This window comes from Nitrincola lacisaponensis, from assembly GCF_000691225.1.
GTDB lineage: Bacteria > Pseudomonadota > Gammaproteobacteria > Pseudomonadales > Balneatricaceae > Nitrincola > Nitrincola lacisaponensis.
In genome coordinates this window covers 575,801-633,471 of sequence record NZ_JMSZ01000032.1, presented here as the reverse complement: position 1 = coordinate 633,471, position 57,671 = coordinate 575,801, and the positions used below count along the sequence as shown (strand labels likewise).

Below are 57,671 nucleotides of genomic sequence, written 5' to 3'. Positions count from 1 at the left end.
TTTGAGCAGAGTGTTAGCGCGGGTGCCATGCAGTTGAGCGGAAGCATGAGTGTTGATCAATTGATTTCAGGCGCTGACAAAAAACTGTATCAGTCCAAGCAGTCCGGGCGCAATCGTGTAACCTGCTAGGCATCGATTAGCGTGGCAAAATGTACTGGTTCAGTTGACGGTCTATCTCTGGCCATTCGGGCATGAAGCGGCTCATTAAATGATGAAAGCGTGCATTGTGGCTGGCTTCCAGTAAATGCACCAATTCATGTAGCAAAATGTAATCCAGACACTCAGGTGGCAGTTTAACCAGCTCCTGATTAATCCAGATACGCGCCACACGGATGTTGCAGCTCCCCCAGCGGGTTTTCATCGAGCGAATCCGCCACTCGTGCGCCCGTGTACCGCTGATGCGCTCCCAGACAGGCAGGCGCTGCTCTATACGTTCACTGATCTGGCTACGCAGCCAGCGATCTATCTGTTGCTGCAGGCTGGTACGATTGGCAGGGTCTTCAAGCTGAACACACAGCTCCTGCTTGCCATTCAATGTAATGCCGGATTGTGAAGATGCCTGCAACAGTAACTGACAGGGCTGCCCCCACAACAGAATCCTGTCGCTGCTATCCGGCAGCGTTCGACTCAACTGTACCTTGTGTTGCAGCTGTTGTCGCTTGCGTGCGATCCAGTCCCGCTTCTGCTGCAGAAAACGCACAATTTCCGTTTCTTTCATGCGATTGGGCGCAGATACTCTGACCTGGCCATTGCCTGGATCGATGCGCAGATACAGATGCTTGATCGCCTTGCGCTCGATGTATAGATTTTCAATTGCGGCTGAAGCCAGAACAGGCTGCAGCTGTTCTGGCTGATTGTTTTGTGTAGTTGTTCGTCGATTAAACCTGAACATCAATGATTTGGCCAACCGCACTGGTAGGATCGGCCTTAACGCCTGCCGGATTGTCAGGAATCAGGTTCAGAATCATTTCACCCTGTGTTTCCACCTGGTCCATCACGACTTTATTCATTTTGGCAGCATGCTCCATATGAAAATTCAGAGCACTCAACGCGGTGCCAGTAGCTGCAATATTCATGTAGTCTCCTCTTCAACACAGGCTGCTTCAGTCCTGCGAGCAGCCTGTCAGGCCTTCAGCTTAACACATTCCCTGTCTGATCTTAAGGTTGTCGGCCTTGCTGCATCAGACTTGAGCAGTTTAACTGCCCTGCCGTGAGCGACTGAAAGGTGCTACATATTGAGCAACGCGTTGTGGCTGGCAATTCAGGAAGGCTGAGCTTTGTAGCCATTGAGGGTCCGGATAGTAGGTAAACAGAAACTGCCCACCTTTCAGATTATCCACCACCTGCTCCACCACGTCCTGACGCACGGCGGGACAGCCCTGACTGCGGCCGATACGCCCCTGACGCTCAATCCATTCCGGGTCAACATAATCAGCTGCATGGATAACAATGGCACGCTCGCGGGCCTTGTCGTTGATACCCGGCTCCAATCCATCCATGCGCAAGGAGTAACCATGCCGGCCAAAATAGCTTTCCTGGGTGCGGAACAGCCCGATACTGGATTGATGGCTGCCAACAATATTAGAGAAGTCTGTCGCATAGTTTTCACCCGAGCGGTTGCCATGAGCAACCAACTCCTCGAGAATCAGCTCCTGACGTGCCAGATCAAAAATCCACAGACGTTTCTCCGTCGAAGGCAGGGAAAAATCTATCACGGCAAGGCGATCGGCAGGCTCCATGCCATGGTTCGTGGCGCACTGCATGGCCGACAGCGCCTTGTTCAACACACTGGGATTCAACTCAGGTGCTTGGGCAGCAAGGGTGCTGGTTAGTTGATGTGGTAAAAGTTGAGCAGATACAGAAGCAGAAAATAGCAGTGTGGCGGCACTCAGGCCCAGGATCCTGGCAGCTCTTAACATCATACAAGATCCCTCATCATTAAGGTGACTTCGATCATAAATAGACTCCGGCGAATTACTCTCCTGCCACGCTTTCAGAGAGGCGGAATATCGCTATACTTAAAGTGTTTAAAAATCAAATAGGCAGAGTGTAGCAGGCAACGTATGTCAGGAAAATATCTGTATAAAAAAACATCACTGAACGTTGCATTTTTTTGCTTGTTGATCTGTTTTGGCGCCTCTCATGCGATGGCATCGTCGACAGATCGACAAACCCTGCTGGTGGAATTTCTGCGCCTGACAGATCAACAGCCTCAGTGGCTATCCTTTGAAAGACTTGAAAAGCTTGAGTCTGGCCTGCAATCTCTGGAAGATGATGGGTTGAATCCATCTCATTACCAGTTCGGTCGTATTCAGCGGCTGGTACAACAGCGTGGCTCTGGGGCGAACCTGGATCTCTCTCCTGCTGAAGATGCTGTAATCAGTGGCGCCTATCTCGAAGCCCTGGCTGATCTGAAGCTGGGGCGTACACGTCATAAGAATGTTGAAAACTATCTGGATTTTCGTCAGCACCAGCCTGATGCCTTATCTGCTGTTGTGCAACTGGCAATCGCTTATCTGGATCAACCAGATAAAGCGTTTGATCAGGCGCGTCCTCAGATGGATGGCTATCGGCAGCTACGACTTCGTTACACTGACTTGCGTCAACGTCAGAGCACTGAGCCGGTCTTGCCCGCTATTGAACCACACCGCCCCTCTTTACGTGTTGGTATGACTGATCCCCGTGTGCGTTTATTACGGCAGCATCTGTCGCTGCCCACCCCTGAACAGGATGCTGACTATTTTGAAGACAGCCTGGCCCTGGCAGTCGCGCAATATCAATCCCAACACGGGCTGCAGGCAGATGGCATTGCTGGACCTCAAACACTGTCACGTCTGAACCGTACAGTACAACAGGATCTGGACGCTATACGCATTAATCTGGAGCGCTGGCGACGGGTCAACCTGGCTCTGACTGATCATCGAGTGGTAGTCGATATCGCCGGTGCAACCCTGCGCTACTATCAGAATGGCGAGAGGGTACTGGATACCCGGACTCAGGTCGGTCGACGTGATCGCCCTACACCCTTAATGCTCAGTGAAATCAGCCATTTCACGCTCAACCCAACCTGGACTATCCCGCCTACCATTTACCGTAATGACAAATTACCTGCGATTCGGCGAGATCCAGGCTATTTGCAAAGTAACCGCCTCACCGTGCTGGATCCTCAAGGCAATCGCCTGGACCCGGAATCAATCGACTGGGATAATCCTGGACACATTTTGTTACGTCAGGCGGCAGGACCGCACAATGCCTTGGGCCAGGTTGCGATCCGTTTCCCCAACCGTCAATCGATATATCTGCATGATACGCCTAACCAACAGCTGTTTGACCGAAGTCAACGCTATTTCAGTTCTGGCTGTGTCAGAGTAGAAGGCGCTACCTATCTGGTTGAGCAGCTGTTACAGGCAACCGGCAGCCCCGCAGCTGACGATCTGGAGTCACTCCTGAGTAGTGGTATCACCCGTAATGTGTCGATCGGTATCCCGGTGACGATTGTATTGGGTTACTGGACAGCCGAGGTGAATACTCAAGGCGAATTACAGATACATGCTGATCCATATGGTCTGGATCCAATATTACTCGCCGCGCTGAATAACTGAGATATAAGGCTTTTGTAGATACAGTCGCGTTTTATTGCTCGCAGGAATCCGGTATTATGCTTTTTTTGTGCGAAGTGGGTGTAGTGTGAAGGAAGATGTTTGTACCAGCCGCAAAGCAGCTGAACTGCTAGGCGTCACTCCGAGAACCATTCAGTTATGGGCAGATGCCGGGATTCTGGACAGCTGGAAGACGCCGGGTGGTCATCGACGTTTTTATCTGAGTGCAGTACAAGCGCTTTCTGCGGAAATACTGAATGGCCATCGCCAACCGGCTGCTGAAGAGAATCGTGCCGGGCCTCATGTTGTCGAGAGCAGCGCAAAAGTTCCTGTTACTCCTGTCAAAATCCTGGTTGTCGATGATGACAAAACACTTCTGCGCCTTTACGAACTGACTATTTCCAGCTGGGGATTACCGGTTGAGCTGACACTGGCAAATGATGGTTATCAGGGCTTGATTGAGGTGGGACGCTGCAACCCTGACTTGTTGATTCTTGACCTGCAAATGCCCAATATTGACGGTTTTGCTGTTATCGCTGCGCTTCAGCAGCAAAAGCTGCTCAATCAGATGTGCCTGATGATTATTTCCGGACTGGAAGCAGATGAGTTGGCAGAGCACCCGCCTCTGCCAAAAGATTGCACCCTGATACAGAAGCCCATTCCTTTCCTGCGCATTCGTGAGCAGGTTGAAGCCATTCTGCTCAGTCGCTGAAACAGCCCACCGAGCCTTAACGCATTGCCTGAATGCGACTGCGGGCGTATTCAGCAGCAGCGACAGGCACTTCTCCCGGTGGCTGATTTCTTAACCAGCGATTGATTCTGCCAACATCTCCGATCGGCGTACGCAGGCCCTCTGAGTCCAGAAGCACCATGGCGACTGGCTGCCCCTGTATCTCAGCCACCATAATCAGACAGCGCCCCGCCTCGGACAGATACCCAGTCTTGCTGAGCAGAACATTCCAGTTTTCATTGCGTGTTAATGGGTTGGTATTCGTATAGGCCAGGGAGTAAACAGGTGATCGAAAATGCATATCTGCCTGCCCCTGAACGGACAGGTCACGAATAACCGGATACTGATAGACCGCTGCTGTGAGTATCAGCAGATCACGAGCAGTTGAGATGTTATCTGGTGATAATCCTGTCGGATCAGTAAACCGCGTTTGAGACATACCTAAAAGCGCGGCAGTTGCATTCATGGCGCTGACAAATGCAGGAACACCGCCTGGATAATTGGCAGCCAGGGTATAGGTGGCCAGGTTTTCTGAAGACATCAGAGACATCCGCATCAGGTCCAGGCGGTTAACACGTGTCCCCGGGCGCAATCTTGATGGAGAATTCTTGCCAAATGTATTACTGATGCGCCCGATTTCCAGTGTTTCATCCAGTGGCAAACCTGATTCAAGAATCACCAAGGCAGTCATCAGTTTAGTCAGGGAGGCAATCGGAACAACATGATCTGCGCGCTGGCTAAACAAGGGTTCATCGGATCCCAGGGGGGCAATGGCGGCATACACAGAAGCCAAAGGCAGCTCCATATTGCGGGCCATGGAAGACGAACTCCAGCCAAGCAGCAGGCAGGTCAACAAAAGAGGTTTCAATCCTGCTCTGAGCATATGTTTAAATTTCATCATTAACGTGACCAGGCTTTGGCTTCTTTCAATAGACCGCTGATATCCAGGCCAAGAGATTCAGCCAGCTGTTCTGTGCTGTTATAACCGGGTGAGGCCGGTATTTTAAAGGCTGCACTTTGGGGGGCGCTGTTTTCCTGTTCATGAGCGCGTCGCTGTGACTGCTTATGATTAATGATGCTTTCAATCCTTTTTTCGACCTCGCACAACTGGTCGTAGCTTAACTGTCCCAGATAATCTGAAACCGGATCTGTCATCTTGTCTGTTATCCTCAAATAGGCGGCATCATACTGTAGCCGTTTAAAGTTTAAAACCTTTTTACTCAGCGCTCACGGGTATAGAAAAAGTCAGCACCACTACCAACACTACTGCTTTGTGTTTCAACCTTCCACATAGACGACAGACGGTAACTTAACGTTAGCACTTCTACCGACTCCAGCAGGCTCACACCATAGCGAATATATAATCGAGGGGTGAGATATTTACCAATGAAGAAAGCTGAGTCTCCCGCGTCATCACTGGAAAAACCGAACTCATCCAGATTCAGCTCTTCACGAAGCTGGCCGGTAATGGTATTACCCCCCTGCATTGAAAGCGCCATTGCAGCCTGTAGCATCATGGATTGTTCTGAGGCCGATGAGTCACCGGGGCCACGTCCCAGTATCAGGTAGGACATGATACTGCTATCCGGCATTGCCGGTGTAGAGAATAAGGTAAACTCCGGAACCTGCAAGGTGCCGCTGATACGGGCACCGGCTTCAACAGTGTCCACAGTACGTGAAACACGCAGGTCCAGTCCAGGATTTTCAATCGGACCACCGCTGAAAATCAGGTTTCCGCGCTGAATTGTCATATCCTGACCAAACAGGCGATAGTCACCGCTCTCCACCTGAATGGAACCGGAGGCCCGTGTTGCGCTGACAGCATCATCCTGAATGCGAAGGCGCCCCAGCAATCGACCTTTAAAACCAAAGGCATCAACGACAACTGAGTCGCCTAGAATCAGCTCCAGATCGGTCAGTAGCGGCAAATTGCGGTCGGTCAGCATTTCTTCCGGATCATCAACAAATACCACATCATCAGATGCCCGAACCACATTCTGCATCTGCTGTCGTGGCGGCGTAATATGGGCGAACGGAACGGTAACACTACCGCCGACACGTATAGCATCATCCACCCGAATCAGAAGGTCCGGAGAGATCAGCAAGTTGATTTCCGTGGCCATCGCCTCAAAGTCATTCCCCTGAATGGTCAGCTGTCCTTCCAGTGATACCAGGTTGTATTCGCCTTGCAAACGAATTTCGCCGTCACCGGAGCCCACCAGTCCATCCAGAATCAGACGCTCAGCCTGCTCCCCCTCAGCCTGAATCGCGAGGCGCAAGGGCGAGAGCCGAATACCCTGTGCGGGCAGATCCATTGAGGCATCACGCAAGTTCAATGAGCCACTGATCTCCGGCTGTGTAACGCTGCCTCCCAGCAGCAAACGCCCCTGTAGTTGACCCTCGACCTGCTGCAAGGCAGGAACAAATACACTGACCAGTGTCAGGTCATTCATGAGGACATCGAGATCACCCTGCAGCCGCTGGCGGGATGATAATTGATCGACAGACAGGTTGGCCTGGATACGGCCTTCAAGCTCGGAGAACAACGCTGACAGCTCGGCGGTCAAACGGTCGCTGGCAAGACTGGCCTCCAGCCGAATAGGGTCCAGGTCAAAATCAGGCTGGTCTGCAGGTGTAATCAGACGCCCTGCGCGTGTTGTCAGTAACACCTCGGCTCGAGGTTGCTGACTACCCTGCTGAGAGAAGTTGCCACTGATATTCAGATCGGAATCGATTTGATTACCTTGCAGGAACGGATCCAGCAGTGACAAGGATAGCTGTGAAAGACTGAACTCGGCGCTGAGACGGTCGGAGGTATTTCGTTGTGCAGTCAGGCACAATACAGCATCGCCCTCTGTCTGCTCCAGGCACAACTGCCCCACACGAAACGCAGGGGCCTGAACGCTAAACTCGGTAGCGGATGACTGCAACCATTGCCCGATTTCCTGTCGGGACAGGCTCAGCCTGGAAAGCTGTCCAGCGTAGCGGCTTTGCGCCGCCTGCCAACCGCCTTCTATACTCAGATCCATTACCAGCGGTTCGCCTTCCACTTCAAGCTGCAGGCGGTGCGATTCGGGTCGTCCACGTCCTGTCAGACTGATGCGCTGCAGTACCTGTCCAGCAGCCAACAGGTCATTTAACTCCAATTGCAGTTCCGAAGGCTGAGCACCGCTTAAGTCGGCCTGAACACGCCCTCCCAGTTGCAAGATCCGGTTATCCTGATAGCGCAGATCTGTGCCCTGAATATCAGCGCGTATTGCCGGAGTCGTCATGGCTCCAGTCACTTCGCCGGACGCGCTGAGCGTGCCGCTCGCATCCGGGAGTGCCATGGAAAGATCCGGCGCATCCAGCTGGAACTGCATGGCAAGCTGCTCATTGCGCAGAGAGCCTTGAAGGTTTATTCCATTTCTACCCAGTGACAAGCCGAGCGAGTCAATCTGTATCCGCTCAGGTGTGTAGTGGACTACCCCCTGCCCCTGCAGCGGTTGGTCACGGAGTTCACCGGTTAGTGCAATCAACTCAGCCCGGACGTCCGGGCCTGTTTCTGTGAGCGACCCGCGACTGGTTAACTCAAGATTCACCAGGCCTTCCAGCTCCGGATTAAACTGCCCCGGGTTAAGCTGGCGCAGCCAGACACGGGTATTCCATGCCAGCTGATCAGCCCAGTTGACGCCACCTTCCAGCGCCACCTCACCACCCAGCAGCGCTGCATTCAGTTCGAAATGCGCCAGCGACTGAAGGTCTCCGGCGCCTTCAAACCTTAAGTGAACATCTGGCAGATCGTGACCTGTAATCTCGGTATCCAATGTCATCAGATACGCAGACAGGCGTCCTTGAAGCTGCGCATATCCCTGCGGCAACTGCACCATTGCAGGTGCTTCCAGCGCCAGTAATGGATATTGCAGGGCCTGCCACTCCAGCTCCAGTGACAACTCTGGATCCATCCACTTCTCCAACTGCCCGCTGAGGCTGATCATTGCTTCCGTATCACTCAACTGAAGCTCAAGGCTTTCCAGGTTAAGGTACTCATCATAGGGTTGCACCCAACTGCGAAGCTTCAAGCTGATTGGGCCGGTCAGATCGGTTGCCAGCTGGTTTTCCAGATGTACATCCAGATGATCGGCGTTACCTGAAAGCACCAGACCACCCAAGATGGGCGCTGTCAGGGGCAGGTCCAGATCCTGATTAATAATAGCTTCAATATCAGCAACTTCTATAAACCAGTTCAGGTTCGAAGACAGGTCATATTGACCAACAGGCCGCAACTGAGCTTGCCATTCCACCCAGGTATTGCCCTGTTGCAAGCGCAGAGAATCAACTACCCAAAGATCACCATCCGTATGCGCTGATAACGCGATTTGCGCCAGATTGAATTGCTGCTCACCTAAATTAAGTTGTATATCCTCCACACGGAGCTTCTTCAGTTGAAACGCTACAGGCAACTGTATATCCGGTAATTCTGGCATTACAAAGTCCGCCGCATCCTCAGTCTGATCTGACTCTGTTTGCGGTAGCGAGAGACGGACTCCCTGTAGTTGTATGTCGTCGAGGCAGAGTTGCTGGCGCAGCAAACAGGAGGGGCGCCATTCGAGCACTAATCGCTCCAGGGAAAAGGCTGTGTCATCCTGAGCAAAGCGGACATCCTCAAGGATCAGGTCGCCGGCCAGTGCACCGCTGACAGATCCGACCTGCACTTCCGGTGGCAGAAAGTTTTGTCCAAGTTTAAGTGCCAGTGCCGGAATGCCGGGCAGAAACAGCATTGCCAGAACCAGATAGATCAGCAACAAGATCAGCAGTACAGGCAAAAGTAACAGGCGCTTCCAACTCACAAATCAGGTCCTAAGGTAAAGTGTATTCTGAATCCGCTGTCGCTGACGGGTTTGGCCAGGTCCAGTCGAATGGGGCCTACGGGTGACTGCCAGCGAACACCAACACCCAGACTGGTTTTTACAGGCTCACTGAAGTCATCGAAGGCGTTACCAGCATCAGCAAAAGCAGCCAAACGCCAGTCTGGACGGAACATATAATCGGTTTCGATGCTGCCCACCATCAGATACTGGCCACCAATGACATTGCCGCGTTCACTGACTGGGCCCAGTTTCTGGTAGTCATAGCCGCGCACGCTGTTATCACCACCAGCATAAAAGCGCAGACTGGCAGGCACCTCTTCAAATTGACTGCTCAACAAGGCACCCAGTTCAAAGCGTGACAGTAATCGCCAGCGCTCCCCCATCGGATCAATCCGCTTGCCGTTCAATGTAAGCTGCAGCAGACTGACGTCCGACAGCAGGGACTCTGAAGCAGCCGCAATACCGAAGCCGAGATTGTAGCCCTGACGAGTGTTAAAGCGGTCATCGGCAACGGTTTTATTGAACTGTGCCCGGGGAATCAGCAATAGCTGATCAAGGGTCTTATCATCAAAGGTATACTGCTCCTGCTCCAGGTCCAGTGATAATACGCGCTCCCAGTCGCCAATCTGTTTTTGCCAGACAGCGCCGACCGCATAGGTGCGTGATTCAATGGTATCGGAGTTTTCATCACTGTAGCGGCTGCGTATGCCATATTGGTCAAAGCGAGGGTCACGGCCCGGAATCATATAACTGCCTGTCAGGTCGTTGCGCACCTCGGAAAGCCGCATGCGTGCATCCAGCTTGTGCCCCCGGCTGTTCACATAACGCCGCTCCATCCCCAACTGTAATCGCGCACCGGTATCGGTACCAAAGCCAACGCCTGCACGATAAAGCGTTCTTGGACGTGGTGTCAGGGTGACCTGAATGGGAATTTCACCCTCTTCCAGTTCACTGAGTAGCGGGAGGACTTCAACATCTGCAAAATAATTACTGTCGATCAATGCAGCTTGCAAGTCGATCAGTTGGGAAACCTCAAGATAGTCGCCTTCGGCAAACCGTGGATAGCGACGCAGCAAATCTTCTGCAATAGGTGATTCTGAAAAACGTATTTCACGAATACGGGTGCGCTGCCCTGTTGCATAGACAATATCCACCTCGGCAGTATTGGCCAGGCGATCTACCAGTATGCGGGAGCGTTCAAAACGTGCACGATAATAACCTCGCTCCGCGGCAACAGACTGTAGCCGGTTTTTCAGGCTTTGATAATCAGGATGGTGCAACGGTGCGTTTGGCTGCAAGGCACTGGCATTGATCACTGCCTGAAAAGCCGGGTCACTGCTGCCTTCACCGTCCAGCTCAACGTTTACCCGTGACAGCCGCACCTGCGCTCCCGGAGTAATCCGGTATTCAGCTAACCAGTCGCCTGAATCCAGCAGCTGCAGCTCGGTTATGATTTCCGGATTGTAATAGCCGAAGGGTTCAAGTGCCTGGCGTATTTCATCACTGGCGCGTCGATGCAGATAGCGCAGTCGGCTTTCACTGGTAATGGTCTGGTTTTCCAGTGAAGCGATACTCAAAAAAGCCTTGACGTTGGCTGCCAGATCATCGGCAACGCCTTCGACTTTCATCTGCAGTTGGTCTGCTGCGACCTGAGTGCTGCTCACGAGTAGCAGACAAGGCAACAGACTACGTAGCCAGCTTCGCCCGGAACGCATAGAAGGTTTAGCTTGAATGGTGATATCTCCCTGTTCACTGACCTGCTGAAACAGTCATCCCTTAAGGATGGCATAAAACAGGCGTTACGATCCAGAGATAGAGGGATAAAAAAAGGCAGCCGAGGCTGCCTTGGTAGATCCGGGAAATCGTGATGTCAGCGTCAGGCTTTTGTCACCAGACCCTGCTCATTCATGATCTCCTCTATTTCCGACAAGCTGGCTGGATCATCAATCGTTGAAGGTACCGTGTACTCTTTACCATCAGCAATCTGTCGCAGTAACTTGCGGAGGATCTTTCCGGAGCGGGTCTTTGGCAGGCGCTGAACGACAATGGCACGATTAAAGCAGGCGATAGGACCTATTTCTTTACGCACCATGGCAACCAGCTCCTTCTCCAGTACCTCTTCTTCCGTTTCCACCCCATCTTTCAACAGAACCAGGCCAATAGGCGCCTGCCCCTTGAGCGGATCGTTCACGCCGATTACCGCACACTCAGCTACCGCCGGATGTGCAGCCACGATTTCTTCCATTTCACCGGTAGAGAGTCGATGCCCAGCAACGTTGATGACATCATCCGTACGGCCCATGATGAAAACATAGCCTTCATCATCCATGTAGCCGCCGTCACCCGTGGTGTAGTAACCCGGTGCTTCTGCCAGATAGCCGGTACGGAAGCGTTCAAAATCACCCCATACAGTTGCCAGGCAGCTGGGTGGCAGTGGCAGCTTGATAGCAATTGAGCCCTGCTCACCTCTGGGGAGAGGCTGACCTTCAGCATCCAGTATCTGAATGTTATAGCCAGGAATTGGCAGCGTGGAGGAACCCGGCTTGGTAGGCTTGGGTTCGATGCCCATCAGATTGCCGCAAATAGCCCAACCGGTTTCAGTCTGCCACCAGTGATCTACTACCGGCTTGCCAGTTTTGGCAACCGTCCAGTCGTAGGTAGGCGGATCAAGGCGCTCACCCGCCATGAAAATGGTTTTCAGTGCAGAGGTATCATACTTGCCAAACTCCAGAGCCTCGGCGTCCTCTTTCTTGATAGCACGGAAAGCCGTGGGCGCAGCGAACAGCGCCTTGACGCCATAATCAGCACAGACGCGCCAGAAGGCACCCGCATCCGGCGTACGAACCGGCTTGCCCTCATAAACGACTGTAGTACAGCCCGCCAGGAGCGGTGCGTAAACGATGTAAGAGTGTCCGACTACCCAGCCAACATCTGAAGCTGCCCAGAAGACTTCACCGGGATTCATGTCATAAATCGCTTTCATGGAATATTTCAGCGCGACCGCATGGCCACCGTTATCACGCTGCACTCCCTTGGGTTTACCGGTGGTACCCGAGGTGTAGAGAACATAAAGGGGATCGGTACCTTTAACAGGCACACAGTCCGCAGGCTGGGCTTTTTCCATGGCTGCCTGCCAGTCGATATCCTGGCCCGGGATCATTCTGGCCTGAACCTGAGGACGCTGGAAGATAATGCAGGCTTCAGGTTTGTGTGCAGAAAGCTCAATAGCTTCATCCAGCATCGGCTTGTATTCAATAACCTTTTTAACCTCGATGCCACAGGAAGCAGAGATCACCACTTTGGGCTCGGCATCCTCTATGCGTACCGCCAGCTCATGCGGGGCAAAGCCGCCAAATACGACAGAATGCACTGCACCCAGACGCGCAACGGCATACATGGCAATCAGCGCCTCCGGTATCATTGGCATATAAATGACAACACGATCACCCTTCTCTACACCCTGCTGCTTCAACACACCGGCAAACAGGGCGACCTGGTCGCGCATTTCGCGGTAAGTCAGCTTTGATCGGGTATCGGTAACAGGTGAGTCGTAAATGACGGCCAACTGCTCGCCACGCCCCTGCTCTACATGGTAATCCAGCGCCATATAGGCGGTATTCATTTCACCATCGGCAAACCAGCGGTAAATACCATTTTCATCCTTTGACAGAATCTGCTGAGGCTGTTTGTACCAGGGCACATCAGCGGCCTTCTCAGCCCAAAAAATTTCCGGATTCTCGACAGATTTTGTGTATTCAGCATGATAGGACATAGAGCGGGTCCTTTAAATTAGATTAATGAACGCTAAAATGAGGGGCTGGCCTTGTTATTGTTGACACTTGGCCCTTCCAAGAGCGTTCACTTTAACCAAACTAAGCCACAATTTAACTAAGACAAAAGGATGATTCTGTATTATATGGAGTGCTTTTAAGCTGTTTTCGAAGTTTTTCGTAATAATAGCCACCCTGATCTGTCACACGGTGTGTCGACAATCATGATGTTAATAACGACCAGGGTCGGACTGTCAGCAGGATCGCAAAGCTAAAGATTTTCATCCTGACATGAATCAGGTTCAGGTAAACCTGCAGCAATTTCAGGTACAATCCTCAACCTATGTTGTTCAGTATTATTTTCAAAGGCCTATCTTCGTGAGCAGATCCACCGCATTCACCTCCCTGGAACACACACTCAGTCAGCGCATCATGATTCTGGACGGTGGTATGGGCACCATGATCCAGAACCGCAAACTGGAAGAAGCAGACTATCGCGGCACCCGCTTTGCCGACTGGCATGTCGATGTCAAAGGTAATAATGACTTGCTGGTGCTCACGCAGCCGGAGTTGATTCGTGATATTCATCTGGAGTACCTGCGTGCCGGTGCCGATATCATCGAAACCAATACCTTTAACGCAACTGTGATTGCGATGGCCGACTATGAGATGGAAAGCCTGAGTCGTGAGATCAATGTGGCGGCTGCCCGTTTGGCCAAGGAAGCCTGTGATCTGGTATCCGCTGAAACATCTGATCGTCCACGCTATGTGGCAGGGGTATTGGGCCCAACCAACCGGACTGCCTCCATCTCCCCGGACGTAAATGATCCAGGTTATCGCAATGTATCATTTGATGAGCTGGTAGAAGCCTATACGGAATCCATTGATGGCTTGATTGAAGGCGGGTCTGACCTGATTCTGATCGAGACCATTTTTGACACACTGAATGCCAAGGCAGCGATTTATGCTGTTGAACAGTATTTTGATGATCATCAACTGCGTATTCCGGTGATGATATCAGGCACTATCACGGATGCGTCGGGCCGCACCCTGTCCGGTCAGACGACGGAAGCGTTTTGGAACTCTGTCAATCATGCCCGACCTGTCAGCATCGGATTGAACTGCGCACTGGGGCCCAAAGAGCTGCGCCAGTATGTCGAAGAGCTGTCCCGCATTGCCAACACCTATGTGTCCGTCCACCCCAATGCAGGCTTGCCGAATGCATTTGGTGAGTATGATGAAACGCCAGAACAAATGGCAGTGGAGATACGTGAATGGGCCGAGTCCGGCTTCGTTAATATTGTTGGTGGCTGTTGTGGTACCACGCCAGACCATATTCGAGTGATTCGTGAAGCGATTGAGCACTGCCCGCCTCGTGCAATTCCTGATATTCCGGTCGAATGTCGACTGGCGGGACTTGAGCCGCTGAATATCGGTCCTGAAACACTGTTCGTCAACGTCGGTGAACGTACCAATGTAACCGGCTCCGCACGTTTTCGTCGCCTGATTAAAGAAGGTGACTACGAAACTGCACTGGATGTCGCCCGTCAGCAGGTTGAGTCTGGTGCACAGATAATCGATATCAATATGGATGAAGGGATGCTGGATGCCGAAGCGGCGATGATCCGCTTCCTGAATCTCATCGCGTCAGAGCCGGATATCTCACGCGTGCCCATCATGCTGGATTCCTCTAAATGGGAGATCCTGGAGCAAGGGCTCAAGCGTATTCAGGGCAAGGGCATCGTTAACTCAATCAGCCTGAAAGAAGGTGAAGCAAACTTCATCGAGCAGGCACGCAAGATTCGTCGTTACGGTGCCGCAATCGTGGTTATGGCATTTGATGAAACGGGTCAGGCAGATACCTATGCGCGCAAGATCGAAATCTGTGAACGCTCCTATCGGGTACTCACCGACGTTGTCGGATTTCCACCCGAAGATATCATCTTTGACCCCAATATTTTCGCCATCGCGACAGGTATTGAAGAACACGACAACTACGCTGTCGACTTTATTCAGGCAACGCACTGGATCAAAAAGCACCTGCCTCATGCGATGATCTCGGGCGGGGTGTCCAATGTTTCTTTCTCCTTCCGTGGTAACGACAAGGTCCGTGAAGCCATTCACTGTGTATTTCTCTACCACGCCATCCGTAACGGGATGGATATGGGGATAGTGAACGCAGGCCAGTTGGCGATCTACGATGACTTGCCTTCAGAACTGAAAGAACATGTTGAAGATATCGTACTCAATCGTCGCGCCGATGCTACTGAGCGAATGTTGGAGCTGGCTGAAAAGTACCGTGGTGATGGCAGCGCCACGGCATCAACTCAAGATCTGAGCTGGCGTGAGTTGAGTGTGGCAAAGCGTCTGGAGCACGCCCTGGTTAAAGGGGTTACTGACTATATTGATGAAGATGTCGAAGAGTGCCGGCAGCAGTTTGAACGTCCTATCCAGGTGATTGAAGGCCCGCTAATGGATGGCATGGGTGTGGTCGGCGATCTGTTTGGTGCGGGCAAAATGTTCCTGCCGCAGGTCGTCAAATCTGCCCGTGTAATGAAAAAAGCGGTCGCCTACCTGATGCCCTTTATCGAAGCAGCCAAAGCTGACAACGCCAGCAGCTCTGCCGGAAAAGTGATTATGGCCACAGTTAAGGGCGACGTGCACGATATCGGCAAAAATATCGTCGGCGTAGTGCTGCAGTGTAATAACTTTGAAGTGATTGATCTCGGTGTCATGGTGCCCTGCGAAACCATTCTGAAAACGGCGCGAGAACAGAATGCTGATATTATTGGCCTCTCGGGTCTGATCACCCCGTCACTGGATGAAATGGTGCATGTTGCCAAGGAGATGCAGCGTCAGGATTTCCATATACCGCTGATGATTGGTGGGGCGACAACATCCAAAGCCCATACTGCAGTGAAGATAGAACCTCACTACAAAAACAATCAGGTGGTACATGTCACCAACGCTTCCCGTTCTGTAGGCGTAGCATCTGCCCTGCTTTCTGACGAAAGAAAAGCTAAATTTATCAAAGAAATAAAAGATGAATATCAGGCTGTACGCGAACGCCATGCCGAGCGTCAGCAAGATACTCGACGGATTACACTGGAAGCTGCGCGGGCAAATCATTTTCCGATTGACTGGGACAGCTACACGCCACCTGCCCCGTTGAAACCCGGTATACATGTATTCCGTGACTATGATCTTAACCTGCTCAGAGACTTTATTGACTGGACGCCGTTTTTCCAGGCCTGGGAGCTGGCCGGTCGCTACCCCCGAATTCTCACCGATTCAGTTGTCGGTGAAGAAGCGACCAAGCTGTTTGCTGATGCCCAGGCAATGCTGGATGATCTGATCAACCACAAGCGTTTGCAGGCCCATGCAGTGATTGGCCTGTTCCCGGCCAACCAGGTGGGACACGATGATATCGAACTCTATCACAGCGATGATCGTGATCAGACGTTAATGCGGGTGCATCATCTGCGTCAGCAAATGCAGAAAATTGAGGGCAAGCCTAACCTGTGTCTGGCAGACTTTGTAGCGCCCAAAGCCAGCGGTAAAGCGGACTGGATAGGTGCGTTTGCTGTCAGCACCGGCTTTGGTGTGGACGAACTGGTAGCCGACTATGAATCCCGTCAGGATATCTACAACAGCATCATGGTCAAGGCAGTTGCCGACCGACTGGCAGAGGCGCTGGCTGAGCATATGCACAGCCGTGTACGACGCGAGTTCTGGGGTTATGCTGCCGATGAGCAACTGGATAATGATGCGCTGATCAAAGAGCAATACCAGGGCATTCGCCCGGCTCCCGGGTATCCGGCCTGCCCTGAGCACACCGAAAAAGGACTGCTCTGGCAACTGCTCAAGGTAGAAGAAAATACCGGCATTACACTCACGGACAGCTATGCAATGTTGCCGACAGCGGCGGTCAGCGGCTGGTACTTCAGCCACCCGGACTCCCAGTACTTTGGTGTTGCCAAGCTGAGCGAGGACCAAGTGGAAAACTATGCTCATCGCAAAGGCTGGAGCATGGAAGAAGCTGAGCGCTGGCTGTCTCCCAACCTGGGTTATGAACCCGAGCAAAACTGATCAGCGACTGAATTGAGGAGTCACTGTAAATGGAACATCAGTTCTGGAAAGATCGCTGGGAGCTGAATCAAATCGGCTTTCACCAGGAACAGATCAATGAATATCTGAGTAGCCACTGGCAGTCTCTGGGGATACGTGATGGTGCACCGGTGTTCGTGCCACTCTGCGGCAAGAGCCTGGACATGCTCTGGCTGAGGGAACAAGGGCACGCAGTATTAGGCATCGAACTCAGCGAGCTGGCAATTGAGCAGTTTTTCAATGAGAACCGGCTGGATTATAGTCGCCAGCCGCAGGGTGGATTCATACGCTTTGATGCGCCTCAGTTAGGCATACTGGCAGGTGATTTCTTCAAGCTGACCGCCGCAGATATCGCACCGATTGAAGCCGTTTATGATCGCGCCTCACTGATCGCCCTGCCACCCGAGATGCGCCAGGATTATGCGCGTCATATGGCGTCACTGTTGCCTGAAGGCGCACATATCCTGCTAATTTCACTGGAGTATGAAGACGGCATGCTGAAAGGCCCGCCATTCAGCGTTAATGAGAGTGAAGTGCAGCAGCTTTTCTCCACCTGGTTTGATGTAGTGGTACAGGGTCGCTTTGATGGCGTCTGGGCGAAAAAGAAACCCGCTACCGAAGTCGTGTACACCCTGACACGAACCGCCGCGGCTTAACCTCTCAGGTGGCGGCCTTGCCTCTCAACATGATGACGGCTGCCAGGCATACAACTGCAATTCCGGCAAAGGTAAGAAGATTCACGGCTTCTTGCCAGATCCACCAGCCCATCAGGGTTGCAAAAATAACCGATGCATAGGTGAAAGGCCCCAGCTGACCTGCCGGGGCCAAACCATAGGCCCGTGTCAGCAGCAGTTGTGCCAGCGTTGACGTAGCGGCCAGACCAAACAGCCAGATCAGATGCTCTGCACTGGGCGTCACCCAATTAATCGAGGCGGGAATGGCTGCCAGCAGCGAGCCAAAAAAAGCAAAGTAAAACACGATTTTTTGCGGTGACTCACTACCACGCATCGACCGAATGGTCACTTTCGCCAGGGCGCCCAGCATCGCACCGAGCAAACCTACCAGAATCGCAAGATGCAACACCCCCTTGCCTGGTTGCAGAATCAGCGCAACCCCTATGAAACCTACCAGTATGGCAACTTTTACGCGGTTGGAGATTGGCTCCTTTAGCCACCACAGAGCGATCAGTGGCAGGAAGAACGGCGCTGTTTGCTTCAGCATGGCGGCCTGCCCCAAAGGCAGATGTGCCCAGGAATAGAACAGGCAGCTCATCGCCGCAACGCCAATCAGGGCGCGGCTAAAGTGAAGATGTAATCGCCGGGTCGGTAATTCACGTCGTCCACGACGCAAAATCCATGGCAGCATCCAGACCAGACTCAGCAGGTTGCGCATCAGGACGATGACTTCTGTTGGCAGGTCTGAACTGACCTGCCTGATAATCATACCACTGCCGACCAGGCAAATTTCTGACAAAACAATCAGCAACGCACCCAGCGTCAGTGGTTTCACACCCGCTCCTTAGACGTCGATACGCACGTAGTCATCCGCTAAACCGGCCGACAGCTTGGCATTGGACAGGATCGCAACACTCTGCTGCTCCGGGTTCAGCCACTGCCTGGCAACGCGCTGGAGATCTTCACCGGTCACCGCCAGTATCCGGGCCCGGAAATCCGCTCTCATCGCCTGAGTACGCCCAAACAGCTCGGCATGATAATCCTTTTTCGCCTCACCTGCCGGAGAGCCGGGCTTATCAATCGAGCTCACAACACCCAGTATGGCTTCCTCAACCTTTTTAGGGTCCGGGGTACCGGATAGCAACCAGTCCTTGGCAGCGAGGAAATCCTCTAGTGTTTCCTCAAGGCGCGGATCACGATAGGAGTAGAAGCGGAAAACAGCGTCACCGTTATCCTGGGATGCCCCGCCACCGTATGCACCACCCTGCTCGCGGATTGAACGGTGCAGGTAACCGTTGCGCAAATAATCACCCAGAACCGTCAACGCGGCAGCATCGGGATGTTGTGATGTCACTGTCGGGAATGCCATGGCACAAAAGTTAACCTGCGTATCCGTCAGCCAAACCTGCTTGACGGCTGAGCGTGTTGCCGGAAGCTGCAGCCTGCTGAAATTATCCTGAAGAGCCGGCAAGCTGGCCTGGGCTTGAGCATAGACCTGCGCCATGACGTCCTGATGTTCGGCTTCGCCCACCCACAGAAAGTGACGAGGCGCACCCTGCAAGCGGTGGTGCAAGGCCTGCAGGCTTGCTGACAGTTCGGCCAGAGCGGCTTCAGATGCAAGCGATTTATCCAGAGCCTTGAGCTGGCGAATACCTTCGAGTCCTGATGTGGCATGAGCCAGCCTGGCAGCAGGACTGAACTCAGCCGCAGCTGCCTGCATGGCCAGTGCATGGCCACGGCCGGTAATGCTGTTCACACGACGCGCACGCATTTGCGCCACGATTTCACGAATACGTTTTTGTTCATCAAAACGCGCATTCGATAAAGTCTCCGCCATCAATGCCGCGAGGCGTTCCTGGTTGGTAGCCAACGCCTTGCCCGAGAGTACCAGATAGCCTTTAACACACTGTGCATCATCTGGTGCGCCGCGAACACTGACACTGGCCGAAAAGCTGCCGCTGATCTCACTCTGAAACGCCTGGTTTTCACGGTAATCACGCTCACCACATCCCAGCTCAGTCAGGCAGTAGCTGTACAGGGGCAACAGTTGCTGTTCAGCAGCACTTAATTCCGGAAGCTCGACAATCATCTGCTGATAGGAAAGCCCGTTAGTGCCTGCAGCATAGCCGCGCGACCCTGCTGACAGTTGCGGGTAATGCTGTGCCTGAGGGAACTGCAATGCCACCGGAACATCTTCAAGCGTCACGCAGGGTAAAATGCTGTCATCATCAATTTGCAGCTGGCGTGCTTCCAGTGCTTGTGTACGTTCAATAATGGCTTGGGCATCTGTTTCACTCAATTGAGCATGAAGCGCAGCCAGTCTTGCCGTCTCGGCAGCATCACGGCGCTCACCCAGCTGCGGATCAGGGCGCAGCGTGACACGTACCCGGTGCGGATTATCCAACAGCCAGCGACGAATCAGCTGAGGAATAAAGTCGGCAGACTTGACCTTCTCCCGCAGCGCCTCAAGCGCCGGATCAATATTCAGCGCTTGCAAGGGATCACCACGATGAATGCCTGCCGACAGTCCTGCAAGGATTAACTGCAATCCAAACGGCATACCATCACCGGTAATTTCGCGTTGTGACAGTTCGAGTTGATGCAGCTGCGCTTCAACCATACGCTGATCAACACCCTGCTCTGCAATTTTCTCCAGCGTGCTCAGCACCAGCTGCTCAAAAGCGTCAGCCTGTTCAGGTTCACTGCCTTCAATACCACAGAGGAAACTCATTTCCCGATTGGAGTCTTCAAGCCCGCACAGGGGTGAAGGTGCGCTGCCCAGTGTCGAAGACTCCAGTGCTGCACGCAGTGGTGAGCTGGAGTTATCCAGCAACACCTGTGTGAGCAGATGAGCCTCCATCAAGGCTTCAGTATCAATTGAATGGGGTAGCAGCCATCCCATGACATGATGGGTGTGGCCCGCCGTTTCCGGCTGATCAAAGGCATAGGCTTCCTCCACCCGTAACGGTGCAAAATAGCGCTTTTCGTCTTTAACCTGAAGCTGCAGATCGCTGCGCTGGAAGCGTGATAGCGCCTGACTGTCGATACGCGCCTGAATCTCTTCAACAAGCAGGTTACCAAATGTCATGATCACGGCATTACTGGGATGGTAATGACTGCGATAGAAATCCAGTAGTGCGTCATAGCTCAGGTCCGGAATACAGGATGGTTCACCGCCACTGTTATGATGATAGGTCGTTTGCGGAAACAGATAGCGTGTCAGTGTTTGCCACAGCGTCGATACAGGTGAGCTCATAGCCCCTTTCATCTCGTTGTAGACCACCCCTTTATAGACCAGCGGGGAAGCCGGATTTTCAGCCTCGGAAAACTCGATCCGATGCCCCTCCTGGGCAAAGTCCAGAGGGTCCAGACGTGAAAAAAATACGGCATCCAGATAGACATCCAGCAAATTGAAAAAATCTTTGCGGTTCTGGCTGGCAAAAGGATAAGCCGTCCAGTCACTACTGGTGAATGCATTCATAAAGGTATTCAGAGAGCGGCGCGTCATCATGAAAAACGGATCGCGTACCGGGTAGCGTTCACTGCCACACAGCACGGTATGCTCCAGAATATGTGCAACACCGGTAGAATCTTCCGGCATGGTACGTAGCGCTACCAGAAATACATTTTCGTCATTGTCTGCCTGAATATGGTAATGACGTGCACCCGTCTGAAGGTGCTCATACTCACTGACTTCAACAGCCAGAGACTGAATCCATTGACGACGCAAAAACTTGAAACTGGGATGGGGCTGGTTCACATTTACAGACATAGTTGATAATAACCCTGACACTGATCATTTTTTAGGCAGCTGGTGTATGCTAACTTCTTCAGGGATTGTACCTTTTCAGCCGCTGAAATGCTCTGTCTGCAGGTGACAATCCTGAAGCGCCTAATATGTGTTGAGTGGAGAGGGATTCCACTGCATCTAAAAGCATTGACATACGGGAAAGGCCTAACTACATTAGCCTTTTATGCTGCAACGCACAATAATGAACTCCAGAGGTGATGCCCATGTACGATCAGATGAAAGACTCAATGAAGCCAATGATGGATATGGCTGAGATCAACAAGAAAACCGCTGAAAAACTGATCAGCTTGCAGTCTCAGTATGTCAGTGATTTTGTCAGCTCCAGTCTGTCACAGATGAAGGCCCTGACCGAAGTTAAAGATCCAAAAGCCGCGATCGAAGCACAGATTCGCTATATGAAAGAAATTGAAGCCAAGGCTTCAGATATTGCTCAACAGGAAATTTCAGCGCTGAGCGAAGCTAAAGCACAGTTGACGCTGTTGATGGAAAAAACCCTGGAAGAGCTGGGTGATAAGGATTACCTGGCTGAAGTACAGAAAGTGATGCAAGGATTCGCCAAAAAGTGAACCTGCCCTTGTGCAGCGCAGCACTAAATTTGACTTCTGCTCTACGTTGTTGTAGAAAGTCACCATGCTGCACTGCACAATTTTAATGGATAGTTTTGAGGATCACACCATGACAGACCCGATGAAAGACCTGAAAAAAAGCTTTGAAGAAGCGATGAAACCAGTAACTGACAGCTTCAACGAAGCGATGAAACCGGTAAAAGAAATGTCTGAAAGCCTGATGAAACAAGCTGAAGAGCAGTTCGAACCGGTTAAAGAGAAGTTTTCTCCCGCTTTGGAAATGGCTGAAATTAATCGCAAAACGGCCGAGAAGCTGATGGCACTTCAGGCTGAATATGTGACAGATTTTGTCAACGCCAGCCTGTCTCAGTTCAAGTCACTGGTGGATGCCAAAGATCCGAAAGAAGCGATCAAACTGCAGGTTGAGTTTCTGAAGACGCTGGACGCCAAGTTTACCGATGTGGCAGAGAAAGAACTGGCTGCCATGACTGATGCCAAAGACAAGCTGAGCGATATCGTCGAAAAAAGTCTGTCTGAACTGGGTGATGTGCCCTTTATGAACGAGTTCAAGTCCTTCGATTTGAGCAAGTTCGATCTGTCCAAGCTGATGCCAGGCACCAAAGACAAGCCTAAAGCCGCGGCAAAACCGGCTGCTGCCAAGCCAGCTCCCGCTGCTGCCAAGCCTGCAGCAAAGCCTGCTACCGCTCGTAAAGCGGCGGCACCTGCAGCCAAACCTGCTGCCGCTGCAAAACCAGCTGCACCAGCACCGGCCGCTACTGCAAGCAAGCCTGCTGCCAGCAAAGAGTAATAACCCGGCCTCGCTTCATCCAGGGCGCTTTGTGATTACACAAGGCGCCTTTTTTATATCCAGGATATATTACTTTTAGACCGGATCTGTAAAGTGGTAAAACAGCCGCTCTATGAACGGATGCAGTCGATAGTATGTTGTTGGACCAGGCACCTCTCCATAAAGCCTTTTGGCATTACACCCTCCCCTCTCTGGCGGCATTGCTGGTCAGTGGTACCTATCAGATAATTGATGGCATCTTTATTGGCCACTACATCGGTGCTGATGGACTTGCCGGTATCAATCTGGCCTGGCCATTAATCGGCGTATTGTTGGCTGTCGGCATGATGATCGGCATAGGCTGTGGCGCACAGGCGTCGCTTTCTCTGGGTGCAAAGGAGCCTGACACTGCCAGGGCCTTCCTGGGTATGGGCATTATCTTGCCTGTACTGTTTGGCCTCCCGATTGGCTGGCTACTGTTTTACCAAATCGAAAACTTCCTGCTATTCCAGGGTGCCAGCGGTGCCGCAGCGGGCCATAGCCAGGACTACCTGATCTGGATGACACTGGCAGCTCCGGTTGTCCTGGCCAGTATTATTTTCCCTTTTCTGGTGCGCAATATAGGAGCGCCAAGGCTGGCCACGCTGGCTATTCTGGTCGGTGCCTGCAGCAACATTCTCCTGGATGCTCTGTTTATCGCCTGGCTGGGCTGGGGATTGATGGGAGCCGCAGTGGCAACACTGCTCGGCGAAAGCCTGTCGATCGGAATATGTATATTTGTATTGCTGCGACAGAAGCAACCACACAAGCTTAAGCTGACAGATTTCCGTCCGCGCCTGTTCACCCTCCATCGCGTCACCAGCACCGGGTTTTCCAGTATGGTGATGTATCTGTACATCAGCTTTTCTGTCGTGCTGCACAATATACTGTTGATTCGTTATGGCAGCAGTCTTGAAGTGGCAGCCTACAGCATAGCAGGCTATCTGATGGCGTTTTACTACCTGACTGCCGAAGGCATTGCGGGAGGTATGCAGCCATTGGTGAGTTACTACTATGGTGCAGGCAAGATTCGCCAGGTCAAAGCGACCTTTTATCTGGCGATCAAGATTGGCGTGGGTGGCGGCCTGCTGTTTACAGTGTCTCTGCTTATCTGGCCCGGCTTTTTTGCGGGCATTTTCAATCAGCAGGATAGTGAACTGCTTGAGATTACACGCTGGGCAATCCGTCTGCATCTGTTTGCATTGTTTCTGGATGGCTTTCTGGTGCTGGTTTCCTGTTGGTTTCAGGCACTGGGCAAGGGGCGTCCTGCAACCCTGGTCAGTATGGGCAATCTTCTGATACAGCTTCCCTTTCTGGCGGTTCTTCCAACCCTTTTGGGGCAGTCTGGTGTCTGGCTGGCTGTCCCTTTATCCAATATTTGCCTGTCCGCGTTTGCAATCTACTTGCTTTGGCGACAGTTTCGTCAACTTGCTTAAAAGTTCTTGTTGAGCGTTTATTTTTCGTTTATTTTCGTAATTTCATAAATATTTCACTTTAGTGGAATATGGTCTACCCTTGATGAACATCCAATTTAACTAACATCAGGAATACGCCATGACCGTCTCACGTCGCCAATTTTTGAAAGGAGCCGCTGCGGCTGGAACACTTGCCGTCAGTCCATTTTTCATTAACAGTACGCTGGCCTCCAGCCGTGAACTCCGGATTTATGCCTGGGCAGGCTATATCACGGATGAAATGCTGGCAGACTTCAAAGCCAAAACCGGTATTAATGCCACCTTCACCCCGTACGGTACCAATGATGAGTTGATGAACTCTCTGCGTGCGACCGATGGCAGTGGCTTCGATATCATTATGCCAACCGCTGACCGTGTACCGGGATATGTTGAGTTTGACCTGGTGCAGCCGCTGGATACCAGTCGTATCAACTGGGATGGCGCACTGGAAAGTGCTATTGAAGGTTCTGAAGTTGGCGGTATTGTAGATGGCAAACGCTACTTTGCCCCCTCCGACTGGGGTACTGAAGCCATCTGCTACAACAAAGAGCTGGCCAAAGTGGACCGCAGCAACCTCAGTTATGGTGATCTGTGGCTTCCAGAGCATGCGGATGGCGTCACCGTTCGCGGCCATTCAGCTTTGGTGGGTATTGGTCTGTGGCTCGAAAAAGCTGGCAAACTGCCCTTCCCGCTACTGGACTCCTACAAGAATGAGCAGGCCATGCGTGCCAACTTTGATGTCATTCTGAAAGTAGCCACCGAGCACAAGCATATGATTGCACAGTTCTGGTCGACTGAAAATGAAGCTCAGGGCGCCTTCCTGGCAAATGGCGCGATCATCGGACAAACCTGGGACAGCACGGCTTTCAACCTGATTAAAGAAGGTGAGCCTATGGCCTATGCGGCCCCCAAAGAGGGTGCCATGGCCTGGATGGAAGGCTTTGTTATCCCGAAAAATGCTAATAATGTTGATGCGGTGTACGAGTTTATCAACTGGTATTACACCCCTGAAGCCGGTGCCATGTTCGTCAAAGCAACCGGTTACAACTCCACATCCAAAGGCGCTGCCGACCTGCTGCCGGAAGAAACCAAGCAGTTCTTCATTGATTCTTACACTGAAGAGGATCTGAAGAATCTGTGGTGGTGGCCGATTCAGGAACCCTGGTATGTCGCTCTGCGCAACGAATATCAGGACCGCTACCTGTCTGCCTGATTTGTATTGAAACTCTCTTCGCATGGCCCTGATACCAGGGCCATGCTTCACCGATGCTATGTGAGACGTTATGGATAGTAGTGTTCATCTTGATCATGTCATGATGCAATTCGACAACTTTGTTGCCGTTCAACAAACCGATTTGAAAATCGAATCGGGCGAGTTTTTCAGTTTTCTGGGTCCTTCCGGCTGTGGCAAAACCACCCTGCTGAATATTATCAGCGGCTTCCTTGATCCCACTGAGGGAACAGTCCGCATCGGCGGTCAGGACATGCGCAGGGTCCCTGCCAACAAGCGGCCAACCTCAATGATCTTTCAGAATTTAGCACTCTTTCCGCTAATGACAGTCGCAGAGAACATCGAGTTTGGTCTTGAGGTTCGTGGTGTCCGCAAAGCCGAACGTCGTAAAGTCTCTGAGCGTCTGCTCAATCTGGTTGCTCTGCCCGAGTGTCGGGACAAACGCATCAGTGACCTCTCGGGTGGGCAAAAACAACGTATCGCCATCGCACGGGCGCTGGCGGTTGAGCCACGGGTACTGCTGCTGGATGAACCGCTGTCAGCACTGGATCTGAAGTTGCGCCAACATATGCGCACAGAGCTGAAGGAGATTCAGCGTAAAACCGGTATCACGTTTATCTACATTACGCACGACCAGGGTGAAGCCCTGACCATGTCAGATCGAGTGGCCGTTATGTCGGCAGGCAAGCTGCAACAGGTTGCCGATCCCATGACGCTCTACCGCGCTCCCGCGACGCCTTTTGCAGCGTCTTTTGTTGGCGAAAACAACCGTATCGAGGGCCGCGTTGTGCGTGTCGAGGGGGCCCAGGCCACTCTGGACTGTGGCGATCTCGGCCAGTTAACCGGACAGACGCTGGATACATTAAGCCCCGGCGATACGGCACTGCTGTTTATTCGTCCTGAGCTACTCACTCGTCGTACATCAATGACTGAAAACTGTTTTACAGCACAGATCCAGGAACTGAACTTTGAGGGCGCTTACCTAATGATGGAAGCAACCCCTCTGAACAGCCAGCGTCGCCTGCGAATCCAGCTGTTGAGTGATATGAATCTGGGTGATGTGGCAACCGGCAACCAGGTGATGTTCGGTTTTTCCGCCGAAGATGCCATGATCATGTCAGGGGCGCGCGATGTTTAAACAACTCTCTGAACGCTTTGGTCCCTGGGTTTCCCTGGGCATCTTTTTACTCATGTTCCTGTGGCTGGTCATGCTGGTCATTCTGCCGCAGATTCTGATGATAGACTATTCACTGAGACCCAATCTGCCGCCCAGCCAGATAGGCGGTCCTGAGGACCAGTACACCCTCAGAAACTATGCCACACTGGCCAATAACGCGATTCATCAGAGCATTTTCTTCAAGACGATCTGGTCCAGTGTTCTGGTCACCCTGTGCACCCTGGTGGTGTGCTATCCTCTGGCGTATTACCTGGCCAAGGTTGCCACCCCCCGACAAGCGGCGTTATGCGTCCTGCTGCTCATCATTCCTTTCTGGATCAATGAGATACTGCGTACATTTTCCTGGTTTATCATTCTGTCTTATCGTGGGCCACTGAATGCATTACTGCTGAGTCTGGGCTTTATTGATCGTCCGATTCGCTTCCTGTCAGGTGACGGCGGAGTCATTGTCGGGATGGTCTATGCCTATATTCTGTTCATGATTTTCCCGCTCTACAACGCGATTGAAAGCCTCGACAGCAATCAGATAAAAGCAGCGCGCAATCTTGGCTCCGGCTGGATACGCACGCATTATCGTATCATCATCCCGCATGCCAAACCCGGTATTGCCACCGGCTGCATCATGGTATTTATGCTCTCCGCTGGCAGCTATGCTGTTCCGGCACTGCTGGGATCACCAGGCAGCCGCTGGTTTACACAAATCATTTACAACTGGTTTTTCGAGGGTGGTGACTGGAATCAGGGTGCAGCCTATGCCTTTATTCTGCTACTGCTCTGTATCGGCTTTATTGTTTTGATGATGCGTCTGTTCAAAGTGGGTCTGGGAGATATTGCCAGATGAGTTCACATAGCCTTCTGAAATGGGGTATACGTTTCTACATTACCCTGTTCTTTCTCTACCTGTTTACACCGCTGATTATCATGTCAGCCGCAACCTTTAATGACAGCCGTTTTCCGACCATTTCGCCCTGGCGCGGAACAACACTCAAGTGGTTTGAAGAGTTGTGGAATGATTCCGGCATGTGGCAGGCGCTGGGTAACAGTGCCATTATCGCCGCCGGAGTACTGCTGGTTGCGGTACCGATCGGTGTGGCCTGCGCGCTGTTTCTCTCCACCTACCGTGGTAACGGCAAAAACTTCCTTTATGGACTGATGCTGTCGCCATTGCTGACACCAGGCGTGATTATTGGTATCTCGACGCTGATTTTTTGGCGCAGCCTGGGTGTCAGTGGCGGTATTTTTCTGACAGTCATTGCCCAGACAACCTTTATTGCTGCATACGTGATGCTGATGATACTGGCACGCCTGCAACGCTTTGACCGGACACTGGAGAATGCCGCCTTCAGTCTTGGCGCCTCACACTTTCAGGTGTTTCGTCGTATACTCCTGCCCTACTTGATGCCTGCCATCCTGTCTGCGGCGGTGATTGCCTTTCTGCAGTCCTTCGAAAACTACAACACCACGCTGTTTGTGAAGGGGCATGACACCACCCTGACCATTTATATCGCGTCCAAAGTGCGTACAGGCCTGACACCCGCAGTGAATGCATTGGGGCTGATTCTGATCCTGATCACTATTCTGTTTGCGGCAGTATATGAGCTGAAGCGCCGACATGAAGCACGGCAAGCTCAAGTTGATCCGGAAACAGCGTCTGAACCATTAAGCAGGTAAATCATGATTGCAAACCGTTTGATTGCGCACCGTGGCTGTGCGCATCTGGCTCCTGAGAATACCCTGGGGGCCATGCGCCTCACTCAACAACTGGGCATTGACTGGGTAGAAATTGATGCCAATCTGGTCGGTGATGGAACGCTGGTCGTGTTTCATGACGATGAGTTATCACGCCTCAGTAACGGGCAGGGACAGCTCAAGTCGCTGCGCTATGCAGATATCGCTGATCTGGATGTCGGCAGCCACTTTTCCGCGGAATACAGTGCAGAACGCATCCCCACGCTGGATGAGATGCTGGCATTTCTGGCCGCGCAGCAGTTCGGACTGAACCTGGAAATCAAACGCTATGAGCACTTCAGTGCCGAACAGATTGTGGAACCAACACTGGCTTCACTGGCACGTAACTGGCAGGCGTTTGATCGCCTGATCATCTCCAGCTTTGATACGGAGATACTGCGCCTGATACGACAGCATCAGCCTGAATGGCAGTTGGGTCAGCTTTGGGAGGCCTTACCGGATAACTGGCAGTCGGTTGCAGAGTCGCTACAGGCCGTCAGTATCCATCTGGATCATAGCCAGCTGACCGCCGAACAGGCTAAAGCGGTGAAACAGGCGGGTTATGATCTGTATGTCTATACGGTTAACCATCCGGCAACAGCACAGCGCCTGTTTGACATGGGCGTTGATGGTATTTTTACTGACAACCCGACCTTATTTGGCTGAAATCTGTTGGCTTGAACTCTTCTGGTTGCGCTGGAGATATGTCTCCAGCGCTTGCCGGTCGCTATCTGTCATGCCAATACCCGTTTTGGTCCGTCGCCAGAGAATATCCTCAAGCGTTTGCGCCCATTCTTCTGCGACCAGATAATCGATCTCCCGCGCATACAGCGCGCCCAACGCAGGCCCCAGATCCTCAAGACTTGTAGCAGACTGCAACCAGCGCTCAGCTTCGCGCCCATAGGTTGAGGCAATCCGCTCCTGGTCTGCAGTCGACAGAAAAGGATATTTCTGCCCAAGCTCGCGGATATAGTCAGATAATGAGGCCATTGACTCACCACCTGGCAACTGAGTGGTCTCGGTCCAGGGCTTGCCCATCTGCGGTAAAAAGGGCTTCAGCTTTTCCAGAGCTGACTCAGCCAGCTTGCGATAGGTCGTTAACTTACCACCAAAAATCGACAGCAAGGGAGCTTCGCCCTGATCCTGCTCCAGTTCAAACTGATAATCCCGGGTCACCTTGGCGGCCACCTGCCCGGCCTGCTCGCCCTGCATTAAGGGACGGACACCGGAAAAGCTCCAGACAATATTTTCAGGACTGAGCTGGCGTTGAAAATAGCTGTTCACCAGTTGCAGCAAATAAGCGATCTCATCCTCATCAATACAGGCGTCACGAGGTTCACCCGTGTAGTCAACATCGGTCGTACCGATCAGTGAATAGGTGTTCAGATAGGGAATTACAAAAACGATACGCCCATCTGTGTGCTGCAAAATATAAGCTTCAGGACCTTCATGGAGGCGCGGTACAACGACATGACTGCCCTTGACCAATCGAACACCTTTACGGGTCTGGCTCTGTTTGACTGAATCCAGTACCGACCTGACCCAGGGCCCGGCAGCATTGATCAATGCCTTTCCCTGCAGCTGCAATTCATCTCCAGAATTGTTGTGTACCTGAACATGCCACAGCCCCGATTTGCGTTCAGCACCAATCACCCGATGACGCGTCAGGATACTTGCACCCTTGCGCTGGGCCAGCTTGGCATTCATCACCACCAGACGGGCATCGTCGACCCGGCAGTCGCTGTACTCAAACCCTTGGGTATACTCAGGCTTTAAAACTGAATCCTGGCCAAAACGAAAGCGTCTGGATGCAGGCAAGCTGACCCGTTTACTCAGGTGATCATAGAGGAACAGTCCGGCCTGTATCATCCAGGCCGGACGCAGTCCCTGATGATGCGGCATTCGAAACCGCAGGGGGGTGACAAGGTGTGGAGCCATACGCAGCAACACTTCGCGCTCTGCCAGCGCTTCCCTGACCAGTCGAAACTCATAGTATTCCAGATAGCGCAAGCCACCATGAATCAGCTTGGAACTCCAGGCAGAGGTGCCACTGGCCAGGTCTTCTGCTTCCAGCAGCGCAACCGACAAGCCTCTTCCGGCAGCATCGGCGGCAATGCCAGCGCCATTAATCCCGCCACCGATAATGATGATGTCATACAGTGTTTCAGCCATGAGCGCTCTACCCGGTTTGTCACAAAAAAGAAACAAAAATGAACAAAAACGAAACTGTTTCCGTTAGTGCAAACTATAGATTGTCAGGGCATGAAGGTGCAAGCAGATAATGTTCGATTTGTATCGTTTTTTTTCTTTACTGCGCTATATGAAGTTTTATTTTTTCCCGAGTCAGTAATTCCATTACGGTTTGCGGTGGCGTACGGTCCGTGAACAAAGCCGTACATTGACTGAGATTGCCCAGTCGAACCATGGCGCTGCGTCCAAATTTGGAATGATCTGCCGCCAGATAGACATAGCGGGAGTTGCTGATAATCGCCTGAGCAATACGTACTTCCTGATAATCAAAATCCAGCAGACTGCCATCCTCATCGATACCGCTGATGCCAATGATGCCGTAGTCGAGCTTGAATTGATTGACGAAGTCCCGCGTCGCCTCCCCCACAATACCGCCATCACGATGACGCACTTCGCCACCGGCAATAATGACAGTAAAGTCAGGTTTAGCACTCAAGATCGAAGCGACCATCAGGTTATTGGTAACCACCTTCAGGCCTTTCCGTTCCAGTAGCGCCCGCGCAATAATCTCATTGGTGGTGCCAATATTGATAAACAGGGATGCCTGATCAGGTATATGGCTGGCAATACAGGCAGCAATGCGCTGCTTCTCTTCGGAATAGTTCAGCTTTCGGGTCTGATACTCGGCATTCCGAGTACTGGAAACAGGACCGGCACCGCCGTGATGACGCTCCAGCTCGCCGCGCTGCGCCATCTGATTGAGATCCCGGCGTATCGTTTGTGGGGTCACCCCCAGAAACTCGACCAGCTCATCAATACTTTGATAGCCTTTGAGTTTGATCTGTTCAAGAATTCTGACTTGGCGTAATGTCTGGCTCATCCGTTCAGCTGTCTTATGTGGGTTAGATCACACTTCTGTATCAATAGCATAGCAGTTTTTATCCATCACGCCTGGCGAGCTGGGGCACGGGACCTTCCAGGCCCATCGCATAACGCGTAACATGCGGTTTTGCAAACGGCAAACGCTCCGCCAAACCCAGGCCCAGATTACGCAACAGTTTCAATGGCGGGTTTTCGGTACTGAACACACGATAAAAGGCATCCATGGTCTGCATCATCAACAGGTTCTGAGAACGCCGGGCCTGCTGATAACGAGACAGAACTTCCTCGCTGTAAAAGGCATCATGATTTTCTGATGCAGCCTGCAGCAGCACTTCTGCCAGCATCGCCGCATCCATGAAGCCGATGTTCACCCCTTGTCCTGCCAAGGGGTGAATCATATGAGCCGAGTCCCCTGCCAGGGCGACACCCTCGACAATATAGCGCTGTGCGTGCTGACGTCGTAGAGGAAAGGCGCCCCGCTCCAGCAACTGGCTGATTTTGCCAAGACAGGCAGGAAAACGCTGATGCAAGGCCTGCAGGAAAGCTTCATCGGAAAGCGCCAACAAACGTTTCACTTCATCCGGCGTGTTATACCAGACCAGTGATGCATGAGGTCCGTTTAACGGCAGAAAAGCCAGCGGACCGGTGGCTGTAAACTGCTGCCAGGTGATATCCTGCTGAGGGTAATCGGTGATGACCGAAGCCACCAGTGCCTGCTGATCATAATCCCACTTGCTGATACCGATACCGGCAGCCTGGCGAACGCGAGACTCACCGCCGTCAGCACCAATCAGTAATCGGGCCAACAGCTCGCGACCGTCGTCCAGCTGGACCAGACTGGAACCGGGTGAATAATCAATATTCAGGGTTTTGGCAGGACAGATCAGATCAATATTGTCATGCTGCTTCAGGGTTTCAAGCAGCGCCAACTGAGTGATGCGATTTTCTACAATATGCCCGAGATAGGCCTCACCTATCTGCTCTGAATCGAACAGCGTGGCTGCCGATTCATGAGACTCCCAGACTTTCATCCGTCGGTAAGGACAGGCACGCCTTGACAGTACACCGTCCCACGCACCGATATTGCGTAGCAGCGTCTCGGACGCCACACTCAGAGCGGATACACGTAAATCATGTGGCTGACCGGTTTCGTATGCGTCGGGGTATTGGCCTTCAATGACAGCAACCCGGTATCGGCTGCCGCCCAGCGCGCAGGCGATAGCCGAACCCACCATACCACCACCGACAATGACAATATCGTAATCTGTTTTCATCCAGTTCACCCGTTAGATGTGGGTGATGCCTCCCATGTAGGGTAGCAACACATCAGGTACGCGAATGCTGCCATCCGCCTGCTGGTAATTTTCCAGCACTGCCACCAGCGTTCTGCCCACCGCCAGACCGGAGCCATTCAGGGTATGCAACAGCTCAGGCTTGCCGGTTTCCGGGTTACGCCAGCGGGCCAGCATACGACGCGCCTGGAAGTCAGTCATATTGGAGCAGGAAGAAATCTCGCGATATTTCTGTTGCCCTGGTAGCCAGACTTCAAGGTCATAGGTTTTCGCGGCACCAAAGCCCATATCGCCACCACACAGGCACACCACTCGGTAAGGCAGTTCCAGCAATTGTAGAATACGCTCAGCATGACCTGTCAGTTCTTCAAGGGCTTCCATAGAGCGGCCGGGTTCGACCAGATGTACCAGCTCCACTTTTTCAAATTGATGCTGACGAATCATTCCGCGAGTGTCGCGTCCTGACGCACCCGCTTCAGAGCGGAAGCAGGGTGTATGTGCGACCATTTTCAAGGGCAGTTGACTGGCATCGATAATCTGGTCACGGGCCAGGTTAGTCAGTGGTACTTCCGCTGTAGGAATCAGGTAGTAGCTGCGATCCCCAAAAGGAAGCTTGAACAGGTCTTCCTCAAATTTCGGCAGTTGTCCGGTCCCCATGAGGGAATCGGCATTGACCATGAAAGGAGTATTCACTTCCATATAACCATGGTCAGTGATATGCGTATTCAGCATGAACTGAGCCAGCGCCCGGTGCAGACGTGCCAGTCCACCTTTCATCACGGCAAAGCGTGAACCGGTAATGCGAGCAGCGGCTTCAAAGTCTAAAGCGGCTTCGCGCTCACCCAGCGCAACATGATCTTTGACGTCGAAATCAAACTCAGCCGGCGTTCCCCAGCGGCGCACTTCAACATTATCATCTTCTGATGAGCCTTCGGGAACAGATGCGTCAGGCAGGTTCGGAATACCCAGCAACAGATCATCCAGCGCATCCTGAATGCCCTGCAACGATGATTTGGCCTGATCAAGCTTTTCACCTAACTGTCCGACTTCTGCCAGCAAAGGTGCGATGTCCTGACCGGATGCTTTTGCCTGCCCAATACTTTTTGAACGCGTATTGCGCTCATTCTGCAATTGCTCTGTTTCCACCTGGACAGAACGGCGTTGCTCCTCCAGTTCCAAAAAACGCTCTAATGGGAACTGAAACCCCTTTTTGCTTAACAGCGCAGCGATCTCTTGGGGATTAGCGCGAACAATTTTTGGATCAAGCATGCAAAACTCTTCCTGTTACCAAATGAATCTGTCGAGTTAAAAAAACAACCGCGTGAACCACAGCCCCAGATAAAGTGCTGTGATACAAAGCATAACACTCAATAATACATAAATTAGCGCTGCACCGGTATGGCCTTCATTGAGCAATGTCACAGCTTCCAGTGAAAAGGTTGAAAAAGTTGTGAAGCCGCCCAGCATTCCGGTCATTAATAGAGGGCGAAGTTCAGGAGATATGCGGGCCTTTTCCATGATCAAAACAAAAGCCACACCCATCAGCAGAGAGCCGATAACATTAATACTCAGAGTACCCAGCGGCAGACGCGCATCGGAAGTATTCAGCATGCCGGAAATCCAGTATCGCAGTAAGGAGCCCACGGCTCCTCCCAACGCAACAGCGATAATGTGCATCATTTATGATCATCCTTATAGCGTTGCTGAGCGCTCTGGCTATCACGCTCTTTTAGCAGCCTCAGCTTTTCAGCAATTTTGATCTCAAGCCCTCGCGCTACCGGCTGATAATAATGTCTGTCTGCGATGGATTCAGGCAGATACACTTCACCTGCCGCGTAGGCATCCGGTTCATTATGCGCATAACGGTAACTGTCACCATAGCCCTGGGCCTTCATCAGCGCAGTGGGTGCGTTGCGCAAATGCACCGGGACCTCATAGGCCGGATCTTGTCGTACATCCGCCCGGCATTGGTTAAAGGCCTGGTACAGCGCATTACTTTTTGGCGCACAGGCACAATAAACGGCAGCCTGAGCAATAGCCCGCTCCCCTTCCGCAGGCCCGACACGCTCAAAGGCATTCCAGGCGGCTATCGCAACCTGCATGGCACGCGGGTCTGCGTTGCCAATATCCTCAGAAGCAATTGCAACCAGACGCCTTGCCACATAGAGCGGGTCGCAGCCACCTTCCAGCATGCGGCAGTACCAATAGAGGGCGCCATCCGGAGACGAACCCCTGACGGATTTGTGAAACGCCGAGATCATATCGTAAAACAGGTCACCGCCCTTATCGAAACGACGCCCCCCGGATTGCATCACCTCATCCAGCACACTGGCACTGACCCGTTCATGCCCCCCGTCGGGTTCAGCCAGATCTGTTGCCAGTTCCAGCAGATTCAATGCCCGCCGAGCATCCCCATCAGCAGCCAGGACCAGTTGATCCAGCACACCGTCATCAAACAACAGCGTACGATCCCCCAGTCCCCGTTCACGATCATGCAGCGCCCGGTCAATAACCTCACGGATATCCGCCGCTTCCAGTGAACGCAGCAGATAGACTCGCGCCCGGGAAAGCAGTGCGTTGTTGAGTTCAAATGAGGGGTTTTCAGTCGTGGCTCCGATAAATACTACAGTGCCATCTTCCACATAGGGCAAAAAGGCATCCTGTTGGGCTTTGTTAAATCGGTGTACCTCATCGACAAACAGCAGGGTCTTGCGGCTTCGCTGTGCACGTACCTGACGGGCTTCATCCACCGCCTGACGAATATCCTTCACACCTGCCAGAACAGCCGACAGGGTAATAAAGTGCGCATCACTGTGATGCGCGATCAATCTCGCCAGAGTGGTTTTACCCACACCCGGCGGCCCCCATAAAATCATGGAGTGAATCTGCCCCTGCGCCAACGCTTTGCGCAGGGGTTTTCCCGGTGCCAGGATGTGTCCTTGCCCTGCATACTCGTCCAGCTCGCGCGGACGCATCCGCGCAGCCAGTGGCTGATAACCCGAGTTTTCCGTGGCCGAGAACAGATCCGTCATTAGAAGCTGGCGTCCAGAATCACATCAATATCGTCTGGCGGATCAAAGCTGAACAGCTCATCTGCCAGCTCAGGATTCAGCTCCTGATTACTCAGCTGAATCATTGAACGCTGCCCCAGGGTATCATCCAGCAGCAACTCCGACAGCACAGAGTCTTTGAACAGCAGACGCACCCGAGAGAACATCGCTTCGCCGGATTGCTTGGGCAAAAGCTCAAATACCACCATATCGCCCTGCTGCTGCAACAATGCGACTTCATAGCGGCGATCCAGCTCATGAATGCGTCCGTTCAGGATCAGAGCTGGAGCGCTGTCTGTGTTTTCATCTGCCGGCTTGCGCGTGGCTTGCTCCAGATCCGGATCATAGATCCAGATATATTCACCATCTGAAATAATTTCCTGCGGGAAAGGCGTTTCGGTAATCCAGACAAACCGGTCAGGCCGGGCAATCGCAAAATGACCGGTTGAACTCTCTCCACGCTCACCCCGTTCATTGGTGACAAACTGCTCAAAGTCCGATTTGAAACGATCATAACCCGACAGCAGTGATGCCAGCTGATCAAGCGGCTGAGCGTTCACACTGAGGGAGGTGCTGAGCAATAACGTGGCTAACAATTTACGCATGCTGTTTCCTTTATTAATCTCTTGGGGGTGGCGGAGCCAACACATCACGCTGACCATTACTGCCAGCGGTGGAGACCACGCCTGCAGCCTCCATGGTTTCAATCATGCGGGCCGCCCGGTTATAGCCAATTTTCAGTTTACGTTGTACGGCTGAGATAGAGGCCTTGCGGCTTTCGGTGACAAAGGCAACGGCCTCGTCATACAGCTCGTCCTGCTCATCATCGAACATGCCAGCTGAACCTCCGCCAAACGCACCGCTCTCTTCGCCGCCATCTGACATAATCTCATCCAGATAGTTCGGTGGCCCCATCTGCTTCCAGGCTTCAACGGTACGATGCACTTCATCATCACTGACGAATGCACCGTGTACACGGTTGGGAATGCTGGTTCCGGCCGGGAGGTAGAGCATGTCACCATAACCCAGCAGATTCTCGGCTCCAGACTGATCCAGAATGGTGCGCGAATCAATTTTCGAAGACACCTGGAACGCTATCCGGGTCGGCACGTTAGCCTTGATCAGACCGGTAATAACATCCACCGACGGACGCTGCGTTGCCAGGATCAGGTGTATCCCGGCTGCACGTGCCTTCTGTGCGATACGCGCAATCAACTCTTCCACCTTCTTGCCGACCATCATCATCATGTCAGCAAACTCATCGATCACCACCACAATGTACGGCAAGGTGGTTAGATCAGGAGGTGGCTCATCAGCCGGAAGACCATAATCCTCAGCCTTCCACAGCGGATCCTTGAGGGGCTGACCAGCGGCTTCAGCCTGCAACACCTTGTCGTTGTATCCGGCGATGTTACGCACCCCCATTTTGGCCATCAGACGGTAGCGACGCTCCATTTCAGCGACACACCAACGCAGGCCACCCGCCGCCTCTTTCATATCCGTAATAACGGGCGTCAGTAGATGAGGAATGCCTTCATAGATGGATAATTCCAGCATTTTCGGGTCAACCAGAATCAGACGAACCTCTTCCGGTGTCGCCTTGAACAGCAGGCTCAGCAGCATCGCATTGACGCCGACTGACTTACCCGAACCGGTTGTACCGGCAACCAGCAAATGCGGCATTTTTGCCAGATTGGTGACCACCGGATTACCGGCAATATCGTTACCCAGTGCCAGGGTCAGTTTGGAGCGGGCTTCAGCAAAAGGCCGCGAGTTCAACACTTCACTCAAGTGCACTATCTGGCGGGTTTCGTTCGGTATTTCAATTCCCACCACCGATTTACCCGCGATCACTTCCACTACGCGGACACTGGAAACTGTCATTGAACGCGCCAGATCCTTGGACAGGTTGCTGATTTTGCTGGCTTTAACACCTGGGGCTGGCTGGATCTCAAAACGGGTAATCACCGGGCCCGGATTCACCTCAACCACTTCAGCAATGACACCAAAATCTTTCAGCTTCTCTTCCAGCTGACGTGACATCTGCTCCAGTTGCTCTTCACTGTAACCCTGGGCCTGCTGCAGTTCGGGTGCATCAAGCAAATCAAGTGACGGCAGTTGCATCGGCTTTTTCACGGGTGCAACGACGGATACCGGCTCCTGAGTATTATCCACCTCTTCCAAGGGTTTATGTGTTTCCGACAGAGGCACAATTTTCAGCTGACGTCGCTGCTCTGCCTGATGTGGTGTCAGGGTTTCCGGCACATCAGCTTGCACAGACTCAGTAAACAAGGGTTCAGTCAGCAGGGGTTCGGCCAGCAACGGCTCAGCATCCGGCTCGGCAGGTACTTCCACTGCCGGGCGCACCACGCGTGCGACCATAGAGTCAATCCGTGGCTCGCGTCGCTCTTTGGTTGGTGAGGTTTTGCTCGGCGCAGCTGTTTTCGCTTCCGGAGCCGGTTTACGCTCAGGACGCTTCAGCTCGGGCAAAGAGATCTTTGGCAGTTGCACGCTGGGCATACGCCCCATACGTTCAGGCAGGCTCAACAGCAAGCGCCCGGTGGACTCGACCACTGTCAGCCAGGACAGCTCCATGAACAGCGTCAAGCCGAACAGTGCCATCACCCAGGCCAGCAGCGTCGTTCCCGGCACACTGAAGACAGCAATACTGAGATCAGACAGCGCATGTCCTATCAAACCACCAGCTGTAAACGGGAAGCCAAAAGACGCATTGGACAGGTGTATGGAGCAGAGCATGGTCAGCCCCATCAACAACACCAGAGCGCCGGTAAATCTCAACATGAAAAAAGGAATAGCATCCAGCATGCCCACCCGTCGACGCAACAGGAAACGCAGTGCGGGCCAGATCAGCAACAGCGGTACCAGCCAGGCGGCCAGCCCGGTAAAGGAAACCATCAAATCCGCCAGCCAGGCCCCTGCCACACCGGCCATATTAGTGACACCCGGCTGATATCCGGCATGTGACCAGCCGGGATCAGCCGGATCATAACTCCATACAGCCAGGCACAAAAACAACGCCAGCCCGATCACGACAATCAGACCTGCTTCCTTGAACACACGAGCCAGATGCTGACCCAGAGGCAATGGACGGGACATACCCTGCTCACTCACTTTTAAAAATCCTTAACTCGATCAAGACCGGAACCCTTTTGACATTTAAGCGTCCTATTGTGCCATAAACCTGGCCCAAGACAGGAGTGGTCACAGGTTACTATTATCACGCTATTTGTTTATCATTATCATCAACTATTGAACGAGCCGATACGACAGGATATTTTTTCATCATGAGTACATCTCAACACCATCGCTTGATTATTCTGGGTTCTGGCCCAGCCGGTTATACCGCAGCCGTGTATGCGGCACGTGCCAACCTCAACCCCGTAGTGATTACCGGCATGCAGGCAGGTGGTCAGCTGACAACCACCACCGAAGTGGACAACTGGCCCGGTGATGTTGATGGCGTTCAGGGCCCGGAGCTGATGCAGCGCATGCAGGCTCATGCCGAGCGGTTTAACACTCAAGTGATTTTTGATCATATTCATACTGCCGAGTTGCAGCAAAAGCCCTTCCGTCTGGCAGGTGATATGGGTGAATACACCTGTGATGCACTGATTATTGCTACGGGTGCTTCCGCACAGTATCTGGGCCTCGAATCAGAGGAAGCCTTCAAGGGCAAGGGCGTCAGTGCCTGTGCTACATGTGACGGCTTTTTCTACCGCAATCAGAAGGTTGCCGTTATTGGTGGCGGTAACACAGCGGTTGAGGAAGCGCTTTACCTGTCCAACATTGCAGCTGAAGTGACACTGGTACACCGTCGCGACTCACTGCGCAGCGAAAAAATCCTGCAGGACAAGCTATTTGAACGTGCAGAAAACGGTAACATCCGCCTGCTCTGGAATCACCAGCTGGATGAAGTCCTCGGGGATGAAATGGGCGTTACCGGCATGCGCGTGAAGCATGCCCAGACAGGTGAAACGCAGGATCTGGATCTGCAGGGTGTTTTTGTAGCCATTGGACACAAGCCCAACACTGACCTGTTTGCCGGTCAGCTGGATATGCGTGACGGTTATCTGACGATTCGCTCTGGACTGGAAGGCAATGCCACCATGACCAGTATTGAAGGCGTTTTTGCAGCAGGCGATGTGTGTGATCATATTTATCGCCAGGCAATTACATCTGCAGGCTTTGGCTGCATGGCAGCACTGGATGCAGAACGTTATCTGGACGACCTGAAAAGCTGAGTCCTGTCTGATGATTACCTGGCTGGACCATGCCAATACGCCCTTCCCGCCTGTGGAGCAGGCATTGGCCCAGCCAGATGGTCTGCTTGCAGCCGGCGGCGGACTCTCTCCGGAGCGACTGCTCAGCGCCTATCGCCAAGGCATTTTCCCCTGGTACAACCCGGGCGAGCCGGTGCTTTGGTGGAGCCCAGACCCACGCTGCGTCATGCGCCCTCAGGATTTGCATATTTCCCGCAGCCTGCGAAAACAGCTGCTAAACTCCGACTATCAGGTCACCTTTGACCGGGCTTTCAGCCAGGTGATGCAAGCCTGCGCGGCACCTCGCAGCTACCAAAGCGGCACATGGATCAGTTCCGAGATCATTACCGCCTATATCCGTCTGCACCGGCTCGGAGTAGCACATTCGGTGGAGGTCTGGCAAGACGACACACTGATTGGCGGCCTGTATGGACTGGGCATTGGCTCACTGTTCTTTGGCGAGTCCATGTTCAGTCGTCGTGATAATGCCTCAAAGATCGCTTTCAGCTTTTTATGCGTACAATTAGCAGAGTGGCGGTTTAATCTGATCGACTGCCAGGTCTACAATAGTCATTTAGAGAGCCTTGGTGCCAGCATGATGCCACGCAAGGAATTCGTGGCATTACTGTCCCGGCATCTGGATGATCCCGAGCCGACCGAGTGGCAATTCACGGTGGATGCTCAACAGGTAGCAGGAAAACGCATATGAGTGACATGCAGACGCTGAGATTTTATGTGACGCCTTCACATAACTGCAGCTATCTGGCTGGCCTGCAGGCCAAAACACTGTTTGTTGATCCGCAGATGCTGATCACGACTGACACCTATAGCCAGCTTTCCGAACTGGGCTTTCGTCGCAGCGGCAGTCATATCTATCGACCACACTGCGAGCACTGCCATGCCTGCCAATCCATTCGAATTCCAGTGGATTTTTTCAAGCCCAGCAAATCTCAACGGCGCCTGATAAATCGCAATTCTGACCTGAAGATTATCCGCAAAGCACCTGATATGAAACAGGAATATTTTGCGCTTTATAAGCGTTACATCGATGAACGCCATGCTGACGGTGATATGTATCCGCCAACACCGGAGCAGTTCCATCAGTTCCTGGTAGAGGGTGCGCTGGACAGCTGGTTCTATGAATTCCGGGATGCCAATGACCAACTGGTCGCCGTAGCAGTTACCGACCACCTGAACCGGGCCATGTCGGCACTCTACACCTTTTATGATCCGAGCCTGCCAAATCGAAGTCTCGGCAGCTATGCCATCCTGTGGCAAATCGCCGAAGCAAAACGTCGCGGAATGGATTATCTCTATCTGGGTTACTGGGTAAAAGCCTGCCGAAAAATGCGCTACAAGACCGCATTTCGCCCATTGGAAATGTTGATAGACGGACACTGGACCCATTTTCGACAAGAATCATTTTGATTCATTCACTTTTTCAGGTAGAATTTGCGCCTTTGAAACCGGACAGGGTTTTAATCAACCAGTCTCAGAGGTAATCACTGAATGGCGAAAGAAGATTCATTTGAAATGGAAGGAACCGTGATTGACACGCTTCCCAACACCATGTTCCGCGTTGAACTTGAAAATGGCCACATCGTTACGGCACATATTTCCGGCAAAATGCGCAAGCACTACATCCGTATTCTGACCGGCGACAAGGTCAAAGTAGAACTCACGCCTTACGACCTGAGTAAAGGCCGTATCACTTATCGCGCACGCTGAAAAACGGCGGACAGTTCTTGTGCCGCCGTTTTTTCATTCTGGCAGACGATAAGCAGCCATCAGGCTGCTACCGTCTCGCAGGTTAAACAGATTTCACCTTGTTCAACATCGATATCGACATCCCCACCGCCTTCTGACAACTCACCGAACAAAATCATTTCAGCCAGTGGCTTCTTGATTTTCTCTTGAATCAGACGACGCATCGGGCGAGCTCCCATTTTTTCGTCATAGCCATGTTCAGCCAGCCACTCACGGGCTGCTTCGCTGACATGCAGCACAACCTGCTTGTCATCCAGCTGCGCCTGCAGTTCGGTCAGGAACTTGTCGACAACACCCTTGATAATCTCGGTATTCAATGGCTTGAATTGAATAACTGCATCCAGGCGGTTACGGAACTCCGGTGTAAACAGGCGTTTCAGTGCCTCCATACCATCGGTACTGTGATCCTGATGGGTAAAGCCAATCGATGGACGGCTCATGGCTTCTGCACCGGCGTTGGTTGTCATGACCAGTACAACGTTACGGAAATCAGCTTTGCGCCCGTTATTGTCTGTCAGAGTACCGTTATCCATCACCTGTAACAGAATATTGAAGACTTCCGGATGCGCTTTTTCAATCTCATCCAGCAACAATACACAATGAGGTGACTTGGTGATCGCCTCAGTCAACAGGCCGCCCTGATCAAAACCCACATAGCCTGGAGGTGCACCAATCAAACGCGATACGGTATGCCGCTCCATATACTCGGACATATCAAAGCGCACCAGCTCAATACCCATAATACGCGCCAACTGGGTGGTGACTTCCGTTTTACCCACCCCGGTTGGTCCGGCAAACAGGAAAGAGCCGACTGGCTTGTTTGGTTCCTTCAGACCGGCACGTGAAAGCTTGATAGCTGCTGAGAGAGTATCAATCGCCTCATCCTGACCCAGCACAACCATCTTCAGATTACTATCCAGCTTTTTCAGCAGATCCTTATCTGAAGCAGACACGCTTTTCGGCGGGATACGGGCGATTTTGGCAACCACTGCCTCAACCTCCGGCACATCAACCACTTTTTTGCGGTTTTCCGGCTTCTGCAATCGCTGATAGGCACCGCTCTCATCAATGACATCAATGGCCTTGTCGGGCATGTGCTTGTCATTGATATAGCGATCTGCCAGCTCAGCCGCAGCCTTCAGAGCGGCATCGGTATACTCCAGATCGTGATGCTCCTCGAAGCGCGACTTGAGCCCTTTGAGAATTTGATAGGTATCTGCCACGCTGGGCTCCAGCACATCCACTTTTTGGAAGCGCCGTGCCAATGCACGATCTTTTTCAAAAATACCACGGAATTCCTGGAAGGTTGTGGAACCGATACAGCGGATCTCACCAGAGCTCAGCAAGGGCTTGAGCAGGTTGGAAGCATCCATTGAGCCTCCCGATGCAGCACCTGCACCAATAATGGTGTGTATTTCATCGATAAACAGAATCGCTTTCGGTTTCTGGCGAATCTCATTCAGCAGATTTTTCAGGCGCTTCTCAAAATCGCCACGATACTTGGTTCCTGCCAGCAACGCTCCCAGATCAAGCGAGTAGACGACACTGTCTGCGATAATATCAGGCACCGCGTCCTCAATGATCAGCTTGGCCAGACCTTCTGCAATGGCTGTTTTGCCCACCCCTGCCTCACCGACCAGCAGCGGATTGTTCTTACGCCGTCTCGACAGTATCTGCACAACACGTTCAACTTCCTGATCACGCCCGACCAGAGGGTCAATACGCCCCTGGGCCGCCTGCTGGTTCAAGTTAACGGCGTACTGTGACAGCGCACTTTTGCTGCGCCCCTCTGCATCAGCCTCAGCCGCTTCATCCTCCGACTGCTCGGATTCCGGTCCATCACCAACACGGGAGATACCGTGCGAAATGTAATTCACGATATCCACGCGCTCAATGCCCTGCTGCTGCAACACAAACACAGCATGACTTTCCTGTTCGCTGAAAATAGCGACCAGAACATTGGCACCACTGACATCCGACTTGCCGGAAGACTGCACATGGAATACAGCCCGTTGCAGCACACGCTGAAATCCCAGAGTGGGCTGTGTCTCTGCATTGGGAATATTATCCGGCAGCAAGGGCGTGGTTTCTTCAATAAAGCGCACCAGCTGATCACGCAAGCGGTCAAAATCAGCACCGCAGGCCAGCAACACTTCAGCTGCATCACGGTTGTCCAGTAATGCCAACAGCAGGTGCTCAACAGTCATGTACTCATGACGCTTGTCACGTGCACCCCGGAAGGCAACACTCAAGGTTTCTTCAAGCTCTCTGTTCAACATAGTGCCACCTCTTATACCTGCTCAACTTCACACAACAACGGATGCTTGTTGGATCTTGCATACTGATTAACCTGTGCCGCCTTGGTTTCTGCAACATCCCGCGTATACACACCACATACGCCTTTTCCCTGAGTATGGACCGATAACATCACTTGTGTGGCTTTTTCCTGATTTAAATTGAAAAAAATCATCAGCACTTCAACCACAAAATCCATAGGGGTATAGTCGTCATTCAACAATACCACACGATACATAGGGGGTCGTTTCAGTGCCGGTTTGACACTGGCTGTTACAACCTGCCCATCGCCCTGCCCCGGACGCTCATCCTCTCCTTCAGCCATCATGGTGATAACTGGCAGCTTCTGTCTATGCATTGAATACCTGACTTGATTGTTTTCTCTCATTCGCCTTGTCTGCACTTTCGTTTGATCACCTTAACGTAATATAATTCCCATTCGCAGGAGTGATATAAGTATCTGCAGTCCCTGCATGGATGTAAAGGAACGCCTGTTAACATTGAGTGTAACAGTTTGGCGTCATCAGAGGATATCAGACCCATCGGGTCTGGATGAGAGGATTACAGGGGAGCAGGTAATGCAGACAGGAATTGTCAAGTGGTTCAACAACGCCAAAGGCTATGGTTTCATCCTGAGTGAGGCGTTTGATGAAGAGTTATTCGCTCACTTTTCAGCCATCATGGTTGATGGCTATAAAAGCCTGAAAGCAGGTCAGGCTGTTGAGTTTGAAACCAAAGATGGCCCCAAGGGATTGCACGCCATCAACATCAAGCCTATTGATCAACCTGCGGTTGATTGAGCCGGGCTAAACATGCACGAAACCTTCGGAGACCATCAGCATCGCTGCATTGATTCTGTTTTATAAGCCGTTTCAGGTACTTAGCTGTTTCACCGATACCGAAGGTCGTTCTACGCTGGCGGATTATATTCGCCGGCCAGAGTTCTACGCGGCAGGCCGGCTGGACTATGATTCAGAAGGCCTGCTGTTACTCACCAATCAGGGTGAATTACAGCACCGCCTTGCCAATCCACGTTTCAAGCTGGAAAAAACCTACTGGGTACAGGTCGAAGGAATACCGGATGATCAGGCTCTGGAGTCGTTGCGCCGGGGTGTACTCCTCAAGGATGGCATGACCCGCCCTGCCACCGCCCGACTGATCGACCCGCCTGACTTACCACCCAGAAACCCGCCAATCCGCACGCGTGCGCAAGTGCCTACGCAATGGCTGGAAATCAAACTGCACGAAGGACGCAACCGACAGGTTCGCCGCATGACGGCAGCCATCGGCTACCCGACACTGCGCCTGGTGCGTTATGCCATAGGTCACTGGACACTGGATGGCCTGATGCCAGGCGAACAGCATGAAGACGAAGTGTTTTTACCCAATCCACGCCCACAAAACCCACGCAGAAAAGCAGCGAAGTCACGACAGAAATGATATACTCCTCGCTTTTCTGAGAAGCTGTTTTCACTGAAATCATGACGGATAACGCACATCTAAAAGTCATTGTCGGCATGTCCGGCGGTGTTGATTCCTCTGTCTCAGCCCTGTTGTTGCTACAGCAAGGCTATCAGGTTGAAGGCCTGTTCATGAAGAACTGGGACGAGGATGATGGAACTGAGTACTGCACCGCCAAAACCGATCTGGCAGATGCTCAGGCCGTATGTGACAAACTCGGCATCCACCTGCATACCGCCAATTTTGCCGCCGAGTACTGGGATTTTGTCTTCGAGCATTTTCTGGCGGAATACCGGGCTGGCCGAACACCTAATCCAGACATTCTTTGCAACCGTGAAATCAAGTTCAAGGCTTTCCTTGAGTATGCCCAGGTACTGGGGGCTGATCTGATTGCAACCGGCCATTATGTTCGTCGCGGTGAGCGCGATGGACATGTCTGCCTGCTCAAGGGTCTGGATAACAACAAGGACCAAAGCTACTTCCTGCATCAGGTCGGTGAAGAGCAGTTGCGCCTGACACTGTTTCCGGTCGGAGAGCTGGAAAAGGCGGAAGTTCGCAGTCTGGCCGAACAGCACGACCTGGTCACACATGACAAAAAGGACAGCACCGGTATCTGTTTTATCGGTGAGCGTCGCTTCCGTGATTTCTTGCAGCAGTATCTGCCTGCTCAGCCGGGCCATATTGAGACGCCGGACGGCCAGATTATCGGCGAACACCAAGGGCTGATGTATTACACACTGGGACAGCGCCAGGGACTGGGAATCGGAGGGCTGAAAGACTTTCCGGACGCACCCTGGTTTTCTGCAGGCAAGGATCTGCAACGTAATGTCCTGATAGCCGTGCAGGGCCAGGAGCATCCCTTACTCTACTCCGACTGGCTGACCACCTCTGAAATTTTCTGGATCAATGGCAAACAGCCTGAACTCCCGTTTGAGTGCCAGGCAAAGGTGCGCTATCGCCAGGCTGATCAGGCCTGTCGTATTGACGCAGACCCACGCGGTGGCTACAAAATCACCTTCCAGCAACCACAGCGGGCAGTGACACCGGGACAGTCAGTTGTACTGTACCAACAGGATCTTTGCCTTGGCGGTGGCGTCATTGAAACCACCAGTCGCTGTCAGCTCAACCAGGTAAATGCATAATGTCCAGAGAACATGACGAACAGGTCATCGCCCTCGCCGGTCTTTTTCAGGCAGCCAGCCTGGTTGACCAGATCGCGCGCCGCGGGCTCGTGCCACAAAACAGCTTTGAAACCAGTATCGCCAGTCTGTTTGTAACCAACCCGGAACTGACAGAAGATATTTACGGCGGCGTTACCGATCTGCCTTATAACCTGTCAGCCGGTTTGCGCACACTTCAGGATGTGGTTGACAAAAAGCGCAGTGAAAATAACGCCAATGTGATGCGTTATGCGCTGAGTGCCATTCACCTGGAGCGCAAACTGAACGACCGCCCGGATATGCTGGAGCTGATTGGCAAACGCCTGGATGAGTTGAACCGCAAGGCGCGCTACTTTGGCGATCACTCTGAGGAAGCATCCGATGCACCGCTACCTCTGTCCGCCTATACTCATGCCAATGTAATTGCAGGGCTCGGCGGCCTGTATCAGGAAACACTGAGCACTTTCAGCTTCCGAATCCAGGTCAGTGGTGATCCACGCAATCTGCAAAACAGTGAGAATGCGGCCAAGATACGTGCCCTGTTGCTGGCTGCCGTACGTGCTGCGATGCTTTGGCGCCAGGTCGGCGGCAAGCGCTGGCATTTTATTTTTTTCAAGTCCCGGGTACGTCCATCCCTGAAGCGCATCCAGCGTTGAAAATCAGGTATACTGCGTGCCAATTTTTATTTAACCCGACAATTTAAGCGAGACAGTTGTTCATGGAACTTTCCGCACTTACTGCAATATCCCCCGTTGATGGCCGTTATGGCAGCAAAAGCGCAGATTTGCGCGCCTTTTTCAGTGAATATGGCCTGATACGCTGCCGGGTTGAAGTTGAAGTCCGCTGGTTACAGCAACTGGCAGCACATCCCCAAATTACTGAAGTACCGGCACTGAGCGATGCCGCCAACAGCCTGCTGAATCAGCTGGTCAGCGAGTTCTCGCTGGCAGATGCCGAACGCATCAAAGCAATCGAAAGTCGTACCAACCATGATGTCAAAGCCGTTGAGTACTTCATCAAGGAAAAAATCCAGAACAACGCTGAACTACATGCCATCACAGAGTTTGTACACTTTGCCTGCACCTCGGAAGATATCAATAATCTGTCACACGCGCTGATGCTGAAGCAAGGCACTACGCAGCTGCTGCAGTCCATGACCCAGGTCAAAGAGGCCATTGCCGCCCTGGCCATCCAGCATGCAGAGCAGCCCATGCTGTCACGCACTCATGGCCAAACGGCATCCCCCACTACGGTTGGCAAAGAGATGGCAAACGTTGCCTATCGCCTGCAGCGCCAGATTCGGCAAATTGAAGCCGTGGAGTACCTCGGCAAGATCAATGGTGCCGTGGGCAACTACAATGCCCATTTAAGCGCCTACGCCGATATCGACTGGGAAGCGAATGCACGTGCATTTATCGAGTCTCTGGGACTGAGCTTCAATCCCTTTACAACTCAGATCGAGCCGCATGACTATATTGCCGAACTGTTTGATGCAGTGTGCCGCTTTAACACCATCCTGATCGACTTTGACCGCGATGTCTGGGGCTACATCTCTCTGGGCTATTTCAAGCAAAAAACGGTTGCAGGTGAAGTGGGCTCATCCACCATGCCGCACAAGGTGAATCCAATTGACTTCGAAAACTCCGAAGGCAACCTGGGTATTGCCAATGCCATCATGCAACATCTGGCACAGAAGCTGCCGATCTCTCGCTGGCAGCGTGATCTGACAGACTCTACCGTACTGCGCAACCTGGGTGTCGGCTTTGCACACAGCCTGATCGCCTACCAGGCCAGCCTGAAAGGGATCTCCAAACTGGAGGTTAACCCGCAACGCCTGAACGAAGATCTGGAAAATGCCTGGGAAGTCCTGGCAGAGCCCATTCAGACAGTGATGCGTCGCTATGCCATTGAAGAGCCCTACGAGAAGCTGAAAGACCTGACCCGTGGACAGGCGATGACCCGTGAGACCTTGCAGACCTTTATCGCCACCCTGGAAATTCCGGAACAGGCCAAGGCAGAACTGCTGGCACTGACACCGCACAGCTATATCGGCAACGCAGTTGCTCAGGCAAAACGCATCTGAGTATGCTGAGTAATATACGTATTGTCCTGGTTGAAACCTTTCATCCAGGCAACATCGGTGCTGTCGCCCGGGCGATGAAAAACATGGGGTTATCGCAGCTGACGCTGGTGAATCCCCGTGTGTTTCCGGATCCTGAAGCGACCTCACGGGCAGCGGGCGCCAAAGACCTGCTGGAACAGGTACGAGTGGTTTCCTCGCTGGAAGAGGCCATTCATGACTGCCAGCTGGTCATCGGTACCAGCGCCCGAGAGCGTACTTTTGACCTGCCTCTGATGGATCTTGAATCCGCTGCCGAACTGATGCTGGATGAAGCACCCGGCGGCACATTGGCGGTACTGTTTGGTCGTGAAACCATGGGACTGAACAATGCCGAAATGCTGGCCTGTAACCGCCACTTGTATATCGAAGCGAATCCTGAATACCCGGTGTTGAATATTGCACAAGCCGTACAGCTGGTCTGTTACGAGCTGTGGCGCACACACAGAAAACGTGACGGCGCTACGCCTCCGGCTATAGCACCCTATGCCCGCCAGGATGAAATGCAGCTGTTCTACGCCCACCTGGAGCGGGTACTCAGGCAGACCCATTTCATCATTCCTCAACACGAAGGCCGTGTTCTGGACAAATTGCAGCGTTTTTTCAACCGCGCCAGACCTGAAAAATCCGAACTGGGCATTCTGCGTGGTATTCTGGCTTCAGTCGAAGAAAGCCTGCATACTGAATCAACGCCTCCCGACACCGCACCTTGATCCTTTGAGGACCTGAACATGAGCTCCCCTTTCCCTCTTGGCGACATGTCTGTTGAAACCTTTCTGCGTGACTACTGGCAAAAAAAACCGCTGGTCATTCGTAATGCGTTCACTGACTTTCAACCGCCTGTAAGTGCTGATGAACTGGCTGGACTGGCCTGTGAAGAGGACGTTGAATCTCGCCTGATTGCCTTTGATCCAGAGGCTGATCAATGGAATATGGAACAAGGCCCCTTCGACGAAGCACGTTTTGGCAAACTGCCTCCACGTCACTGGACCCTGCTGGTTCAGGCTGTCGATCACTGGGTACCGGCGGCTGGCGAACTGCTGCGCCGTTTCAATTTCATTCCCAACTGGCGTGTTGACGATCTGATGATCAGCTATGCCGTACAGGGTGGCGGCGTAGGGCCTCATTATGACAATTATGATGTGTTCCTAATCCAGGCTAGCGGTACACGTCGCTGGGAGTTTGGTGGCTGGTATGATGAACATTCACCACGTCGTGATGATGCCCCGGTGATGATTCTGCCGGAATGGCAGGCTGAAGAATCAGTCGAACTCCACCCTGGAGATTTGTTGTACCTGCCACCTCGCCTTGGCCATAACGGCATTGCCCTGACAGATGACTGCATGACCTGCTCTGTCGGTTTCCGTGCGCCGGCAACGCATGAAATGCTGCGCAGCTTTTCCGACTATCTGGGTGAACGTATAGGTCATGATGAACGCTACAGTGATCCTGATCTGACTGCTGCCGAAGATGCCGGACTGATCAGTGAAGAGGCTCTGTCTCGCGCACATCAGCTGCTGCTGGCCAAACTGCAGGACAAACAGGCATTTCGTGAATGGTTTGGCAGCCTGGTCACCGAACCCAAGTATCCCGAGCAAAGCCAGGACGGTGATACCACAGTCAGTGATGATGAATTACGAGGCTTCTTTGACGAGAATGGCGTTCTGCTGATCAATGAAGGCTCACGACTGGCCTGGAGTGCCGCAGAATCAGGCCTGCTGCTGTTTACTGATGGTCACTGCCGCTCACTGGATTCAGCGGCCGCCATGCGTCTGGCCAAACAGTTGTGTCACTATCAGCCTGTCACACAGGACGATCTGGATGCTGCAGATGCACAGTCTGTTCAATTGCTGTGTCGCTTGCTCGAACAGGGCATTCTCTATGCTGAAGATGATTCAGAGAATGCTGAGGATTTTGACTGACATATTAGGTCAGCCTGACTGACAGATACGCTCGACTCTTTCAAAGCCCGCTTTTTCACTACAGAAATCAGCGGGCTTTTTTACGACTAAAGACTACAAACTTTGGTATAAAGACGAACAAAATCAGCCATTTCTAATGATTTTCAGCTGTTTTGTAGTCACTTTTTTATAGAATAAATAGAAATAAAAAACTATTTTTATATTCCGGTAGTTGCGATTAAAAAACACCTCATTGCACCTTTACCAAAGTCTAACCCTCAGCCACAATTCAGCTGAATTCATGATGTTTACTAACCTAAAACACCAATCCGGAACTGTTGCAGCTGTAGTAAAACTACACTCATACCCTGAATAAGGTTGTAGTATCACTACACTCTTGCTGCCCTGCACAAAAACAGCTTTGACTCCGCCGCCCCTTACCGACATGATGCATATCAACAACGCCACTGCGGGCATTGCTCACAGAGGTGTCAGGAATACTGATTACACCTCCTTAACCGTAAATTTTGAGAAGGAAAAACCATGTCTACTCTCAATAAAGACATCGACGCTATCGCTCAGCTTGCCAAAGAGTTCGGTCCTGCATTCGAGGGAATCAACCCTGAATACGCCGCTCGCATGCGTGCACAGAACCGCTTCAAGACAGGTCTGGATATCGCGCGTTACACCGCTGATATCATGCGTAAGGACATGGCTGAATACGATGCAAACAGTGCCGCTTACACTCAGTCTCTGGGTTGCTGGCATGGCTTTATCGGTCAGCAGAAGCTGATCGCTATCAAAAAGCACTTTGGCACCACCAAAAAACGTTACCTGTACCTGTCAGGCTGGATGATCGCAGCACTGCGTTCCGAGTTCGGGCCTCTGCCTGACCAGTCAATGCACGAAAAAACCTCTGTACCTGCGCTGATTGAAGAGCTGTACACCTTCCTGCGCCAGGCGGATGCACGTGAAATGGGCGGTCTGTTCCGCGCTCTGGATGCCGCTCGCGCTGCTGGCGACAAAGCTGCTGAAGCAGAAGTTCAGGCCAAGATCGACAACTTTGAAACCCATGTTGTCCCCATCATCGCTGATATCGATGCAGGTTTCGGTAACGAAGAAGCCACCTACCTGCTGGCCAAGAAAATGATTGAAGCCGGTGCCTGTGCTATCCAGATCGAAAACCAGGTATCTGATGAGAAGCAGTGTGGCCACCAGGATGGTAAGGTTACCGTTCCACATGCTGACTTCCTGGCAAAAATCCGCGCTGTACGTTACGCCTTCCTGGAACTGGGTGTTGATAACGGCATCATCGTTGCACGTACTGACTCTCTGGGTGCTGGTCTGACCAAGCAGATCGCTGTCACCAACGAGCCAGGCGACCTGGGTGACCTGTACAACAGCTTCCTGGACGGTGATTACATCGACAGCGCTGCAGACATCGCGAATGGTGATGTTGTTGTCAAAGCAAACGGCAAGCTGCTCAAGCCCAAGCGTTTGGCATCTGGTCTGTTCCAGTTCAAGAAAGGCTCTGGCGAAGATCGCGTTGTGCTGGACTGCATCACCTCACTGCAGAACGGTGCAGACCTGCTGTGGATCGAGACAGAAAAGCCACACGTTGGCCAGATCGCTGCAATGGTTAACCGCATCCGCGAAGTGGTTCCAAATGCCAAGCTGGTATACAACAACAGCCCGTCTTTCAACTGGACACTGAACTTCCGTCAGCAGGTGTTTGATGCGATGGTTGAGGCCGGCAAAGACGTTTCTGCTTACGACCGTGCCAACCTGATGTCTGTTGATTACGATAACACTGAGCTGGCAATCGAAGCTGACAACCGTATCCGCACCTTCCAGGCTGATGCAGCACGTGAAGCAGGTATCTTCCACCACCTGATCACCCTGCCAACCTACCACACAGCTGCGCTGTCTACTGACAACCTGGCTAAAGAGTACTTCGGTGCTGCTGGTATGCTCGGCTACGTAGAAGGTGTTCAGCGTAAAGAGATCCGTCAGGGTATCGCATGCGTCAAGCACCAGAACATGGCTGGTTCCGACATGGGTGACGATCACAAAGAGTACTTCTCTGGTGATGCAGCACTGAAAGCGTCCGGTAAAGACAACACCATGAACCAGTTCTGATCTGGTCTAATAGCCCCTTGCAGGCCAAGGAGTTATAGATAACGAATATTTCGTGTGCCAATCGTGTGCCGAAATATCACTGAGCCGCGCCACTCTTCTCCAAGATGGCGCGGTTTTTTATTTCAGGCCTCTCTGCCTGATTTACCAGCCAACCTGAACATAAGCTTCTGTGCACAGAACATCTTCTTATAATGATAATAAATTGCAAAACGCGACAAATTGTCGAAAAATAATCTTGCACACTTAATAATCAAGTTATAAATCAACTAACAAGCAAGCTCGATACAGAGGTAAGGGGGTAATTATGGCCATCAGCGTTCGTCTCGACGATGACTTTGTTGAGACCGTAAAAATGTATTCTTCTGCCTCACACAGAACAGTACCCAAGCAAATTGAACATTGGGCAAAAATTGGCCAAATTGTCGAAGACAATCCTGATTTACCCTATGGGTTCATACGTGAAGCCCTGATCGCCCGTGAGGCTATGATCGCCGGAAAGGTAACCAAATATGAGCGGAGAACTCAGCGAAGCCGGGATTGAAGTCTACGAGAGCCCGGTGTTCAAAAAGGCTCTCGATATGCTTTGCGACGAGGACGTCGCCATCATTGAAGATGAAATCGACATAATCATTGCCAATCCAGAAATCGGGCAACAGAAAAGAGGTGATCTCAGTTATCTGAGAGTTCACAAGTTCAGCTTGAATGGACAGCAGGTGCTGCTGGGCTACAACTGGCAAGAAGAAAAACTCACCTTGCATCTTCTAATGAAAATTTCTACGATAACGCCAAAAAGCGTCGCAAGGCTGATTTAAAATTTATCAAGTAAATCATGAAACAACCGCCCCTCGGTTTTTTAGATCACATCAAACCTTTTCTAAGCTGATTTTTTAGTCACTTTACATTCTGCACAACTGTTCTACACTGAAATCAGAGAGGCTTGAAGCCTTTCTGACCACAAAGCTCCGGCCCCAGGGGTCTGGCAGCCAGGGTCACAGGCCAGTCACCTTCGGGTCGCTGGCCTTTTTATCAGGAAGCCGCAATAGGCATGGGAGCCTGCGCTTTGACAGAGCGAATTACAAAGTTGCTCTGGATATCTTTCACATGAGGCAAGCACTGTAACTGACGCAGCAGCACTTCATACCCTTGCAAATCCTTGACCAACACTTCCAGGCGATAGTCTGCAGAGCCTGATACCAGATAACAGTTGATAACATTATTCAGGCGCAAAATGGCCGCTTCAAACTCATCACTGGCCGCATCGTTATGATGGCTTAACCTCAGATCAACAAACACACTCATACCCAGCCCCAGACATGCCGGGTCCAGCTGCGCCCGGTAACCGGTAATAATACCCGCCTCTTCCAGCAGCCTGACACGCCTGAGGCATGGCGAAGCGGACAGGCTGACCTGCTCAGCCAGCTCTACATTGGTTAAGCGGCCATTTTTCTGCAAGGCGTTCAGGATACGTACATCAATAGCATCAAGCGCAATCATTGAAATAATATTCCAGTATTAATTTAATAATTAGCATTATAGTCCAATATTTATGCTTTACGTGTATATTTCGCAAGGACATTTCAGCAGGTTACGCAGCATAATAGCCGACACAAACCTGTTGAGGCGATGCGATGTACACTGACACCAATATCCGACAAGAACCCGCTTACCGACATATCGCCAGCGGTATGGAGTTTCATCTGGGCATGCTGGCAGCCTTGCTGACAGTGTGTATCTGGTCTGGCTGGCTGGTGGCCATGCGCTATTCGGGCGGGTCTGTGCTGACTACGTTCGATCTGGCAATGATGCGCTATGCACTGCCTGCTGTTTTGCTGTTTCCATTTGTCTGGCGCTCCCGGCATGCACTGCTGGAAACGCGCAAACGCTACCTGATCGGCATTATCCTTGGTGCAGGTTTGCCATTTTTCTACCTGAGCGCGGAGGGCCTGAAACACGCACCCGTAGTACATGCCGGCTTATTGATTCCGGGCACTTTCCCGGTTTTTGTGACCTTGATTGCCATGCTGTTTTATCGCGAACCACCTAACCGTCGTCGCTTGTGCGGATTACTGATGATTTTGCTGGGTGTCCTGGCATTAATGATGCCATCCTTGCTGCAAAACAATACCGATATACTGAAAGGCGATCTGTTATTGCTGGGTGCCAGTTTTTGCTGGGCCGTGTTTACTGTATCCATGCGTGTGGCAGGGTTGCCACCCCTGGCTGCAGCAGGATTGCTATGCCTGGGCTCCAGTTTGATCCTGCTGCTGCAGGGCTTCAGTCAGGGCTTTAACAGCGGAATACTGCTCGCCAGCGATCATGAGCTACTGCTCCAACTGGTGATGCAGGTATTGGGAGCCGGATTACTGGCAGGATTTTGTTATGGCTATGCAATTAATCGCCTTGGTGCCGAAAACACATCTGCAATTGGGTCACTGACACCGGTTGTAGCTGGTATTGCGGCTCTGCCCTTGCTGGGAGAAAGCCTCAGTAATGCCGCCATACTGGGCATGTTGTGTATTGGTCTCGGCGTGTTGATTGCCAGCGGGATACGCCCCAGGCAACCAACCCACTGATATAATGAATTATACGCTTTGGCAATGCGCCAGAAACGCATCCAGATCAGCATCCGATGTCACAAAGGACGTGACCATGCGCACAAAGCGTTGATCAGCACGACAGCTGATTCCTGAAGGCAGTGTGCGGACATCCCAGTCATAAAACACAGCCCCCTGCGCTTCCAGCGCATTCGCCAGATTACGTGGCAGCAATACAAACAGGCTGTTGGCCTCTACAGGCCAGACCACAGAGATGTCCGCATGCTGTTTCAACCCCTCAGCCAGGCGTAGCGCTTGGCGATTGGCATGCCTGGCCAGATCCAGCCAATGCTGATCGGCAAACCACGCCAATACCTGCGAACCCAGTAGTCGTCCTTTGGACAGCAGGTGCCCGGTACGCTTGCGACGATACTCAAAATCGACCGCCAGTTGAGGATCAAAAATCACCACCATCTCGGCACTCAGACAACCATTTTTACTCGCCCCCAGACAGAGCACATCAACACCGGCACGCCAGCTCAGATCAGCTGGCGTGCAGCCCAGGCTGACCAGAGCATTACTGAAACGGGCACCGTCCATATGCACTTTCATACCCTGCGCATGTGCCAGGTCGGCCAGTTGGGCAATCTCTTCAGGCCGATAGACCTGACCGGCTTCATTGGACTGCGTCAGACTCAAGGCACCCGGAACTGGATTATGTGGCGCATGTAGTGGTTGCTGCAGATACTGCTGCAGCTGTGAAAATGACAGTCGAGCACTGCCCTCGCCCAGAGTGATCAAGCGGGCGCCACCGGTAAAAAATTCCGGTGCCGTAGACTCATCCATGGCGATATGCGCCTGGTGATGGCAGATGATGGTCTGCCAGGGTTTCACCATCGATGATAATGCCAGGCAGTTAGCTGCAGTGCCTGTCGCCACAAAGTAGACTGAACAATCCGGGTGCTCAAATACTTCACGGACCTTTGCGACAGCTTGCTCAGTCCATTGATCATCCCCATAAGAAGCACAGATACCCTGATTGGCAGCTACCAGTGCTTCGATGATCTGCTCAGAGGCTCCGCTCTGATTGTCACTTCCAAAAAACATACATATCCTTTTTTTAATCCCGGACAGAGGCGGTCAAGCTTCAGCGTCCGAAGTTGCTTCAGCTTTTTTCTTCTCGGCGTTCATACGGAGGATTTTATCGGCCAGGGGGCCCAATTTCTGGCTGCCACGACGGCCTGCTGCATCATTGCGCGCCTGCTGCTCTGCTTCCTGACGAGCCTTTTCATACAGCGAAAGTTTTTTCTTGCGCTTTTTCAGCGCCTGTTGCTTGCGACTTTCATAGCTCTCAGGATCTGCCAGGCGCTCTTTTTTCTTTGGCGTTTTATCCAGCACAATCAGGTTGGCAGCACGTCGCTGTTTTTTGATACGGGTCATGATGATCTCTCTCCAGCGGCTTCAGCGGCTGCTTCCAGGGCGGCAAGACGCGCAGCTTCATCTTTAAGCTGCCACTCTTCCAGGGTTTCAAAACTGATACGTCCGAGCTTACCCGAGCGCATCTCATTAATCAGAATCTCTGATGCTTTATGTCGATCTACAACACCACCGGGACGCAAGCAGCCTCGCTTGCGCCCGATAGCATCCAGCAACTCATCACCGAGCTCCGGCAAAGACTCCAGACGGTAACGTTCCTGCAAGCGTTCGCCATAACGCTGCAGCATAAAACGTGCGGCATAGCCGGCCACCAGTTCGTGCTCTATTGCTGTATCCTTGATTGCGCCACTGACGGCAAGGCGATAGCCTGAATCCGGGTCTTCAATTTTGGGCCACAAAATACCCGGGGTATCTGACAAGGCCAGGCCTTTTTGCACGGTATACTTTTTTTGCTGGCGGGTTACAGCAGGCTCATTGCCGACCTTGGCCAGCTTTCTTCCCAGAATGGCATTGAGTAATGTCGATTTGCCGACATTGGGAATGCCCATAATCATTGCCCGGACAGGGCGACCGGCCTGAGCACGTCCCGGTACCATCTGTTTGCAGATTTCAGGCAGCCTCTTGATCAGCTTCTGCTGTGA

Annotated in this window: 52 protein-coding genes (2 of these 52 running past the window's edge); 28 read left to right on the top strand and 24 right to left on the bottom strand. The window is 52.3% G+C overall.

Going from position 1 to position 57,671, the window contains the following annotated elements; genetic code table 11:
• Positions 1–129, top strand: the final stretch of a protein-coding gene (locus ADINL_RS12830) for a diguanylate cyclase (RefSeq protein ID WP_036548505.1). It extends 2,181 nt beyond the left edge of the window; 129 of the gene's 2,310 nt are visible here — the last part of the coding sequence; the start codon falls outside the window, past its left edge; it ends in the stop codon at positions 127–129.
• A gap of 7 nt (positions 130–136) precedes the next feature.
• Here the strand turns inward: ADINL_RS12830 and ADINL_RS12825 are convergent, their stop codons facing one another.
• From ADINL_RS12825 to ADINL_RS12815, 3 genes are all read right to left on the bottom strand, one after another.
• Positions 137–892, bottom strand: a complete 756-nt coding sequence (locus ADINL_RS12825) for a M48 family metallopeptidase (RefSeq protein ID WP_051632797.1) — start codon at positions 890–892, stop codon at positions 137–139.
• Positions 879–1,076: a hypothetical protein gene (locus ADINL_RS12820; protein ID WP_036548503.1), complete on the bottom strand. Its 198-nt coding sequence runs from the start codon at positions 1,074–1,076 to the stop codon at positions 879–881. Before ADINL_RS12820 ends, ADINL_RS12825 begins: the two co-directional genes overlap by 14 nt.
• A 120-nt stretch (positions 1,077–1,196) precedes the next feature.
• A complete protein-coding gene (locus ADINL_RS12815) occupies positions 1,197–1,922 on the bottom strand; it encodes a murein L,D-transpeptidase catalytic domain family protein (RefSeq protein ID WP_204368241.1) in 726 nt (241 codons plus the stop codon).
• A gap of 141 nt (positions 1,923–2,063) precedes the next feature.
• Between ADINL_RS12815 and ADINL_RS12810 the strand changes: the two genes are divergently transcribed.
• Entirely contained in the window at positions 2,064–3,602 is a 1,539-nt protein-coding gene (locus ADINL_RS12810) for a L,D-transpeptidase family protein (RefSeq protein WP_051632796.1), read from the top strand.
• A gap of 85 nt (positions 3,603–3,687) precedes the next feature.
• Entirely contained in the window at positions 3,688–4,311 is a 624-nt protein-coding gene (locus tag ADINL_RS12805; RefSeq protein ID WP_036548501.1) for a response regulator, read from the top strand.
• A gap of 16 nt (positions 4,312–4,327) precedes the next feature.
• On the opposite strand, the gene ADINL_RS12800 is transcribed toward ADINL_RS12805, so the two are convergent.
• From ADINL_RS12800 to ADINL_RS12780, 5 genes are all read right to left on the bottom strand, one after another.
• Positions 4,328–5,230: a serine hydrolase gene (locus ADINL_RS12800; protein ID WP_152547676.1), complete on the bottom strand. Its 903-nt coding sequence runs from the start codon at positions 5,228–5,230 to the stop codon at positions 4,328–4,330.
• Positions 5,230–5,484, bottom strand: a complete 255-nt coding sequence (locus ADINL_RS12795; protein ID WP_036548499.1) for a hypothetical protein — start codon at positions 5,482–5,484, stop codon at positions 5,230–5,232. The genes ADINL_RS12800 and ADINL_RS12795 overlap by 1 nt, the downstream gene beginning before the upstream one ends.
• A gap of 65 nt (positions 5,485–5,549) precedes the next feature.
• On the bottom strand, positions 5,550–9,158 hold the full coding sequence (locus ADINL_RS12790) for a translocation/assembly module TamB domain-containing protein (protein WP_036548496.1): 3,609 nt from the start codon (positions 9,156–9,158) through the stop codon (positions 5,550–5,552).
• Positions 9,155–10,894, bottom strand: coding sequence for an autotransporter assembly complex protein TamA (locus ADINL_RS12785; RefSeq protein ID WP_036548494.1), 1,740 nt, complete (start codon positions 10,892–10,894; stop codon positions 9,155–9,157). The genes ADINL_RS12790 and ADINL_RS12785 overlap by 4 nt, the downstream gene beginning before the upstream one ends.
• A gap of 161 nt (positions 10,895–11,055) precedes the next feature.
• Positions 11,056–12,951: a propionyl-CoA synthetase gene (locus tag ADINL_RS12780; protein WP_036548491.1), complete on the bottom strand. Its 1,896-nt coding sequence runs from the start codon at positions 12,949–12,951 to the stop codon at positions 11,056–11,058.
• Between the two features lie 430 nt (positions 12,952–13,381).
• Here ADINL_RS12780 and metH point away from each other — a divergent pair, with 430 nt between their 5' ends.
• Both metH and ADINL_RS12770 read left to right on the top strand, forming a co-directional pair.
• The gene (metH, locus tag ADINL_RS12775) at positions 13,382–17,038 is read left to right on the top strand and encodes a methionine synthase (RefSeq protein ID WP_239644388.1); all 3,657 of its coding nucleotides are present in this window, start codon (positions 13,382–13,384) and stop codon (positions 17,036–17,038) included.
• Between the two features lie 29 nt (positions 17,039–17,067).
• Positions 17,068–17,712: a thiopurine S-methyltransferase gene (locus tag ADINL_RS12770; RefSeq protein WP_036548488.1), complete on the top strand. Its 645-nt coding sequence runs from the start codon at positions 17,068–17,070 to the stop codon at positions 17,710–17,712.
• A gap of 4 nt (positions 17,713–17,716) precedes the next feature.
• Here ADINL_RS12770 and ADINL_RS12765 read toward each other — a convergent pair whose 3' ends face one another.
• Together ADINL_RS12765 and ADINL_RS12760 are read right to left on the bottom strand one after the other, a co-directional pair.
• On the bottom strand, positions 17,717–18,565 hold the full coding sequence (locus ADINL_RS12765) for a DMT family transporter (RefSeq protein WP_036548485.1): 849 nt from the start codon (positions 18,563–18,565) through the stop codon (positions 17,717–17,719).
• Positions 18,566–18,574: 9 nt separating this feature from the next.
• Positions 18,575–21,502, bottom strand: a complete 2,928-nt coding sequence (locus tag ADINL_RS12760) for an insulinase family protein (RefSeq protein WP_036548483.1) — start codon at positions 21,500–21,502, stop codon at positions 18,575–18,577.
• A gap of 242 nt (positions 21,503–21,744) precedes the next feature.
• Here ADINL_RS12760 and ADINL_RS12755 point away from each other — a divergent pair, with 242 nt between their 5' ends.
• The 8 genes from ADINL_RS12755 (at position 21,745) to ADINL_RS12720 (ending at position 29,189) form a co-directional block, all read left to right on the top strand.
• Positions 21,745–22,107, top strand: coding sequence for a phasin family protein (locus ADINL_RS12755; RefSeq protein WP_051632795.1), 363 nt, complete (start codon positions 21,745–21,747; stop codon positions 22,105–22,107).
• 109 nt (positions 22,108–22,216) lie between these two features.
• Positions 22,217–22,915 carry a phasin family protein gene (locus ADINL_RS12750; protein WP_051632794.1) on the top strand — a complete coding sequence of 233 codons (699 nt, stop codon included), beginning with the start codon at positions 22,217–22,219 and terminating at the stop codon, positions 22,913–22,915.
• A 134-nt stretch (positions 22,916–23,049) separates the two neighbouring features.
• On the top strand, positions 23,050–24,369 hold the full coding sequence (locus ADINL_RS12745) for an MATE family efflux transporter (RefSeq protein ID WP_036548480.1): 1,320 nt from the start codon (positions 23,050–23,052) through the stop codon (positions 24,367–24,369).
• 118 nt (positions 24,370–24,487) lie between these two features.
• The gene (locus tag ADINL_RS12740) at positions 24,488–25,600 is read left to right on the top strand and encodes a substrate-binding domain-containing protein (RefSeq protein WP_036548478.1); all 1,113 of its coding nucleotides are present in this window, start codon (positions 24,488–24,490) and stop codon (positions 25,598–25,600) included.
• A 70-nt stretch (positions 25,601–25,670) separates the two neighbouring features.
• On the top strand, positions 25,671–26,756 hold the full coding sequence (locus ADINL_RS12735) for an ABC transporter ATP-binding protein (RefSeq protein WP_036548476.1): 1,086 nt from the start codon (positions 25,671–25,673) through the stop codon (positions 26,754–26,756).
• The gene (locus ADINL_RS12730; RefSeq protein WP_036548474.1) at positions 26,749–27,636 is read left to right on the top strand and encodes an ABC transporter permease; all 888 of its coding nucleotides are present in this window, start codon (positions 26,749–26,751) and stop codon (positions 27,634–27,636) included. Before ADINL_RS12735 ends, ADINL_RS12730 begins: the two co-directional genes overlap by 8 nt.
• Positions 27,633–28,466 carry an ABC transporter permease gene (locus ADINL_RS12725; protein ID WP_036548471.1) on the top strand — a complete coding sequence of 278 codons (834 nt, stop codon included), beginning with the start codon at positions 27,633–27,635 and terminating at the stop codon, positions 28,464–28,466. Before ADINL_RS12730 ends, ADINL_RS12725 begins: the two co-directional genes overlap by 4 nt.
• 3 nt (positions 28,467–28,469) lie before the next feature.
• Entirely contained in the window at positions 28,470–29,189 is a 720-nt protein-coding gene (locus tag ADINL_RS12720; protein ID WP_036548469.1) for a glycerophosphoryl diester phosphodiesterase, read from the top strand.
• Here the strand turns inward: ADINL_RS12720 and glpD are convergent.
• From glpD to ADINL_RS12680, 8 genes are all read right to left on the bottom strand, one after another.
• Entirely contained in the window at positions 29,178–30,695 is a 1,518-nt protein-coding gene (gene glpD / locus ADINL_RS12715) for a glycerol-3-phosphate dehydrogenase (protein WP_036548466.1), read from the bottom strand. The two genes, ADINL_RS12720 and glpD, sit on opposite strands and share 12 nt — an antisense overlap.
• 136 nt (positions 30,696–30,831) lie before the next feature.
• On the bottom strand, positions 30,832–31,593 hold the full coding sequence (locus ADINL_RS12710) for a DeoR/GlpR family transcriptional regulator (RefSeq protein WP_036548464.1): 762 nt from the start codon (positions 31,591–31,593) through the stop codon (positions 30,832–30,834).
• Between the two features lie 58 nt (positions 31,594–31,651).
• Positions 31,652–32,869: a UbiH/UbiF/VisC/COQ6 family ubiquinone biosynthesis hydroxylase gene (locus ADINL_RS12705; RefSeq protein ID WP_036548461.1), complete on the bottom strand. Its 1,218-nt coding sequence runs from the start codon at positions 32,867–32,869 to the stop codon at positions 31,652–31,654.
• A gap of 12 nt (positions 32,870–32,881) precedes the next feature.
• Complete coding sequence (serS, locus tag ADINL_RS12700; protein WP_036548458.1) at positions 32,882–34,156, bottom strand: serine--tRNA ligase; 1,275 nt, start codon at positions 34,154–34,156, stop codon at positions 32,882–32,884.
• Positions 34,157–34,192: 36 nt separating this feature from the next.
• On the bottom strand, positions 34,193–34,567 hold the full coding sequence (crcB, locus tag ADINL_RS12695) for a fluoride efflux transporter CrcB (protein WP_051632793.1): 375 nt from the start codon (positions 34,565–34,567) through the stop codon (positions 34,193–34,195).
• A complete protein-coding gene (locus tag ADINL_RS12690; protein WP_036548454.1) occupies positions 34,564–35,919 on the bottom strand; it encodes a replication-associated recombination protein A in 1,356 nt (451 codons plus the stop codon). The genes crcB and ADINL_RS12690 overlap by 4 nt, the downstream gene beginning before the upstream one ends.
• Positions 35,919–36,542, bottom strand: a complete 624-nt coding sequence (gene lolA / locus ADINL_RS12685) for an outer membrane lipoprotein periplasmic chaperone LolA (protein WP_036548451.1) — start codon at positions 36,540–36,542, stop codon at positions 35,919–35,921. The genes ADINL_RS12690 and lolA overlap by 1 nt, the downstream gene beginning before the upstream one ends.
• 13 nt (positions 36,543–36,555) lie before the next feature.
• Complete coding sequence (locus ADINL_RS12680) at positions 36,556–39,069, bottom strand: DNA translocase FtsK (RefSeq protein WP_420835599.1); 2,514 nt, start codon at positions 39,067–39,069, stop codon at positions 36,556–36,558.
• Between the two features lie 173 nt (positions 39,070–39,242).
• Between ADINL_RS12680 and trxB the strand changes: the two genes are divergently transcribed.
• The 4 genes from trxB (at position 39,243) to infA (ending at position 41,945) form a co-directional block, all read left to right on the top strand.
• The gene (trxB, locus tag ADINL_RS12675; protein WP_036548450.1) at positions 39,243–40,199 is read left to right on the top strand and encodes a thioredoxin-disulfide reductase; all 957 of its coding nucleotides are present in this window, start codon (positions 39,243–39,245) and stop codon (positions 40,197–40,199) included.
• Between the two features lie 10 nt (positions 40,200–40,209).
• Entirely contained in the window at positions 40,210–40,926 is a 717-nt protein-coding gene (gene aat / locus ADINL_RS12670; protein ID WP_036548448.1) for a leucyl/phenylalanyl-tRNA--protein transferase, read from the top strand.
• A complete protein-coding gene (locus ADINL_RS12665; protein ID WP_036548444.1) occupies positions 40,923–41,645 on the top strand; it encodes an arginyltransferase in 723 nt (240 codons plus the stop codon). The genes aat and ADINL_RS12665 overlap by 4 nt, the downstream gene beginning before the upstream one ends.
• Positions 41,646–41,726: 81 nt before the next feature.
• Entirely contained in the window at positions 41,727–41,945 is a 219-nt protein-coding gene (infA, locus tag ADINL_RS12660) for a translation initiation factor IF-1 (RefSeq protein WP_036548442.1), read from the top strand.
• Between the two features lie 59 nt (positions 41,946–42,004).
• Here the strand turns inward: infA and clpA are convergent, their stop codons facing one another.
• On the bottom strand, positions 42,005–44,263 hold the full coding sequence (gene clpA, locus ADINL_RS12655) for an ATP-dependent Clp protease ATP-binding subunit ClpA (RefSeq protein WP_036548437.1): 2,259 nt from the start codon (positions 44,261–44,263) through the stop codon (positions 42,005–42,007).
• A gap of 11 nt (positions 44,264–44,274) precedes the next feature.
• The gene (clpS, locus tag ADINL_RS12650) at positions 44,275–44,604 is read right to left on the bottom strand and encodes an ATP-dependent Clp protease adapter ClpS (RefSeq protein ID WP_462686716.1); all 330 of its coding nucleotides are present in this window, start codon (positions 44,602–44,604) and stop codon (positions 44,275–44,277) included.
• Between the two features lie 253 nt (positions 44,605–44,857).
• Here clpS and ADINL_RS12645 point away from each other — a divergent pair, with 253 nt between their 5' ends.
• The 10 genes from ADINL_RS12645 (at position 44,858) to ADINL_RS12600 (ending at position 53,871) form a co-directional block, all read left to right on the top strand.
• Positions 44,858–45,079, top strand: coding sequence for a cold shock domain-containing protein (locus ADINL_RS12645; protein ID WP_036548432.1), 222 nt, complete (start codon positions 44,858–44,860; stop codon positions 45,077–45,079).
• 40 nt (positions 45,080–45,119) lie between these two features.
• Positions 45,120–45,719 carry a pseudouridine synthase gene (locus ADINL_RS12640; RefSeq protein ID WP_036548429.1) on the top strand — a complete coding sequence of 200 codons (600 nt, stop codon included), beginning with the start codon at positions 45,120–45,122 and terminating at the stop codon, positions 45,717–45,719.
• A gap of 41 nt (positions 45,720–45,760) precedes the next feature.
• Positions 45,761–46,882 carry a tRNA 2-thiouridine(34) synthase MnmA gene (gene mnmA, locus ADINL_RS12635; RefSeq protein WP_036548426.1) on the top strand — a complete coding sequence of 374 codons (1,122 nt, stop codon included), beginning with the start codon at positions 45,761–45,763 and terminating at the stop codon, positions 46,880–46,882.
• Positions 46,882–47,556, top strand: a complete 675-nt coding sequence (gene hflD, locus ADINL_RS12630; protein ID WP_036548424.1) for a high frequency lysogenization protein HflD — start codon at positions 46,882–46,884, stop codon at positions 47,554–47,556. Before mnmA ends, hflD begins: the two co-directional genes overlap by 1 nt.
• A gap of 62 nt (positions 47,557–47,618) precedes the next feature.
• Complete coding sequence (gene purB, locus ADINL_RS12625; RefSeq protein WP_036548422.1) at positions 47,619–48,983, top strand: adenylosuccinate lyase; 1,365 nt, start codon at positions 47,619–47,621, stop codon at positions 48,981–48,983.
• Between the two features lie 2 nt (positions 48,984–48,985).
• Positions 48,986–49,732 (top strand): RNA methyltransferase, encoded by a 747-nt coding sequence (locus ADINL_RS12620; protein ID WP_036548419.1) that lies wholly within the window; start codon positions 48,986–48,988, stop codon positions 49,730–49,732.
• A gap of 18 nt (positions 49,733–49,750) precedes the next feature.
• The gene (locus ADINL_RS12615) at positions 49,751–50,941 is read left to right on the top strand and encodes a cupin domain-containing protein (RefSeq protein ID WP_036548417.1); all 1,191 of its coding nucleotides are present in this window, start codon (positions 49,751–49,753) and stop codon (positions 50,939–50,941) included.
• A 522-nt stretch (positions 50,942–51,463) separates the two neighbouring features.
• Complete coding sequence (locus tag ADINL_RS12610) at positions 51,464–53,059, top strand: isocitrate lyase (RefSeq protein ID WP_036548414.1); 1,596 nt, start codon at positions 51,464–51,466, stop codon at positions 53,057–53,059.
• A gap of 301 nt (positions 53,060–53,360) precedes the next feature.
• Positions 53,361–53,600 (top strand): TA system antitoxin ParD family protein, encoded by a 240-nt coding sequence (locus ADINL_RS12605; protein WP_204368246.1) that lies wholly within the window; start codon positions 53,361–53,363, stop codon positions 53,598–53,600.
• The gene (locus ADINL_RS12600; protein ID WP_204368240.1) at positions 53,569–53,871 is read left to right on the top strand and encodes a type II toxin-antitoxin system RelE/ParE family toxin; all 303 of its coding nucleotides are present in this window, start codon (positions 53,569–53,571) and stop codon (positions 53,869–53,871) included. Before ADINL_RS12605 ends, ADINL_RS12600 begins: the two co-directional genes overlap by 32 nt.
• Before the next feature lie 214 nt (positions 53,872–54,085).
• Here ADINL_RS12600 and ADINL_RS12595 read toward each other — a convergent pair whose 3' ends face one another.
• Positions 54,086–54,553 carry an Lrp/AsnC family transcriptional regulator gene (locus ADINL_RS12595; RefSeq protein WP_036548409.1) on the bottom strand — a complete coding sequence of 156 codons (468 nt, stop codon included), beginning with the start codon at positions 54,551–54,553 and terminating at the stop codon, positions 54,086–54,088.
• Positions 54,554–54,687: 134 nt separating this feature from the next.
• Between ADINL_RS12595 and ADINL_RS12590 the strand changes: the two genes are divergently transcribed.
• A complete protein-coding gene (locus ADINL_RS12590) occupies positions 54,688–55,632 on the top strand; it encodes a DMT family transporter (RefSeq protein WP_051632791.1) in 945 nt (314 codons plus the stop codon).
• Between the two features lie 9 nt (positions 55,633–55,641).
• Here the strand turns inward: ADINL_RS12590 and ADINL_RS12585 are convergent, their stop codons facing one another.
• The 3 genes in view from ADINL_RS12585 to ylqF are tightly spaced (at most 33 nt apart) and all read right to left on the bottom strand, a layout consistent with a single transcriptional unit that may run on beyond the window.
• Positions 55,642–56,700: a threonine aldolase family protein gene (locus tag ADINL_RS12585; RefSeq protein ID WP_036548406.1), complete on the bottom strand. Its 1,059-nt coding sequence runs from the start codon at positions 56,698–56,700 to the stop codon at positions 55,642–55,644.
• Positions 56,701–56,733: 33 nt separating this feature from the next.
• Positions 56,734–57,033: a hypothetical protein gene (locus tag ADINL_RS12580; protein ID WP_051632790.1), complete on the bottom strand. Its 300-nt coding sequence runs from the start codon at positions 57,031–57,033 to the stop codon at positions 56,734–56,736.
• Positions 57,030–57,671: the 3' portion of a ribosome biogenesis GTPase YlqF gene (gene ylqF, locus ADINL_RS12575; protein WP_193364968.1), read on the bottom strand. 267 nt of this gene lie beyond the right edge of the window; 642 of the gene's 909 nt are visible here — the last part of the coding sequence; its start codon lies off the right edge, out of view; it ends in the stop codon at positions 57,030–57,032. The genes ADINL_RS12580 and ylqF overlap by 4 nt, the downstream gene beginning before the upstream one ends.

What these genes read in the sequence shown, in the direction of transcription:
- ADINL_RS12825 (WP_051632797.1), bottom strand. Translation starts at nt 892, where the DNA reads ATGTTCAGGTTTAATCGACGAACAACTACACAAAACAATCAGCCAGAA.
- ADINL_RS12820 (WP_036548503.1), bottom strand. Translation starts at nt 1,076, where the DNA reads ATGAATATTGCAGCTACTGGCACCGCGTTGAGTGCTCTGAATTTTCAT.
- ADINL_RS12815 (WP_204368241.1), bottom strand. Translation starts at nt 1,922, where the DNA reads ATGATGTTAAGAGCTGCCAGGATCCTGGGCCTGAGTGCCGCCACACTG.
- ADINL_RS12810 (WP_051632796.1), top strand. Translation starts at nt 2,064, where the DNA reads ATGTCAGGAAAATATCTGTATAAAAAAACATCACTGAACGTTGCATTT.
- ADINL_RS12800 (WP_152547676.1), bottom strand. Translation starts at nt 5,230, where the DNA reads ATGATGAAATTTAAACATATGCTCAGAGCAGGATTGAAACCTCTTTTG.
- ADINL_RS12795 (WP_036548499.1), bottom strand. Translation starts at nt 5,484, where the DNA reads ATGACAGATCCGGTTTCAGATTATCTGGGACAGTTAAGCTACGACCAG.
- ADINL_RS12785 (WP_036548494.1), bottom strand. Translation starts at nt 10,894, where the DNA reads ATGCGTTCCGGGCGAAGCTGGCTACGTAGTCTGTTGCCTTGTCTGCTA.
- ADINL_RS12780 (WP_036548491.1), bottom strand. Translation starts at nt 12,951, where the DNA reads ATGTCCTATCATGCTGAATACACAAAATCTGTCGAGAATCCGGAAATT.
- metH (WP_239644388.1), top strand. Translation starts at nt 13,382, where the DNA reads ATGATTCTGGACGGTGGTATGGGCACCATGATCCAGAACCGCAAACTG.
- ADINL_RS12770 (WP_036548488.1), top strand. Translation starts at nt 17,068, where the DNA reads ATGGAACATCAGTTCTGGAAAGATCGCTGGGAGCTGAATCAAATCGGC.
- ADINL_RS12760 (WP_036548483.1), bottom strand. Translation starts at nt 21,502, where the DNA reads ATGTCTGTAAATGTGAACCAGCCCCATCCCAGTTTCAAGTTTTTGCGT.
- ADINL_RS12755 (WP_051632795.1), top strand. Translation starts at nt 21,745, where the DNA reads ATGTACGATCAGATGAAAGACTCAATGAAGCCAATGATGGATATGGCT.
- ADINL_RS12750 (WP_051632794.1), top strand. Translation starts at nt 22,217, where the DNA reads ATGACAGACCCGATGAAAGACCTGAAAAAAAGCTTTGAAGAAGCGATG.
- ADINL_RS12745 (WP_036548480.1), top strand. Translation starts at nt 23,050, where the DNA reads ATGTTGTTGGACCAGGCACCTCTCCATAAAGCCTTTTGGCATTACACC.
- ADINL_RS12740 (WP_036548478.1), top strand. Translation starts at nt 24,488, where the DNA reads ATGACCGTCTCACGTCGCCAATTTTTGAAAGGAGCCGCTGCGGCTGGA.
- ADINL_RS12735 (WP_036548476.1), top strand. Translation starts at nt 25,671, where the DNA reads ATGGATAGTAGTGTTCATCTTGATCATGTCATGATGCAATTCGACAAC.
- ADINL_RS12730 (WP_036548474.1), top strand. Translation starts at nt 26,749, where the DNA reads ATGTTTAAACAACTCTCTGAACGCTTTGGTCCCTGGGTTTCCCTGGGC.
- ADINL_RS12725 (WP_036548471.1), top strand. Translation starts at nt 27,633, where the DNA reads ATGAGTTCACATAGCCTTCTGAAATGGGGTATACGTTTCTACATTACC.
- ADINL_RS12720 (WP_036548469.1), top strand. Translation starts at nt 28,470, where the DNA reads ATGATTGCAAACCGTTTGATTGCGCACCGTGGCTGTGCGCATCTGGCT.
- glpD (WP_036548466.1), bottom strand. Translation starts at nt 30,695, where the DNA reads ATGGCTGAAACACTGTATGACATCATCATTATCGGTGGCGGGATTAAT.
- ADINL_RS12710 (WP_036548464.1), bottom strand. Translation starts at nt 31,593, where the DNA reads ATGAGCCAGACATTACGCCAAGTCAGAATTCTTGAACAGATCAAACTC.
- ADINL_RS12705 (WP_036548461.1), bottom strand. Translation starts at nt 32,869, where the DNA reads ATGAAAACAGATTACGATATTGTCATTGTCGGTGGTGGTATGGTGGGT.
- serS (WP_036548458.1), bottom strand. Translation starts at nt 34,156, where the DNA reads ATGCTTGATCCAAAAATTGTTCGCGCTAATCCCCAAGAGATCGCTGCG.
- crcB (WP_051632793.1), bottom strand. Translation starts at nt 34,567, where the DNA reads ATGATGCACATTATCGCTGTTGCGTTGGGAGGAGCCGTGGGCTCCTTA.
- ADINL_RS12690 (WP_036548454.1), bottom strand. Translation starts at nt 35,919, where the DNA reads ATGACGGATCTGTTCTCGGCCACGGAAAACTCGGGTTATCAGCCACTG.
- lolA (WP_036548451.1), bottom strand. Translation starts at nt 36,542, where the DNA reads ATGCGTAAATTGTTAGCCACGTTATTGCTCAGCACCTCCCTCAGTGTG.
- trxB (WP_036548450.1), top strand. Translation starts at nt 39,243, where the DNA reads ATGAGTACATCTCAACACCATCGCTTGATTATTCTGGGTTCTGGCCCA.
- aat (WP_036548448.1), top strand. Translation starts at nt 40,210, where the DNA reads ATGATTACCTGGCTGGACCATGCCAATACGCCCTTCCCGCCTGTGGAG.
- ADINL_RS12665 (WP_036548444.1), top strand. Translation starts at nt 40,923, where the DNA reads ATGAGTGACATGCAGACGCTGAGATTTTATGTGACGCCTTCACATAAC.
- infA (WP_036548442.1), top strand. Translation starts at nt 41,727, where the DNA reads ATGGCGAAAGAAGATTCATTTGAAATGGAAGGAACCGTGATTGACACG.
- clpA (WP_036548437.1), bottom strand. Translation starts at nt 44,263, where the DNA reads ATGTTGAACAGAGAGCTTGAAGAAACCTTGAGTGTTGCCTTCCGGGGT.
- clpS (WP_462686716.1), bottom strand. Translation starts at nt 44,604, where the DNA reads ATGGCTGAAGGAGAGGATGAGCGTCCGGGGCAGGGCGATGGGCAGGTT.
- ADINL_RS12645 (WP_036548432.1), top strand. Translation starts at nt 44,858, where the DNA reads ATGCAGACAGGAATTGTCAAGTGGTTCAACAACGCCAAAGGCTATGGT.
- mnmA (WP_036548426.1), top strand. Translation starts at nt 45,761, where the DNA reads ATGACGGATAACGCACATCTAAAAGTCATTGTCGGCATGTCCGGCGGT.
- hflD (WP_036548424.1), top strand. Translation starts at nt 46,882, where the DNA reads ATGTCCAGAGAACATGACGAACAGGTCATCGCCCTCGCCGGTCTTTTT.
- purB (WP_036548422.1), top strand. Translation starts at nt 47,619, where the DNA reads ATGGAACTTTCCGCACTTACTGCAATATCCCCCGTTGATGGCCGTTAT.
- ADINL_RS12620 (WP_036548419.1), top strand. Translation starts at nt 48,986, where the DNA reads ATGCTGAGTAATATACGTATTGTCCTGGTTGAAACCTTTCATCCAGGC.
- ADINL_RS12615 (WP_036548417.1), top strand. Translation starts at nt 49,751, where the DNA reads ATGAGCTCCCCTTTCCCTCTTGGCGACATGTCTGTTGAAACCTTTCTG.
- ADINL_RS12610 (WP_036548414.1), top strand. Translation starts at nt 51,464, where the DNA reads ATGTCTACTCTCAATAAAGACATCGACGCTATCGCTCAGCTTGCCAAA.
- ADINL_RS12600 (WP_204368240.1), top strand. Translation starts at nt 53,569, where the DNA reads ATGAGCGGAGAACTCAGCGAAGCCGGGATTGAAGTCTACGAGAGCCCG.
- ADINL_RS12595 (WP_036548409.1), bottom strand. Translation starts at nt 54,553, where the DNA reads ATGATTGCGCTTGATGCTATTGATGTACGTATCCTGAACGCCTTGCAG.
- ADINL_RS12590 (WP_051632791.1), top strand. Translation starts at nt 54,688, where the DNA reads ATGTACACTGACACCAATATCCGACAAGAACCCGCTTACCGACATATC.
- ADINL_RS12585 (WP_036548406.1), bottom strand. Translation starts at nt 56,700, where the DNA reads ATGTTTTTTGGAAGTGACAATCAGAGCGGAGCCTCTGAGCAGATCATC.
- ADINL_RS12580 (WP_051632790.1), bottom strand. Translation starts at nt 57,033, where the DNA reads ATGACCCGTATCAAAAAACAGCGACGTGCTGCCAACCTGATTGTGCTG.